Source organism: Nocardioides sp. NPDC047086, from assembly GCF_040643685.1.
GTDB lineage: Bacteria > Actinomycetota > Actinomycetes > Propionibacteriales > Nocardioidaceae > Nocardioides.
In genome coordinates this window covers 56,122-99,120 of the sequence record NZ_JBEYUV010000020.1, presented here as the reverse complement: position 1 = coordinate 99,120, position 42,999 = coordinate 56,122, and the positions used below count along the sequence as shown (strand labels likewise).

Genomic DNA, 42,999 nt, shown 5'->3' with positions numbered 1-42,999 from the left:
AGACGGGGCCACCGACCTCGACAACGCCGCCCTGCTCTGCTCCCATCACCACCACCGCGCCCACGACACCACCTACCTCCACGAACGCCTGCCCAACGGCGACATCCGCTTCACCAGGCGCACGTGAGCCGGCCCTTCGACTGGATACACGGCCGAGCGCGCGATCGGCCGGGCTACTACCGACCCGATGGTCAGGGTCGGCCGGCGGCATCCGAGTCCTGCAGGGAGTGGATCATGCCCTGCAGGATGCGGAACGCGTCCGTCTGATCGGCTGGAGTCATCCCAGCGAGCATCCTGACCTCGACGGACCGTACCGCCACGGTCGCCTTCTCGAGCCTCTGTCGGCCACGAGGGGCGAGTCACGCCGGCAGGGCCTTTCCGACGGGCGCCTCCGCGGGCCTGGTGACGTCGCCGTCTCGCTCCAGAGACCGGAGGAGCACGTTCATCGTCTGCCGCGTCACGAAGGCACCACGCGCGAGCTCGAAGTTCGACAGGCCGGGTCGCTGGGCCAGCAGCTCCAGGCAGGCGTAGTGCGTGACGCTCATCCCGAGCGGCCGCAGCACCTCCTCCATGGCGACGCGCAGCGCGCTCGACGCCTCCTTCAGCAGATAGCCGAGGGACTTGCTCCCGGGCACCGATCTCGGGTCTGTCGCCCAGCCCGGCATCGGTGCCGCGATCTGGCTCCACGCCACCGCGGTGCAGGCCATCCACGATGCCCTCGTCGCCGACGGCCACACCATCGTGTCCGCCCCGATCGACGGCCCCTTCGGCCGGACCTTCACCTTCGCCGACCCCGACGGCTATCAGATCACCCTCCACGACCGCTCCTGACGGCCGGCGCGCGGCGTCAACCGCCGACGCATTCGTCGCTGTCACCGCCGGAGTAGCAGGGCGGGGCCGCCGTAACCGTCCTGGTCGCGTTCGGGCGCCGGCAGGTCGATGGACCCGGGGATGTAGCCGAGCAGCAAGATCGCGGCTCCGCCGAGGGCCAGCAGCACGTGCCACACGGTTCCGATTGGCGATCGCGACCAGGGCGACGACCGACGCCACGACCGTCGCGATCGGGAGCCAGGGCCGACGCGAGATAACCCCAGCGGGTGAGGATCGGGCGCGCGGAAGCGAGCATGCGACCAGTCTCGCGGCCCCGGAGCTCGGCGTGATGCGCCTGCGTACTCAACTCCTTGACCTTCAGGCGGCTCGAACGCCGAGACTCTCGGGCATGACAACAACGCCTGCTGCCGACCCGACCATGGATGCCATCACCACCGCTGCGACCCTCGGCCGACAAGGAGACCTCGCCCGAGCGCGGGGGGAGCTGCTCGCGATCTGGGACGGTATCGGGGTGCTGGGTGACCCGCTCCACCGGTGCGTGCTCGCCCACCATCTCGCCGATCTCTACACCGACCCGGCGGTGGCGCTGATCTGGGACGTACGCGCGCTCGACGCCGCCGAGGCGCTCAGCGACCGACGGGCGCAGGAGCACGACGCGAGCCTCCAGGTCGCCGGATTCTATCCGAGTTTGCACGTCAACATCGCCGACAACCTCCGTCGGCTGGGTGCCTTCACTGCGGCCGCCGAGCACATCGGCAAGGCCGAGGAACGGGCAACGGCTCTACCGGGAGGACCGTACGGCGACATGATCCACACGGCGATCCAGGGTGTCGGCGAAGCGATCACGGCCCTTGACACCGCACCCCGGCCGAGCTCACCGACCGTCAGCGCAACCGCCTAGATGTTGGGCTAGGGGCCAGGCTGAAGGTCGGACGGCGAGCACCTCGGCCCGCCAGCTGGCCCCGGCCTTCACCCTCGCCGATCGGCCTTCGCGATGGTCGAGAGGATCGCGTCGGCAGCCGCCTGGGGCGCCTTGGTGGGGATCCAGTGGCTCACGCCGGTGAGCTCGACGAACTCGTACGGGCCGGTGACGGAGTTCTCGTTGCCCTCCAGCGCGGTGCGCCCGATCGCGACGTCACGGTCGCTCCAGAGCATGGTGGTCGGGACCGAGACCCGGCCGACGCGCGGAGCCAGGAAGAGCGCGCGGTACCAACCGAGGCCACCGGGCAGCGCGCCGTGGTCGATGATCTCCTCCCGGAAACGCTCGACGTCCTCGTCGTTCCAGCCGCTCCCCCGCATCATCCGCTCCATCCGGCCGTCGCGCCCGGAGACGAGCTCAGGAAGGAACGGAACGTTGAAGAGCGCCATGTAGGCCGACTTGCGCCGCTGCGGACCCTTCATCGACCGCGCGAACGGGACCGGGTGCGGGACCGACATCGCGGTCCAGCTCCGGACCAGGTCGGGGCGCTTGGCCGCCACTCCCCAACCGACCGCACTCCCCCAGTCATGACCGGCCAGGTGCACCGGTCGGCCGATCTCGTCGATGAGCGCCACCACGTCCTCGACGAGCTCGCCGGCGCCGTAGCCGAGGCGCGTACGCGGCCGGGCACCCGGCGAGTAGCCGCGCTGGTCCGGGGCGATGGTGCGGAAGCCTGCCTCGTGCAGGATCGGCGACACCTCCCGCCAGCAGGTCGCCCGCTCGGGGAAACCGTGCAGGAGCACGACGGGCTCGCCGTCGGCCGGGCCTGCGTCGATCACGTCGAAGGTGAGTCCGTCACGTACGTAGCTCGAGATCGTCACGCATGCATCCTGTCAGGTCCGTTCCGCCTCGGTGGCGGGGTTGGGGTGTGCGGTAGCGGCGCTGGCGACCAGGGTGTGCGATAGTGCGCGACGGTAAGGCGGGCCGGGACAAGGGCATGCAAAAGGCGCCGGCTCGGTGATCCGAGCCGGCGCCTTTCGTAGTGCCGCGACCTAGCCCTCGGCGATCGCGTCCAGGCGCTTGACGGTGGCCTCGAACTCGGCGATGAGGTCGGCCATGACCGCAGCCACGGGACGTACCTCGTTCATCCGGCCGACGATCTGCCCGACCGGCATCGCGACGACGTCGGGGTCCCCGGCGGCGTTGATGCGGTTGTGGGCGTCGGAGACGAGGAGGTTCTGCAGCGGCATCGGCAGCGGCGCCGGCGAGCCCTCGGCCTCCCAGGCGTCGGTCCACTTCGACTTCAGCAGCCGGGCCGGCTTACCGGTGTAGATCCGCATCCGGCGGGTGTCGGCGGAGGTGGCGCGGGTGAAGGCACTCTCCCAGCCGGCGTGGGTGTTGAGGTTGCGATACTCGCTCGTGCCGAGCCAGATGGATCCTGTCCAGACGCCCTGCGCACCGAGCGCCAGCGACGCGGCGATCTGCCGACCCGACCCGATCCCGCCGGCCCCCAGCACCGGCACGTCGGGCCCGACCGCGTCGACGATGTCGGGCTGGAGCACCATCGAGGCGATCTCGCCGGTGTGCCCACCGGCCTCGTAGCCCTGGGCGACGATGATGTCGACACCGTTGGAGACGTGGGAGACCGCGTGCTTCGGGGCACCCGCGAGAGCAGCCACCTTGACGCCGTGCTCGTGCGCCTTCTCGATCACGTCGTTGGGCGGGGTGCCGAGCGCGTTGGCGATCAGCACCGGCCGGTGCTGCAGCGCCACGTCGACGTGCGAGCGCGCGGTCGAGTGCAGCCAGCCGAGCACGCCCTCGCGCCCCTCCCCCTCCGGCAGCGGCGGCACCCCCAGCGAGAGCAGCGTCTTGTCGACCCACTCGGTGTGCTCGGCCGGGATGTAGGCGGCCAGGTCGGTCGAGGTGCCCTCGGTCGGCACCTTCATCGGCATCACCACGTCGACGCCGTAGGGCTTGCTGTCGGTGTTCTCGTCCATCCAGGTCAGGGTGCGGTCGAGCTCGTCGGCGTCGTTGAAGCGTACGCAGCCCAGCACGCCCAGCCCGCCGGCCTTGGAGACCTCCGCGGCCACGTGCTCCGAGGGGGTGAAGGCGAAGATCGGGTAGTCGATCCCGAATGCCTCGCACAGTGCCGTACGGATCATGCCTTCGCTCCTTCGGAGTCCTGCTCGGTCGCTCGGGTGGCCAGGGCGATCTCCTTGGCCTTGGGGTACTGGGCCTTGCCGGTGGCGTTGCGCGGCACCTCGTCCACGATGGTCAGCGCTCGCGGCAGCTTGTAGCCGGACAGGTGAGCCCGCAGGAACGTACGCAGCCCCTCGAGCTCGATGGTCGCACCCGGTCGCGGCTGGACGACTGCGGCGACGGCCTGGCCGTAGCGCTCGTCCGGGATCCCGACGACGAGGGTGTCGTAGACGTCGGGGTGTGCCTTGATGGCGGCCTCCACCTCCTCGGGGTAGACCTTCTCGCCGCCGGTGTTGATGCAGTTGGAGCCTCGCCCGAGGAGGGTGAGGCGGTTGTCGGTCTCGACCCGCGCGTAGTCGCCCGGGATCGCGTAGCGCTCGCCGTCGATCTCGACGAAGGTCTTCGCCGACTTCTCGGGATCCCGGTAGTAGCCGACCGGCACGTGGCCCTTGCGGGCTGTGCGGCCGATCTTGCCGACGTCGGTGGCGAGGTCGAGGGGGTGGCCGTCGTCGCCGATCACGGCGGTGTGGGCGCCGGCGGTGACCACGGGCCCGTCGGTCGAGAGCGCGGAGGCGTCCTGCAGGCCGGTGCCCTGGAAGCCGGTCTCGGTCGAACCCACCGAGTCGGTGAAGACCGCGTTCGGGAACGCCTTCATCCAGCGTTCCTTGACCGACTTGGAGAAGATCGCGGCGCTGGAGGCGATCGCGAACAGCGACTGGCCGTCGAAGCCTCCGGCCTCGTAGGCGTCGATGAGCGGCACCGCCATCGCGTCGCCGGTCATGAACATCATCTGGACCTTCTCGCGGTCGACGATCTCCCAGGTGCGTACCGGGTCGAACTTGGGCTCCAGGATCGTCACCTGGCCGGCGAAGAGGTGCATGAGCAGGCTCGCCTGGGCACCGCCGTGCATCAGCGGGCTGAGCGGCAGGGTGATGAGCCCGTCGCCGGCGGCCTGCTTGGACTGGTCGTACTCCTCCAGCGGCACTCCGGTCATGAAGTCGATGCCGCCGCCGAGCACGCGCCAGAAGTCCTCGTGGCGCCACATCACGCCCTTCGGGAAGCCGGTGGTGCCACCGGTGTAGATGACGTGGATGTCGTCGGCGCTGCGCTCGCCGAAGTCGCGGGCGTCGGACTGCCCGGACAAGGCCTCCTCGAGGGTGACACCGCCGAACGGGCTGAGGTCGGAGTCGTCGTGGGGCTCGAGCGAGTTGGGCACGGCAACGAACGTCGTCAGCCCCTCCAGCTTCGGGGAGACCTCTGCGACCAGCGGCGCGTAGACGCGGTCGTGGACCAGGGCCTTGAGGTCGGCGTTGCCGAAGAGGTACTCCAGCTCGCCGGCGACGTAGCGATAGTTCACGTTGATCGCCACTGCACGGATCTTGAGGATCGCGAGCAGGGCGATGACGTGCTCGACGGAGTTCTTGGAGTAGAGCCCGACGTGATCGCCTTTCCCGATCCCCTGGCCGGCCAGGTAGTGGGCCAGCTTGTTGGACTCACGCTCGAGCTCCGCGTAAGTCACGGTGCGGTCGCCGACTTGGACCGACACCTTCGCAGGCGCGGCGTCGACGGCGTGTTCGAAGAGGTCAGCAAGGTTCAGCGCCATGACTGCGAGACTAGAACACGTTTCAGTTTTCCGCTAGGGTCTGGTGTTATGCCGATCACAGAAACTTCTGCTCAGCCGGCCGCGATCGTCGAGCAGGACGGCCACAAGCTCATCGTCACGATGAACCGTCCCGAGCGCCGCAACGCCCTCTCCTCCGAGATGCTGCGGATCATGGAGGACGCCTGGGACCGGGTGAACTCCGACCCCGAGATCCGGGTCTGCATCCTGACCGGTGCCGGCGGCTACTTCTGCGCCGGGATGGACCTGAAGAAGGCCGACGAGAAGCCGCCCTCGGAGTCGTTCCAGGAGGGGTTCGACCCGACGGTGATCAAGGGCCTGCTGAAGGGCTTCCGGCTCACCAAGCCGCTGATCGCGGCCGTCGAGGGCCCCGCCATCGCCGGCGGCACCGAGATCCTGCAGGGCACCGACATCCGCGTGGCCGGCGAGTCGGCGAAGTTCGGCGTCGCCGAGGCCCGCTGGTCGCTCTACCCGATGGGCGGCTCCGCGGTCCGACTCCCCCGCCAGATCCCCTACACCGTCGCCGCCGAGCTGCTGCTGACCGGACGTACGCTACTCGCCCCCGAGGCCAAGGAGCTCGGCCTCATCGGCCACGTCGTGCCTGACGGCACCGCGCTCGCGAAGGCCCACGAGCTCGCCGACATGATCACCGCCAACGGGCCGCTCGCGGTGCAGGCGATCCTGCGTACGATGCGCGAGTCCGAGGGCAAGCACGAGGAGGAGGCCTGGGCCGACGACGCCAAGGTCGGCGCCGCCGTCTTCGCCTCCGAGGACGCCAAGGAGGGCCCCAAGGCGTTCCTGGAGAAGCGCAAGCCCGAGTTCAAGGGCCGCTGAGACCTCAGGCCCGATCCCTCACCTACGCAGCCCCGGGAGCATCCGGGGAAGCAGCCCACGGCGCAGCACCAGCAGTAGATGGACGCCGAGCGCGACGAAGAACGCGACATGGGCTGCCACGTGCAGCGCGACCAGGTCGTCGGAGACCGCCACCAGCGCCAGACCGGTGAGCGGGACGACGAACATGAGCGCGAGCAGCACCCGCTCGGTGACATGGGCCAGCCGGCGGTCGGTCGCGGTGAGCCGCGGGTCCCACGGCGGCAGCGAGGCGATGAGGCGCCAAGCCACCCGCAGGCCGCCCAGCAGCAGGATCCCCAGACCGAGCAGGATGTGCAGCTCGGGCAGGGCGATGCCGTCGACACCGATCCGGCCGTCCCACAGGTCCGTCCAGGCAGCAGCGAGCGTGCCGTCCTCACCCGTGCGCGCCTCGCACGCCTCCTCGAGGCGATCCAGGCGTTCCTCCTCCACGTCGGAGGTGTCACCACCGCTGCGGTCCTCCCCCGGCGGATCGCACTCGGCCTCGGTCGACATCGCGTAGCCGACCACGAACTGCAGCACGAACGCGGCGACGCTCAGCCAGTGCAGGGTCTTGGCGACGACCCCGTAGCCCGTTGTCGTCGCGTCTGCCATCAAGAGGGAGCGTAGCGTGCCCGCAGGGCCTTCTTGTCCGGCTTCCCCAGGGCTGTCATCGGGATCGCGTCGATCTCGATGACCGTCTTGGGCGCCTGGACGGAGCCCTTCCGCTCCTTGACCAGGGCCTGGATCTCGGCGACGACGGCATCGTCGAGGGTCTCGCCGGGACGTACGACCACGACGGCCGTCACGGCCTCGCCGAACTTCTCGTGCGGGGTGCCGATGACGGCGACCTGGGCGACGGCCGGGTGGGTCGCGATGACGTCCTCGACCTCGCGCGGGAAGACGTTGAAGCCGCCGGTGACGATCATGTCCTTGGTGCGGTCGACGATGTACCAGAAGCCGTCCTCGTCCTGCCGGGCGACGTCGCCGGTGTGCATCCAACCGTCCCGGAACGTCTCCGCGGTCACCTCGGGCAGCTGCCAGTAGCCACCGGAGAGCAGCGGGCCGGCGACGCAGATCTCGCCGGGCTCGCCCGGGGCCACGGGGGTGCTGTCAGCCCCGATCAGGGCGGTGCGCACCAGCGCCGAGGGGCGGCCGCAGGAGGTGAGTCGATGGGTCGCGGGGGTGCCGTCGGCGTTCACGTGGTCGCCCTTGGCGAAGTAGGTGATCGCCATCGGCGCCTCGGACTGGCCGTAGTACTGGGCGAAGATCGGCCCGAAGCGCTCGATCGCCTCGGCCAGGCGCACCGGGTTGATCGCGGAGGCGCCGTAGTAGACGGTCTCGAGCGAGGACAGGTCGCGGGTGCGGGAGTCGGGGTGGTCCAGCAGCGCGTACAGCATCGTCGGGACCACCATGAGCGAGGAGATCCGCTCGCGCTCGATGGTCTCCAGGACCTCCGCCGGGTCGAACTTCGGCAGCACGAAGAGGGTGCCGCCCTTGATCACGACGGGCACGAAGAAGGCGGCGCCGGCGTGCGAGAGCGGCGTGCACATCAGGAAGCGGGGCGACTCGGGCCACTCCCACTCCGAGAGCTGTACCTGGGTCATCGTCGCGAACGACCCGGCCAGCCCGATCACACCCTTGGGCTTCCCGGTCGTCCCGCCGGTGTAGGTGATCGAGGTGACGTGGTCCGGCGGCAGCAACTTCGCGCGCAGCGGCTCGACGTCGTACGTCGCCGCCGCGGCGACCAGGTCGACCCCGACCTCGGCCAGCTGCGGCGGCACCGGCCCGATGGTGAGCACCTGCTTGAGCCCGGGGCACAGCTCGAGCAGCTCGACGGCCCGGTCGGCGAAGTAGGGGTCGATGACGATCCCGGTGATCCCGGCGTCGTTGATCACGTACGCCTGGTCCTCCGCACTCCCCAGCGGGTGCAGCGAGGTGCGCTGGAACCCCTGGGTCTGGCCGGCGCCGAGGATGAACAGCACCTCGGGCCGGTTGAGCGCGAGCAGCGCGGTCGCCGAGCCGGTGCCGGCACCGAGCGCCTCGAAGGCCTGGACGTACTGACTGATCCGCGCCGACACCTCCGCCCCGGTCAGACTCACCTGACCGAGATGAATGATCGGACGGTTCTTGTGGCGCTCCAGCGCCGAGACCATCAGATGACCGTTGTGGGGACCGATGCGGCTGGTATCCATGTCCGCACCCTACCGTCAAACTAGAACGTGTTCTAGCCCCCGACCGAGCGGCACGGCCTCAGGCGTCGCCGACGTGCTCCCGGTCGGCATCCGCCATCGCCTCGCGCGCCCATCGGGGCAGGATGAAGATGCCCTCGGCCTCCACGCACACCGCCGGCTCGGAGTCGTCGGCCGGCCGGGTCAGGAGCCGGCCGCGTACGATCGCCTTCACGCCCTCGGTCGACGCGATCCGCGCCTCGCCGCGCAGCGGGCCCAGCGGAGTCCCCTGCTTGTAGACGATGGTCAGGGTGCCCGTCATCCCGGGCCGGCCGCCGGCCGAGGCGGCCTCGCCGAGCAGCTGGTCCAGGATGAGCGCGGAGACACCACCGTGGACCAGCCCCGGCGGGCCCTCGTAGGCCGGCCCGAGCTCGAAGTCGGCCCACACGTCCTCGCCGTCGCGCTGGACCGCCAGCGGCGGGGCGAACGCGTTCCCCTTCCCGACCACCGGGTTGCCGTAGTTGCGGAAGCCGCCGTCGGGGCCGAACCGGACCCCGTGCGGGCCGGGCAGCGCCTCGGCGAGCAGGTCGGCGGTCAGTGCCTCGACCCGGCTGCGTACGTCATCGAGGACGGCGTCCGGGACCTGGGTGCGCACGACGGCGTCGACCAGGCTGCGCACCGAGTCGGTCAGCGGGACCAGGGCGGCCTCGCGCTCCTTGATCTCGGCCTCGGTCATGTCGTCGTGGACGTATCCCGCAGGAGCCTTCGGGTGGTGGGCACGTCCGTAGTGCATCGACATCTCGGTCCTCGCGTTCACGATGGGGGCAGGAGGGGGTGAGCCTCACGGTAGACGTGGTCGGCGTCGAGGTGGCAGTGGGTCCCCGGGTAGATGGTCGACATGCACAGGTTGCAGTGGGTGCATCTCGACACCGTCGAGGGGTCGGACCGGAGGCGGTTGACCAGGTCCGGCTCGCGAAGCAGCGCGCGGGCCATCGCGACGTACTCGAAGCCCTCGTCCATCGCGGTGCGCATGCCGGTCAGGTCGGTGACCCCGCCGAGGAGGACCAGCGGCATGCGCAGTGCGCGGCGGAACTCGCGGGCGTTGTCGAGGAAGTAGAGCGGTTTGTAGGGGTACTCCTTGAAGAAGCCCTTCCCCACCATCCGCATGCCCATTCTGATCACCGGGTGCAGCGGCATGTTGGCCGCCATCTCGCGGTAGGGGGCGTCGCCGCGGAAGAGATACATCGGGTTCATGAACGAGGAGCCGCCGGTGAGCTCGAGCGCGTCGAGGTGACCGTCGGACTCCAGCAGACGCGCGAACTCCACCGACTCCGGCAGGTCGAACCCGCCGCGATAGCCGTCACGCATGTTCATCTTGGCGAGCACCGCGACCTGGCCGCCGACCGCCTCACGCACCGCCTCGAGGATCCGGCGTGGGAACGAGGCCCGGTTGGCCAGCGACCCGCCGAACTCGTCGGTGCCCGAGTTGAGGCGCGAGTTGAGGCGTGGGCTGAGGAAGGCGCTGGGCAGGTAGTTGTGGCCGAGGTGCACCTCGATCGCGTCGAACCCGGCCTCGACCGCCATCCGCGCCGCGGCGCCGTGCTGCTCGACGACCCGAGCGAGATCCGCCGCTGTCGCGGCGCGGTTGAACGCCATCCCGAGCGCGTTGAACGACCGCGTCGGTGCCAGTGACGGCACCCCGTTGGACTTCGCGTTCGCCACCGGTCCGGCATGGCCGATCTGGGCCGAGATCTTGGCACCGGTCTGGTGGATCTCCTCGGTCAGCCGGCGCAGTCCGGCCAACGCCTCCGGTCGCCAGTAGATGCAGTCGGCATGCGTACGTCCCTCCGGGGCCACCGCGAGATAGGCCACCGTGGTCATCCCGACGCCACCCTCGGCGACGGCGAGGTGGTAGTCGATCAGCCGGTCCGAGACCAGCGCGCCGGGCGAGGCTCCCTCGAAGGTCGCGGCCTTGATCACCCGGTTGCGCAAGGTCACCGGACCAAGCGTCGCCGGAGCCAGCGGGTCGGTCGTGGAGTCGGTCACGCGCGCACCTTCCTGAACTCACGCATCCGGCGCAGGTAGCCCCGCAGCCGTCTGCCGGGCACCGGCCGTGGCCAGTCGTCGGCCCGGAACCAGGCGTCGGTGCCGCCGTCGACCACGACGACGCTGCCGACCATGAAGTCCGCGGCCGGACTCAGCATGTGGATCACCCAGTCGGCGAGCAGCCCTGGGTCGCCGTAGCCGCCGGCCGGGACCGGGAACGACCGGATCGCCTTCGCCTCCCCCGGCGTCGCGAGCTGCCTCTCCAGCAGCGGCGTCAGCACCGCACCCGGCGCGATCGCGTTGAGCCGGATCCCGGCCCCGACCCAGTCGGGCTCGACCGCGCGCCGCCGCACCCAGCGGGTCACGGCGATCTTCGAGGCGCCATAGGCCATCGCCGGCGCCCCCTTCCCGAAGATCCGGTACGCCTTCAGCGCCCGCTCCACGTCGCCCTCGAGCAGCGCGGCCACCGCCCGGCCCGGGACCAGCGGCATCGTCGTGGTCGAATTGCTCGAGAACACCACGACCTTCGCGCCACCGGGTGCGGTCAGCGCCTCGCGCCAGCCTTCGAGGAGCTCGACCACGCCGAAGTAGTTGACCTGGGTGATCAGCGCGGGCCGATCCCGTCCCGGCGCAGGTCCGAGCCCGGCCGCGAGGACGGCACCGTCGAGCCGGCCGCCGCACGCGGCGAGCACCTTCTCCGTGGCGTCGCGACGGCCCTGCGGCGTCGACAGGTCGGCGACGACGTCGGCCTCGGCGATGTCCACGGTGATCACCCGGTGCCCGGCGGCGAGGAGCCGTTCGACCACGGCGGCTCCCATACCCGAGGCCGACCCGGTGACGGCGTAGACCTCCGTCATCCGATCACCTCGGCGATCCGGTGCACGTCGGCGGCCGAACCAAGGCTGAGCAGCAGCGTGGTCACACCGGTCTCCTCCCACTGGGCCACCTTGTCGCGTACCTCGGCCTCGGTGCCGATGATGTGCAGGTCGTCGACGAGGTCGTCGGGGATGAGTGCGGTCGCCTTCTCCTTCTCGCCGGTCAGGTAGAGCGCCTGGACCTGGCCGGCGAGCTCGGCATAGCCCATCCGCTCGAAGACCTGGTTGTGGAAGTTCTGCTCCTTGGCGCCCATCCCGCCCATGTAGAGGGCCGCGAAGGGTTTCATCGCCTCGAGCGCGGCCTGCTTCTCCTGCGCGTCAGCGACGATCTGGAGATGGCAGGTCGCGGCGATCTCGAAGTCGTCGGCGGTACGCCGCGCCCCCGGTCGCGCGAAGCCCTCGGCCAGCCAGTCGGCGTACATCGGGGCGGAGCGCGGCGTGTAGAAGATCGGGATCCAGCCGTCGGCGATCTCGGCGGTCTGGGCGACGTTCTTCGGGCCCTCCGCGCCGAGCCAGATCGGGATGTCGGAGCGCAGCGGGTGCACGATCGGCTTGAGCGGCTTGCCGAGCCCGACCGAACCCTCGCCCATGAAGGGCAGCGGGTAGTGCGGCCCGTCGTTGGTCACCGGCGCCTCCCGGGCCAGCACCTTGCGGATGATCGAGACGACCTCGCGGGTGCGGGCCAGCGGCTTGCCGAACGGCTGGCCGTACCACCCCTCGACCACCTGCGGGCCGCTCACGCCGAGGCCGAGTACGAACCGGCCGCCGGAGAGGTGGTCGAGGGTCAGTGCGTGCATCGCGATCGAGGTCGGTGTACGTCCGGACATCTGCACGATCGAGGTGCCGAGACGGACCCGGGAGGTCTCCCGACCCCACCAGGCCAGCGGCGTGAACGCGTCGCTCCCCCACGCCTCGGCGGTGAAGATCGCGTCGAACCCGGCCTCCTCGGCAGCGGCGACGAGCTCGCCGACACCGCTCGGTGGCTGTGCTCCCCAGTAGCCCAGCTGTAGCCCCAGCTTCACTTTCATCGACTCCTTCGTCCGCGGCTCCGCCGCTGATCGGCAGGGCGTACGGGTTGTGGCCAATACTAGAACGTGTTTCACTTTCTACCATGAGTCGCACCTTGCAGGCACCCGTGACGGTCGCCTTCGACTACACCAGATCCACAGGCCCGGTGATCGGCCGCTTCCTCACCGGGCTGCGGGACGCCACCATCGTCGGCGGCCGACTCGGTGACGGTCGAGTCGCCGTCCCACCACCTGAGTACGACCCGGTCGGCCATCAGGCCGTGACCGAGTTCGTCGAGCTCCCGGACACCGGCACGGTCACCTCGTGGACCTGGGTCAGCGAGCCCGTCGCCGGCCAGCCGCTCCAGAAGCCCTTCGCCTTCGCGCTGATCACGATCGACGGCGCCGACACCCCGTGGCTGCACGCGGTCGACGTCGCCTCCCCCGACGACATCGAGACAGGGATGCGGGTACGAGCGCGCTGGGTCGAGGAGCGCACCGGGTCGGTCACCGACCTGGTCTTCGTGGCCGACCATGTTGGTCTCGACACGGATTCGCTCGTCCCTCACGAATCCGGCTCGACCAGCGAGACCGCAGTGAGCCGGATCGTGACCCCGGTCAGCCTCGACTACCACTACGCGGCCTCGCCGGAGGAGTCCTCGTTCTTCCGCGGCCTGGCAGAGGGCCGGATCCTGGGCCAGCGCTGCCCGAAGTGCCGCAAGGTCTACGTCCCGCCGCGCGGCGCCTGCCCCACCGACGGCGTGCCGACCTCCGAAGAGGTCGAGCTCTCCGACGTCGGGACGGTCACCACCTTCTGCATCGTGAACGTCCCGTTCCAGGGCCAGAAGATCAAGCCGCCGTACGTCTCCGCGTACGTCCTTCTCGACGGCGCCGACATCGCGCTGCAGCACCTGATCCTGGACATCCCGGCCGAGGAGGTCCGGATGGGCATGCGGGTCAAGGCGGTCTGGAAGCCGCGCGACGAGTGGGGCACCAGCATCGAGAACATCAGCCACTTCGCGCCGGCCGACGAGCCGGACGCGGACTTCGACAGCTACAAGCACCACCTGTGAGGAGCGCTCAGTGAGAGACGTTGCCGTCGTCGGGTTCGCCCAGCGACAGATGAAGGACTTCGACGGGTCGCCGAGCATGGCCGAGCTGCTCGTGCCGATCCTGGCCGAGTGCTACGAGCAGACGGGATGGGCCAAGAAGGACATCGGCTTCTGGTGCTCCGGCTCCTCGGACTACCTGGCCGGCCGGTCGTTCTCGTTCGTGAGCGCGATCGACGCGATCGGGGTGCTGCCGCCGGTGAACGAGTCGCACGTCGAGATGGACGCCGCCTGGGCGCTCTACGAGGCCTGGCTGAAGATCCAGACCGGCGAGGTCGACTCCGCGCTGGTCTTCGGCTTCGGCAAGGCGTCGGCCGGCGTGCTGCGCCGCACCCTGTCGCTGCAGCTCGACCCCTACACGATGACACCGCTGTGGCCCGACACCGTCTCCCTGGCCGCGCTCCAGGCGCGCCTCGGGCTCGACGCCGGGCTCTGGGACGAGAACGCGCTGGCCGAGGTCGTCAACCGGTCGCTGACGGATGCGGAGAAGAACGAATACGCGGTCCGGGCCGGCGGCTCCTCGGTGGGCGAGCTGCTCGCCCGGCCGATGTTCGCCGACCCGCTGCGCAAGCACGACTGCGCGCCGGTGACCGACGGTGCGGCCGCGATCGTGCTCGCCGCCGGCGACCGGGCGTACGACGCCAACCAGCGCCCGGCCTGGATCACCGGGATCGCGCACAGCTCCGACGGCCTCCACCTCGGCACGCGCGACCTGACCGTCTCCGGGTCGGCCGAGCGGGCGGCCGCTGCCGTCGGCGGCATCGCCGGCGTCCAGGTCGCCGAGCTGCACGCGCCGTTCAGCCACCAGGAGCTCGTCCTGCGCTCGGCGCTCGGCCTCGGCGACGACGTCGCGGTCAACCCCTCCGGTGGGGCGCTCGCCGCCAACCCGATGTTCAGCGCCGGCGCGATCCGGATCGGCGAGGCCGCCAAGCGGATCTGGGACGGCAGCGCCGACAAGGTGCTCGGCCACGCGACCAGCGGGCCGGCCCTGCAGCAGAACCTCGTGTGTGTGATGGAGGCCGGGGCATGAGGCCGAGTCGGCTCATCCTGACCGAAATTCCTGCCGAGTCGGCCCGTCATGACGCGCCGACTCGGCGCAGATCCGTGTCAAGACGCGCCGACTCGGCGCCGGGACCGGACCACAGACGACAGATGTGCCGGATCGGCACCCGGCGGAAGGTAATGGACTGATGGGCAAGACACCTGCGGCCGTCGTGGGGATCGGCCAGACCCACCACCGCGCCAAGCGCGAGGACGTCTCGATGGCCGGGCTGTGCCGGGAGGCGATGGACCGGGCGCTCGAGGACGCCGGGCTGACGCTCGACGAGGTCGACGCGATCGTCCTCGGCAAGGCACCGGACCTGTTCGAGGGCGTGATGATGCCCGAGCTCTATCTCGCCGAGGCGCTGGGCGCCGCCGGCAAGCCGCTGCTCCGGGTGCACACCGCCGGCTCCGTGGGCGGCTCGACCGCCATCGTGGCCTCCTCGCTGGTCCAGGCCGGCGTCCACAGACGCGTGCTCACCGTCGCCTTCGAGAAGCAGTCGGAGTCGAACGCGATGTGGGCGCTGTCGGTGCCGATCCCGTTCGTCATGCCGGTGCACGCCGGCGCGGGCGGCTACTTCGCCCCGCACGTACGCTCCTACATCCGCCGCTCGGAGGCGCCATCGCACATCGGCGCCATGGTCGCGGCCAAGGATCGCAACAACGCCCTGAAGAACCCCTACGCCCATCTGCACAACGAGGGCACCACGGTCGAGTCCGTGCTGGCCTCGCAGATGCTGTGGGACCCGATCCACTACGACGAGACCTGCCCGTCCTCCGACGGTGCCTGCGCGATGGTGATCGCCGCCGAGGACGTCGCCAGGACGTACGAGGCACCCGCCTGGATCCACGGGACCGCGATGCGCTCCGAGCCCACCTCGGCCGCCGAGCGCGACCAGGTCAACCCGCAGGCCGGCCGCGAGGCCGCGGCGGCGCTGTGGAAGGCGACCGGGATCACCGACCCGGCCCGTGAGATCGACTGTGCCGAGATCTACGTGCCGTTCGCCTGGTTCGAGCCGATGTGGCTCGAGAACCTCGGCTTCGCCGCCGAGGGCGAGGGCTGGAAGCTCACCGCGGCCGGCGCGACCGCCATCGGCGGCAGCCTGCCGGTCAACATGAGCGGCGGCGTGCTCTCCTCCAACCCCATCGGCGCCTCCGGCATGCTCCGCTTCGCCGAGGCGGCTCTGCAGGTCCGGGGCCGCGCCGGCGAACACCAGGTCGACGGTGCCCGCCGCGCCCTCGGGCACGCCTACGGCGGCGGGTCGCAGTTCTTCTCGATGTGGGTCGTGGGGTCCGAGAGACCGACGAACTAGACCGCTACCCGGTCGAGTCGGGGGCGTTCTCCGCGCCGCGCACGACTCGGTCGGGTGGCGCGGAGCAACGGCCCTCCTCGTAGAGCGGCTCGGGAGTGGTGTCGGTGGCCGGGTGCTTGGGGCCGCCGTAGTCGCACTGGTAGTCGTTCTGCAGGACGAGGCCGCCGTGGATCGCGCCGTCGTACATCGCATCCGCGAGCGAGCGGATGGCGTCGGGATACTCGGCCAGCAGCTCACGCAGGTGCGGGTCGCGCACGACGAGGATGTCGGTGAGCGCGGTGGTGCGATCCACGGTCGGCGGCAGCGTACGGTCCAGGACGCCGACCAGGCGGACGAGGTCTGCGAGCTCTTCCGGGCCACGGTCGAAGGCTCGGCGCAGCTCGGGGTCGGCCTTCTCCAGCTCGGCGGTGAGCAGGGCGAGGTCGTGCGCGGTGGCGCGTACGTCGGAGGCGTGCCGGTCGCCGATGCGCAGCAGGGACTCGGAGTTGACCAGGACGCGGGAGATCGTCGGCCACTCCTCGTCGAGGGTGAGCAGCAGGACCTGACTGCCCTCGACCAGGTCGGCGAGCTCGTCCTCGCGGCCGGCGAAGGTCGTGCGCAGGCCGGCGATCACGGCATGCAGCTGCTCGGGGTCGACCTGGTCCATCAGCTTCTCGAGGCTGACCACGGTGCTGGCCAGGGTGGTGGGCAGGTCGACCGCCTCGGCGCGGACCCGGCTGCCGTCATCGAGGTAGGGGCCGGAGGCGGTGGTCGGCTGGAAGTCGAGGTACTGCTCCCCCACCGGCGACAGGCTGCGCACCTCGGCCGGGGACTCCCGAGGGATCCGGACGTCCGGCTCCAGCCTGACCCGCGCCCGGGCGCCTCCGTCGGTGGTCAGCTCGATCGTCTCCACGACCCCGGCCTTCGCCCCGCGATAGGTCACCGACGAGCCCTCGTACAGGCCGCCGGTGCGTTCCAGATCGACGGTGACCGTGGCCGGCCGGGACAGGAGCGGGATCTGAAGCGTGACCAGGAGCAGGTACGCCGTCACCGCGACGAACACGACCACGGCCGCCCCGAAGCCCACGAAGAGGCGCCGGTCCGTCTCGCGCAGCGCCATCAGCCCTGCCCTCCGACCAGGTTGCCGTCACCGAGGAGATCGCCGAGGTCCCACCGGGGCGGCTGCGGGAGGGCCGGTGACTCCAGGAGCGGTGGCAGTGGGCTGAGCGGATCCTGCGCGACGGAGTCGCCGATGTCGACGCGGAGCTGGATCGGCAGGTGATCGGCGGGGATGACCGCGAGCAGCTGGTTGATCGCAGTGCTGAACGTGTCCAGACCCGGGCCGAGCTCGCCGCCGATCCGGCGCACCTGGGCGAGGATCGCCCCGGCGTCGCGGACCACGGCCACGGTGTCGTCATCCATCCGGTCGAGCACCCCGTTGGCATCGCGGGAGAGCCTCACCAGCCGGTCGAGCAGGGCGATGATCTGCTTCGTCTGCCGCCGAACGGTGCGGGCCGCCGGCCCGATCGCGGCCAGCGCATCGGTGATGGTCTGCTTCTCCCGGGCCAGGGTCGCGGAGACGGCGTCGAGCGAGGTGAGGGCGCGGTCGATCTCGGCAGTGGTGCGGTTGGCCTCGGCGAGGAAGGTGGCGCTCCGGTCGAGCACCTGGGACAGGTCGGTGCCATCGCCGACGGCCCGGTTGAGCTCGTCGACGATCCGGCCCAGGTCGCCGATGCCGCCGCCGTTGATGAGCAGGGACGCCGAGGCGAGCGCGTCCTCGACGGTCGGTGCCGTCGTCGACCGGGCCGGGTCGAGCCGTCCTCCCTCCGGGATCGCCCGGCCGCCCTCGGGGCTGGTCACGTCGACGTAGACCTCGCCGAGCGGGGTGTCGTAGCGCAGCCTCGCCGCGGAGCGGTCGGTGATGCGTACGCCTTGGTCGAGACTCATCTCGGCCACCGCCGAATAGCCGTCGGTGGAGAGCGAGACGACCCGGCCGGCATCGACGCCGTTGACGCTCACCTTGGAGCCGACGCCGAGATTGAGGGCGTCCTCGAAGGTGGCCTCGACCGTGGTCGCGTCGTCTCCGGCTCGGGTGCCGGGCAGCGGCAGCGTGCGGGCATCGATGCCGCACCCGGTCAGCAGCAGGCCCGCCGCCGCGGAGATCAGGACCGCCCGCCTCATGGCCGACCACCCGTGTTCAGCGGGTCGGTGCCGACGATCTCGCACACGTCCGAGAGGGCCTCGCGGCACCGCCCGGCGAGCTCCTCGCTCAGCGCGTCGGTGAGCGGCACGCGCAGCATCACCCCTCCCGGGGCTCGCGCCTCCTCGACGTTCTGCAGAGCCAGGGGGAGCACCTCGACGAACTCCTCGATGTCGTCGGTGTGCGCCAGGATCAGGTCGAGCACGGCGTTGACCTGCGTCAGCGCCGCCTGGAGGTCCTTGTCATTGGCCTGCGTGAACCTGGCCAACGCGTCGATCGCCTCTCGGGTCGTACGCAGCGTGGCGGTGAACTCTGTGCGCTGCTCGGCGAGCAGCTCGGAGGTCGCGGCGACGTTCTCGATGAAGAGCTCGATCAGTGCGTCGTGGGCGAGCATCGCGCTGGTCAGCTCGTCGGTCTCGTGCAGGGCGGTGACGGCTGAGTCGGTGTGGCCGTTGATCTCGCTCAGGGCGGCGGCGAGATCGGCCAGCGCGGCGCCGGCCCGCTGCCCGTTGGGTCCGAGGGTGGCCGATCCTGCCTGCAGGAACTGGTCGACGCTCTTCCCGTCGCCTCCGGCCAGCCCGCTGCTGAACCGGTCCAAGGCGTTCAGGATGTCGTCGAAGTCGGCCGGGGTGCGGGTGCGTTCGCTGGCGATCAGGTCGCCGTCGGCGAGGACCGGGCCGCCGTCGTAGCGGGGGGTGAGCTCGACGTAGCGGTCGTTGGCGACCGAGCGGGAGACGATCAGCGCCTGGGCGTCGGCGGGCACGGTGACGTCCCGGTCGAGCTCGAGGTCCACCGCGACGCCTGCGCCTGCCGGGGTGATCCGCTTGACCTCGCCGACCTTGACGCCGAGCACGCCGACGTCGTTGCCGACGAAGAGGCCGGCGGTGTCGGCGAACGTGACGGTCACCGAGTAGGTGCTGGTCAGCGGGATCGCTGCCGCACCCGCACCGACGGCGGCGACCACGGCCACCACGATCGCGACGTACCTACCCACGTACCTACCCACGTGCCTGCCCACGTGCCTGCCCACGTGCCTGCCCACGTGCCTGCCCAGCATCGACGCCATCAGCACAGTCCCTTCACCCGGCAGGTCAGCCCGTCGGGCAGCGCACGGTCGTCGGGCCGGATGTCGACCCAGGGGCCGTTCCCGGTGGCGTTGGCCAGGTAGCGCGCCGAAGGACCGAGGACGTCGAGCGCGGCGCTGAGCTCCTTCTCTTGCGCGCGCAGCCCCTTGACGACCACGGCCAGCTTGGTCAGCGCGACGTCGAGGTCCTGCTGGTTGTCGGCGACGACCCGCTTCAGCGTGGTGGTGAGCCGCTGGGCGTCGGCCAGCAGCCGGCGGATCGCCTCGCGCCGGCTCTGCAGCTCAGCCATCACGGCGTTGGACTGCTTCATCAGCGAGACGATCTCGGTGCTGTTGGCGTTGAGCCGGCTCGTCACGTCGGTGGCCGCCCTGACCAGCGCGTCGGCCTGGTCGGCCCGGGTGAGCACGACCTCGGAGACCGCGGAGATGCCGTCGAGGGCCGCGGCGAGATCCGGCTGGGAGCTCGCCATGGTGCGGCCGACCTCGTCGAGGGTGCCGGAGAGGAGCTCGGGATCGAGCTGGTCGAGCGAGGCGCTACCACGGTCGACGATGTCCTGGAGGTTGTAGGGGACGTTGGTCGCCGAGAGCGCGATGGTGTCGTCGGCCAGCTCTCCCCCACCGGCCGGAGTGACGGCGAGCAGATGCGTGCCGAGCAGCGTGGCGACCTCGATCTCGGCTCGGGTGCGGGCCCCGAACCGGATGTGGTCCTCGACGGTGAACTCCACGATCACGTCGCGGGCACCGAGCTCGATCGAGCGCACCTCCCCGACCCGCGCGCCGGCCACGGTCACGTCCTCGCCGACCCGGAGGCCCGCGGTGTGCTCGAAGTGGGCCACGCAGACCCGGTCGCCGAAGCCGAGGGCTCCGGCACGGAAGACGAAGACCACCGCCAGCGCGGCGAGCACGACGGCCACGATCCCGACCTTGAGCGGGTCCATGGTTCGCAGTGGAGTCATCCGGAACACACCTCGGAGTAGCGGTCGTCGGTCGGTGGCAGCGCCAGCACTAGCTCGTCGACGGAGAAGTCGTAGCGGCAGACGTAGATGTTGAGCGCATTGCGGTACGACGTGATCCTGCCCAGCGTCTCGACCAGCTGCGCGAAGGAGACCACAGCGCCCTCGAAGCTGCTCAGGTTGGCTGCGAAGGCGGTCACCGAGATCCGCAGGTTGCGGCTCAGCGTGCGTGCGGGGGCCTCGATCTGCGTACCGAAGTCGGCGCCGGTGGCCAGCAGCCCGGACAGCTCCTCGACGGAGGCACCGAGCGCGTCACGCTGCGAGGCGAGGCCCTTCATCAGCTTCTCCAGCTCACGCACCGTGGTCTCGAACTCGTCCCCCTGGGCTGCCAGGTCGGCCAGGAAGGGGGTCAGGTTGGTCAGGACCCGGTCGAAGACCTGGTCGCGGGTGGCCACGAACCTGGTCAGCTCGGCGGTCTGCTGCAGCAGCACCGGGATGCTGCCGCCCTCGTCCTGGAGGACCCTCAAGATGGTGGCGGCGAGCTGGTTGACCTCGTCGGGATCGAGTACGTCGAAGAGGGGCCGGAACCCGTTGAGCAGCTCGGTCAGATCGAACCCGGCGCTGGTGCGGCTCGCCGGGATCCGCGTCCCGGCGGCCAGTGGCTCGCCCGACCCTCGGGTCTGCTCGATGCCGAGGAACCGCTGCCCGGCGATGTTCTGATAGCGCACCGAGAGCCGTGCGGTGTCCAGGACCGGCTGCTTGCGGGACACGCTGAGCTCGACCCGCGCTCTCCCGGCGGCGGTGACGGTGATGTCGGTGACCTTGCCGACGCCGACCCCCGCGATGCGTACGGCATCGTCCTCGTGCAGGCCGTTCACGTCGGCGAACTCGGCGGTGTAGGTGTCCAGGTCGCCGGCGACCGGCGCCTTCAGCGTGCCGAGGACGAGCGCGAAGGCGAGCCCGGCGACGAACGTGAAGGCGCCGAGCTTGAGGTAGATCGCGGTGGGGCGTCCCGAGGAGCCGCGCAGTCCGGACATCAGCACTCCCCTCTCGTGGTGCCGTAGGTCGGGCAGTCGCGCTCGCGGGTGTAGTAGGGCGGCGCCACCCGGTGCAGGATCAGGTCGAGCACCGCCCGCCCGTCGTTGATCACGGTCGGGACCTCCTGGCCGATCTCGCGGTTGGCCCGGAAGCTCTCCACCACGGCGTCCTCCCGGTTGTCGGCGACGGCGTCGGCGACCACCGCTGCCTGGTCCATCGCCTCGACCAGCTCGGCGCCATGCTCGTCGAGGAACCTCTGCGCGTCCGCGGTCAGGGTGAGACCACCGGAGAGCAGCTCGGCCAGCTGCTCGCGCTTCGCCGCGATCGTCGCCGCGGTCGCGGTCCCGGACTCCAGGGCGGCGAACAGGTCGCCGGCGGAGGCCTCCAGGGTCTCCAGGTTGACCGCCAGCAGGGCCGCAGTGGACCGGATCGTGGGCAGGTCGGCCTCGGCCTGCTCCAGCACCTTTGCGGCGAGCTCGAGGGTCCGGTGGATGTCGTCGCCGCGGCCGTCGAGGCCGCCGGCGACTGCGGCCAGCGCGGCGTTGAGGTCGGCCGGGCTGACCGTCTTGACCAGCTCGTCGATGCTGTCCAGCGCCTGCTGCAGCTCGACCGTGCCCTGGCGAAGGTCCTGCGGGATCGTGCCGCCCACCCACCTCTGCGACCGGGAACCGGTCGAGACCAGGTCGACGTACGCCGTGCCGAAGACGGTCGCCGGCAGCACCCGCGCCGCCACGTCCGCCGGGAGCCGGTCGGCCGCGTCGCCGTCGAGCCGGATCGCGACCGCCGCCTTCGAGGAGTCGGCGGCCCGCGAGATGCCGGTGACGGTGCCGATGATGACGCCTCCCATCTTCACGTCCGACCCGGCACGCAGCGAGGCACCCACATCGACCATGGCGGCCCGGGTCGCGACGTCGTCTGAGAACGGACGCCCGGCGAGCACGATCATCCCGGCGGCGAGCACGCCACAGGCGACCACGCCGGCGGCGCCGCGTACGGCCAGGGTCCGAGGGCTCGTGACGCGGCTCATCCGGAGATCCTGAACCCCGGGTCGCCACCCCACATGGCGACAGTGAGGAGCATGTTGAGCACGACGATGACCACGAAGCTGGCCCGGATCGAGCGGCCGGTGGCCTCGCCGACGTTGAGGGAGCCGACCGAGACCGAGAGGCCGTACCAGCAGTGGATCAGCACCACGATCGCCGCGAAGATCAGGATCTTGACCAGCGAGAACCCGATGTCGCGCATCGTCAGGAACTCCAGGAAGTAGTGGTCGAACTGGCCGGGCGACTGGCCGAAGAGCATGACCACGGTCGACTCCGAGGCGATGTAGGAGCCGAGCAGGCCGATCACGTAGAGCGGCACGATCGCGAGCATGGTGGCGACCAGGCGGGTGGCGACCAGGTAGTTGACCGGCCGCACCGACATCACCTCGAGCGCGTCGACCTCCTCGTTGACCTGCATCGCCCCCAGCTGGGCGGTGAAACGGCAGCCGACCTGAGCACCCAGCGCCAGCGCGGCCACCAACGGACCGAGCTCCCTGGTGTTGGCGGTGGCCGAGATGAACCCGACCAGCGGTGCCAGCCCGACCAGCTCGAGGCCGTTGAACCCCTCGATGCCGAGCGAGGTGCCGACCGAGACCGAGAGCAGCACCATCACCCCGATCGTGCCGCCGCCGACGATGATCGCACCCCTGCCCCAGCAGATGTCGGAGAAGTGCTCCAGACAGGTGCGCCAGTGGTGCACCAGCGTGGCCGGCACCGCCAGCAGGACGGAGGCGCTGAAGGTGAGGAAGGAGCCGAACGGAACCAGCGGGCTCCACCAGCCGGTCGCCGGCCCGTCTGTCTCGACCGAGGCCATCACGCACCACCACCCGGAGCGAGCGCCAGGTAACCCTGGGTGACGACCGCGTTCACCACGGCCAGCACGATCACGTTCAGCACGACGGTCTGGTTGACCGCGTCCGCCACGCCCTGCGGTCCGCCGGTCGCGCCCAGCCCCTTGTGGGCCGCCACCGTGGTGCCGATCAGCCCGAACAGCACCGCCTTGCCCTCCGCCAGCCACAGGTCGGCGCTCTGGCTGAAGTTGGTGAACGCGTCCAGATAGGTGCCGGCCCCGACCAGGCCCCGCCCGACGTTCATCACGTAGCCGGTCGCGATCGCGGCCACTGCCACGATCGCGGTCAGCATCACCGAGAGGAAGACGGCGGCCACGATCCTGGGCGCGACCATCCGCTGGACCGGGTTGGTGCCCATCACCTCCAGGGCGGCGATCTCGTCGCGGATCGCGCGCATCCCGAGATCGGAGCAGATCGCCGAGCCGACCACGCACGCGATGATCAGCGACGTGACCAGCGGCGCGGCCTGGCGCAGCACCCCGACGCCGTTGACGGCACCGTTGAAGGAGGAGGCGCCGATGCTGTTGGCCACCGCGCCGACCTGGATGGAGGTCACCACCCCGAACGGGATCGCGACCAGGATCGTCGGCAGCAACGAGACCCGGGCCATGAACCAGGCCTGGTCTGCCGCTTGGGCCCAGTCGAACCGGCCGGTGAGGATGTCGACGACGGCGTAGGAACATGCCTCAGCGCCAAGGGCGATCGTCTCACCCACCGTCCGGAGCCCGTCGGCCGTGCGGCGCCAGGCTCCGGTGGCAAGCCGTTCGGGCAAGGTCGCAGTCACCCGGAACTCCTCCTCGTCAGCAGCTACCGCCAATTACTACACGGGTGTAGATTCGCACACTGTGTGGCCCGTGTCACCCCCCTCGTCCGCTCGTCCGCGAGCCCGTACCCTTCGGAACTGATGCCGACCGACCGACCTGCCGCCCGACGGCGCTACGCCGCCCGGATGCCCCTCGAGGAGCGCCGGGAGGAGCTCCTCGATGCGGCGCTGCGCGTGCTCGCCCGGGACGGCTACGGCCAGCTCACCATCAGCGCGATCGCCGCCGAGGCAGGCGTGACCCGACCGGTCGTCTATGACGCGTACGGCGGGATCGACCCTCTTCTCCACGCTCTGCTCGACCGCACCCAGCAGCGCGCCACGGACGCGGCGCTGGCGCTGATTCCCGCCGGCGGGGTCCCTGTCGAGCTCGACCGCTGGCTGCTCGAGGCGGCCGACGGACTCCTTCAGGCCGTCCAGGAAGATCCGGAGACCTGGGGTCCGGTGCTCGGCCTGGCCGATGGCGCTCCGCCCGCGGTTCGCGAACGCATCGAGAGCACCTTGGTCGTGCTGCGAGGGTTCGTCTCCGACGTACTCCGCACCAACCTCGGGCCCGAGACCGAGCTCGACGTCGAGGTGGTCGCGCACTCGCTCATCACACTGGCGCAGGAGTTCGCCCGGCTGCTTCTGGCGAAGCCCGACGAATACCCGAAGGAGCGGCTGCTGGCCGCGTACGCCGGGATGCTCGACCTTCGTCGCTGACCGTAGCCTTCGGGCATGAGCTACGCAGGACTGAGCAGGCTGCTGGCCGTCCCCGACGGGTTCGAGGCGCCGCGGGTGCTCACCCACGGCGACCTGACCGCACGGCCGCTGACGCGCGAGTGCCTGGCCGATGACGTCCGAGCGATCAACGAGGATCGCGACCTCATCAACGCGACCCGGGGCGGCGGCTGGCCGACGGGTCCGACGTCGGAGGAGGAGGACTACATCGACCTGGTCTGGCACGAGGGCGAGTGGAAGGAGAACAAGTCGTTCTCCTACGTCCTGGAGACCTCGGCGCTCGGCTACGTCGGGTGCGCCTATCTCTACCCGCTGGGCATCCGGCAGGAGCTGAGCGAGGAGCTGGCGGCGTACGACGTCGATGTCAGCTGGTGGGTGACCACCGAGGCCTATGAGCAGGGGCTCTACGAGGTGGTCTATGAAGCACTGAAGGAGTGGGTGCCGGGGAGCTATCCGTTCCGCCGGCCCCACTTCTCCAATGTCGTGGTTCCCGGTCAGGCGTAGGTGACCGGGAGCTCCTTGATGCCGTTGATCCAGGCGTGACGCAGGCGGCGCGGGGCGCCGTTGGGCTTCAGGTCGGGCATCCGGTCGGCGATCACGTCGAACATGATCCGTACCTCCATCCGGGCCAGGTTGGCGCCGATGCAGTAGTGGGCGCCGTGGCCGCCGAAGGCGAGGTGGGGGTTGTGCTCGCGGGTGATGTCGAAGGTGTCGGGGTCGTCGAAGACGTCCTCGTCGTGGTTCCCGGAGGCGTAGTAGAGACCGACGCGCTGTCCGGCCTTGACCAACTGGCCGCCGACCTCCACGTCGTTGATCGCGGTGCGGTGGAAGACGGTCACCGGGGTCGCCCAGCGGATCACCTCGTCGACCATCGTGTGCGGCCGCTCCTTCTTCCACAGCTCCCACTGGTCGGGGTTCTCGAAGAAGGCCTGCATGCCGTGGGAGATCGCGTTGCGGGTGGTCTCGTTGCCGGCGACCGCGAGCAGGATGACGAAGAAGCCGAACTCGTCATCGCCCAGCGCGCCGCCCTCCATCTCCGCGTTGACGAGCTTGGAGATGATGTCGTCCTTGGGGTCGGCCTTGCGCTCGGCCGCCAGCATCATGGCGTACGTCAGGATCTCGATCGAGGCGGCCTCGGGGTCGGCGTCGTAGTCCGGGTCGTCGTAGGCGAGCATCTGGTTGGACCAGTCGAAGAGCTTGCGGCGGTCCTCCTGCGGGACGCCGAGCAGCTCGGCGATGGCCTGGAGCGGGAGCTCTGCGGCGACCTCGGAGACGAAGTCGCCCTCACCCTTGGCGAGCGCGTCATCGATGATGCCGTTGGCCCGCTCGATCAGGCGCTCCTTGAGGGCGTTGATCGCGCGCGGGGTGAATCCGCGGCTGATGATCTGGCGCAGCTTGGTGTGGTCGGGCGCGTCGTGGTGGATCAGCATCGCGCGCTGCAGCTCGACCTGCTCGCGGGTCATGTCCGGCGCGAACCGGATGATGACGCCGTTCTCGTTGGTGCTGAAGTTCTCGCTGTCCTTGGAGACGGCGAGGATGTCCTCGTGCTTGCTGACCGCCCAGAAGCCGGTGTCGAGGAACCCGGCTCGCGCCTCGGGCTTCTGCTCGATCCAGAAGACCGGAGCCGTACGTCGCAGCTCCATGAACTCCTGGAGCGGGACGCGCTCCTCGTTGAGCACGGGATCGGTCGGATCGAAATCCACGGGGAGAGCGGTCACGGGTGTGCTCCTTCGAGGTCATTTCTGTAACACGTTCTAGTTTATCGTCACACAGTGCTCGCCATCACACAAGGCTCTTCGCACAAGGGTTGCGCCAAACGAGAACACGTTCTACTTTGGGACAATCGAGTGTAACCGGTGTCACGTCATCAGGCGTGGCGGTGCGCGGCCGCGCACCAGCGACTTGTCGATACCCCCGAAGAGCGAGGTTCCATGGGCACGCCCGTCATCGTCGAAGCCGTCCGTACCCCCATCGGCAAGCGCAAGGGCTGGCTGGCCGGCCTGCACCCAGGCGTCCTGCTGGGTGCCGCCCAGGTCGAGGTGCTCAAGCGCGCCGGTCTCGACCCTGACCTGGTGGATCAGGTCATCGGCGGCTGCGTCTCCCAGGCGGGCGAGCAGTCCAACAACATGGTCCGCCGCGCCTGGCTCCACGCCGGGCTGCCGATCCACACCGGGTCCACGGTCATCGACGCCCAGTGCTCCTCGGCCCAGCAGGCCACGCACCTGATCAACGCGATGATCGCCTCCGACCAGATCAAGGTCGGCATCGCCTGCGGCATCGAGTCGATGTCACGCATCCCGCTCGGGGCCAACGTGCCCAAGGGCGCCGGCGATCCGCGTCCCGCAGACTGGAACATCGATCTGCCCAACCAGTTCGAGGGCGCCGACCGGATCGTGAAGAACCGCGGCTTCTCCCGCAACGAGGTCGACGAGTTCGGGCTCTGGTCGCAGGTCAAGGCGCGCCAGGCGCGCGACGCCGGCCACTTCAAGAGCCAGATCTTCGCCGTCGAGGCCCCCATGCTCGACGACGAGGGCAACCCCACCGGCGAGGTACGCACCGTCACCGAGGACCAGGGCATCCGCGACACCTCGCTGGACAAGCTGGCCGGCCTCAGCCCCGTGCTCGAGGGCGGCACGCACACCGCCGGCACCTCTTCGCAGATCTCCGACGGCGCCTCGGCGCTGCTGCTCATGGACTCCGCCGTCGCCTCCTCCTTGGGGCTGAAGCCTCGGGCTCGGATCGTGACGTCCAACCTCGTCGGCTCCGACCCGTACTACCACCTCGACGGCCCCGTCCAGGCGACCGAGAAGGCGCTGAAGGACACCGGGATGACGATCGGCGACATCGACATCGCCGAGGTCAACGAGGCCTTCGCCGGCGTGGTCATGTCCTGGGCCAAGGTGCACCAGGTCCCCGAGGAGAAGATCAACGTCAACGGCGGCGCCATCGCGCTCGGCCACCCGGTCGGCTCGACCGGCACCCGCCTGCTCACCGCGGCGCTGCACGAGCTCGAGCGCCGCGACGCCAGCACCGCGCTGGTCTCCATGTGCGCCGGCGGCGCGCAGGCCACCGCGACGATCATCGAGAGGATCTGATCGTGCCGACGTCCAAGATCACCGAGGCCGAGTACGTCGTCGTCGGCGCCGGCTCGGCCGGCTGTGCCGTCGCCGGCCGCCTGGCCGCGGCCGGCAAGTCGGTCATCCTCCTCGAGGCGGGCAAGAACGACAAGCGCAACTACCTGGTCACCAAGCCGGGCATGATCGGCCCCCTGCACGCCGAGCCACGGCTGAAGAAGCTCGTCGACTGGGGTTACCACACGGTCCCCCAGCAGCACGCCCGCAACCGCCAGCTCCCCCAGCCGCGCGGGAAGGTGCTGGGCGGCTCCTCCTCCATCAACGGCCTGCTCTGGGTCCGGGGCAACCGGGCCAACTACGACGCCTGGGCGGCCGAGGGCAACACGGGCTGGGACGCGGACTCGGTCAACGAGGCGTACCGGCGGGTCGAGGACTACGAGGGCGGCGGCTCCGACTACCGCGGCACGGGCGGGCCGATCAAGGTCATGAAGCACCCGCGGCCGACCGAGGCGTCGCTGTCCTTCCAGCGGGCTGCCGCCGAGACCCTCGACGTGAAGGTGCTCGACGACTACAACGGCGCCGAGCAGGAGGGCGTCTCGACGTTCCAGCAGAGCGCGATCGACGGGCTGCGCTACTCGGCCTCGCGGGGCTACCTCCACGACCAGCAGCTGCCGAGCCTGACCACGCTCACCCGTGTGCACGTCTCGAGGATCGTGCTCGAGAACGGGCGCGCGAAGGGCGTCGAGATCCTCACGAAGCAGGGGCCGCAGACGATCTCGGCGACCCGGGAGGTCATCGTCTCCGCGGGCGTCTTCGGCTCCGCGCAGCTGCTGATGCTCTCCGGAATCGGTCATTCCGCCCACCTGGCCGAGCACGGGATCACCGCGATCCACGACCTGCCGGTCGGCGACAACCTGCACGACCACATGTTCGTGCCGACCACCTGGGAGATGCCGACCGCGCTGCACCACGGCACCGCCGGCTACTTCGGCAAGGCGGTCCTCAAGGAGCAGACCGTCGGGAAGTCGATCCTCGGTCACACCGTCTTCGAGACCGTCGGCTTCGTACGCACCTCGCTGGCCACCGACGTACCCGACCTGCAGCTGCACGTCCTCCCCTGGGCCTACCCCTCCCCCAACCAGGACGCGCCGATCCGCCACGACGTCGACCCGCGGGCCGCGCTGACGGTGATGTCGTCGCTGATCTACCCGCGCTCGCGCGGGACGCTGCGGCTGCGCAGCGCGGACCCGACCACGGAGCCGCTGATCGACTTCAACTACCTCGCCGAGCCCGACGACAAGCGCGTCCTGCTCGAGGGCGTCGAGATGATCCGCGAGATCATGGCCTCCCCCGCCTTCGGCGACCAGGTCAAGTCGGAGATCCACCCCGGCAGGGCGATCGACGCCGAAGCCATGAAGGACGAGGTCACCAACCGGGCCACCTCGATCTACCACGGGGTCGGCTCCTGCCGGATGGGCACAGACGAGCGTGCCGTGGTCGACCCTCAGCTCCGCGTACGCGGCATCGACGGCCTCCGTGTCGCCGACGCCTCGATCATGCCGTCGATCATCGGCGGCAACACCAACGCTCCGGCCGTCATGATCGGCGACCGTTGCGCGACCTTCATCCTCGACAGCTGATCGGAATCAGACATGAGCACTGACACCGCGAAGACAGCAGGCGCGCGCCGCCCCGACTGGATCACCGAGGAGCTGCTGAGCGAGCTGGTCTCCCGGGTCCCGTCCTCGACGGGTGCGTCCTGGAAGCTGACCGAGGTCTACACCGGTGAGGTGCTGGTGGCGCTGCCGCAGTCCTCGCCGGAGGACGTGGAGCGGGCCGCGGCCGCCGGACGGGCGGCGCAGCGCGAGTGGGCGGCGACCCCGCTCCCGCAGCGTCTGGCCGTCTTCAGACGCGCCCACGAGCTGATCCTGCAGAACCAGCACAAGATCGCCGACCTCATCCAGGCCGAGTCCGGCAAGGCCCGCCGGATCGCGTTCGAGGAGGTCTGCGACCCGGCGATGGTGATCTCGCACTACCTCAAGCGGGCGCCGAAGCTGCTCAAGGACAAGAAGCGCCCGGGCGTGATGCCGGTGCTGTCGAGCTCGATCGAGCGCCACCCGCCGCGCGGTCTGATCGGGATCATCGCGCCGTGGAACTTCCCGTTCGCGACCGGCCTCTCCGACGCGATCCCGGCGCTCATGGCCGGCAACGCGGTGCTGCTCAAGCCCGACAACAAGACGGCGCTCTCGCCGCTGTTCGGGATCTCGCTGCTCGAGGAGGCAGGCCTGCCGAAGGGCCTGTTCCAGGTGGTCTGCGGCGAGGGCCCGGACGTGGGCCCGACGATGCTGGACAACGTCGACTACGCGATGTTCACCGGCTCGACCGCGACCGGGCGGGTGATCGGCGAGCAGGCGGGCCGCAACCTGATCGGCGCCTGCCTCGAGCTCGGCGGCAAGAACCCGATGATCGTCCTGGACGACGCCGACATCGACGAGACCGTCGGCGGCTCGATGTTCGCCGTCTTCGGCAACACCGGCCAGATCTGCATGCACATCGAGCGGATCTACATCCCCGAGGCGATGTACGACGAGTTCCGCGACAAGTTCGTGGCCGCCGTCGAGGGGATGCGGATCGAGGCGGCGTACGCCTTTGGTCCCGACCTCGGGGCGCTGGTCTCCCCCGACCACCTGGCGCGGGTGCAGTCGCACGTGGATGACGCGGTGGGCAAGGGCGCCACCGTGCTGACCGGCGGCAAGGCGCGTCCCGACATCGGGCCGACCTTCTTCGAGCCGACCATCCTGGAGGGCACCACGAAGGAGATGCTGCACGGGGTGACCGAGACGTTCGGGCCGGTCGTCTCGCTGCACCGCTACTCGACGCTCGAGGAGGCGATCGAGCTGGCCAACGACACCGAGTACGGGCTCAACGCCTCGGTATGGACCACGAACTTCAAGCGCGCGCAGGCGATCGCGGCGCGGATCGAGTCGGGCAACGTCAACATCAACGACGGCCTGGCCACCGCGTACGCCTCGAAGTCGACCCCGTCGGGCGGCATGAAGCAGTCCGGTGTCGGTGCCCGTCACGGCGACCAGGGCCTGCTGAAGTACACCGAGACCCAGAACGTCGCGACCCTGAAGAAGCAGGTCATGGGGCCGCAGGGCAAGCAGACCTTCGACGACTACGCGAAGCAGATGCAGATGTCGTTGCGGTGGATGCGGAAGCTTCGCATCCGTTGATCTCCCACTATGCCGAGCTGACCCGCGAGGAGCTCGCCGACGTCGTCCGCGAGCTCCTCCTGATCGGCCAGCTGATCGACCGCTCCGGGATGGCGTGGTGCATCTCCGCCTTCGGGCGCGAGGAGATGCTCCGGATCGCGATCGTGGAGTGGGCCGCCGCCTCGCCGATCTACGCCCGGCGGATGCAGACCGCACTGGGCTACGCGCCCGCAGTTGCCGGGCAGGGTGACGTCCCGACCATCTTCAAGGGCCTCCAGCTCGACATCGGCGCGCCGCCGCAGTTCATGGACTTCCGCTACACCGTCCACGACGCGCGGCACGGCGAGTTCCACCTCGACCACTGCGGTGCGCTGATGGACGTGGAGCCGATGGGCGAGGAGTACGTCCGCGGAATGTGCCACGACATCGAGGACCCCACCTTCGATGCCACGGCCATCGCGACCCATCCCCGCGCCCAGGTGCGTCCGGTCCACCGGCCGCCGCGCACGCCGGCCGACCGGACGCCCCACTGCCGCTGGACGGTGAGCATCGACGACGCCCATCCCGAGGCCGTGGCGATCCCGGAGCTGACGCTCAACGAGCGCTCCCGAGCCGCGGGGCTCGAGCTCGCCCCGATCGATCCCGCCGAGGACGGCGCGGCCGACTACGCCGGGCCGCTGGTCTCCGACCTCGATCTGGCTGCGTTCTCCCACTCCGCACTGATGCGCATCGCCGACGAGGTCTGCCTGCAGATGGCGCTGCTCGACCGCGGATTCACCCTCGCGCTGGAGTCACGGGTGACCTCGCCCGAGCAGCTCCTCGACATCCGCCGCAAGCAGCTGGTCGGGGTCGCCGGCATCGCCGGTGCCCGCCTTGCCCGGGCCCTCTCGCTGCCACCGGACACGAAGGGCGCGCTGCGCCTGCTCGCGCTCCACCCGATGCTCAACCCGGCTGCGTACGTCTCGACGGAGGTCGGCACCGACGCCCTGGTCGTCCGGCCCTCACCTGCCGACGAGGACGGCGCCTGGGTCTCCCTGATCGGGCCGGAATGGTTCGTTCCGCTCCAGGTCGCGGTGCAGGCCCTCGACCCTCACCTCGACGTCGAGGTGAGCGGGCTCGGGGAGGGCTGGCGGGTGGAGGTCGTACGCCGCGCCGAGCCCGCCCCGGAAGCCTCCGAGGTCGCGGTGGTGCGGTTCAGCACCGGCGCTGACTTCGCCTTCGAGCCGCGCCGGTCGCTGCCGATCACCCCGGTCTGAGCCTCAGCTCAGCGGCGGCGCAGCGCGAGGACCGGGATCACCCGGTCTGTCTTGGCCTCGTAGTCGCCGAACCCGGGGCTCATCGCCTTGAACCGCTCCCAGGCCGCGTCGCGCTCCGCGCCCTTCAGCTCGCTGACCTCGACCTCGACGACGCCCTCGTCGGGGGTCTCGATCTTGGTCTCCGGGTGGGCCAGGAGGTTGTGGTACCACGCCGGGTTCTCGGGCGCGCCGGCCTTGGAGGCGGCGATCAGCCAGGTGTCGGCGTCGGGATGGAGGTTGGCCACCGGCGAGACCCGCTCCTTACCGGTCTTGGCACCGGTGTGGTGAACGAGCACGAGCCCGCGCCCGAACGGCACCGAGGTCACGTTGCCGTCGTTCGAGCGGAACTCGTCGATGATCGACTGGTTCCAGTCCTTGTATTCGCTGTCTGACATGGAGTGCCTTTCCCCCGAGGAATCGGTTTTCACCCACTCTTGCAGACATCCCCAACGGGCACGGTCAAACGCGGGCGAGTGCCGCGATCCGCACCTGCTCCTCCCGGTCGGTCACCTTCACCCGCGGCCGGCCGATCTCCTTGCCGGACTCGCACTCGTGGGTATCGAGAGTGTTCCAGCCGGTCTGGTCGACGACGACCACGCCGCGTTCGGCCAGGAGGTCGTCGAGGGAGCGTCCGGCAGGGGCGGTGAGCGAGCCGGCGGCGTAGTCGTCCAGGAGGGTGCGTACGGTCTCGGCGGCGCAGGCCCGGTTGGTGCCGATCACTCCGCTGGGACCGCGCTTCGCCCAGCCCGCGGTGTAGGTGCCTTCGGCCCCCCTGACCCGGCCGGCCTCGTGGGGGAACCGGCCGGTGCCCTCCTCGCTCGGGACGCCGGCGACACCCGCGGAGCGGTAGCCGGTGGCACGGACGACCAGCCCGGCCTCGATCTCCTCACCGGCGCGGTGTCCTGAGCTTGTCGAAGGGTCGAAGCGCACCCCGGTCACGGTCTCCGCGCCGAGGATCTCGGTGGGCGTGAGCCCGAAGCGGAGGACCAGCCGCTTCGCGGCGCCCGTACGCGGCCGGGCGGCCAGCTCGCGCAGCAGGTCGGCCTTCTGGAGCGCCGCGAAGGTGGCGGCACTGCGTTCGGTCATGTCCGCCTCGGTCGGCAGCGCGGTCAGGTCCGCCTCGTCGACGACGACGTCGAGACTCGGGTCCTCGGCCAGCGCCCGGAGCTCGGGGCTGGTGAAGGCGGCGTGCTCGGCGCCGCGACGGGCGGTGACCACGACCTCTCGGATGCCGCTGGCGGCCAGGGCCGAGAGTGCGACCGGTGCCAGGTCGGAGGCCTTCAGCGCCGCCTCGTCGGCCAGCAGCAGCCTGGCCAGGTCGAGGGCGACGTTGCCGTTGCCGATGACGACGGCGCGCTCGTGGGCGAGCGGGAAGGTGAGCGCAGCACGGTCGGGATGGCCGTTGTACCAGCCGACGAGCTCGGCCGCCGACGTCGAGCCCGGCAGCTCCTCCCCCGGCAGGCCGAGGCTGCGGCCCTCGCCGGCGCCGGTGGTGTAGACGACCGCGTGATGAGCGCCGAGCAGCTCCTCGTGGGTGACGTCGCGTCCGATCTCGACGTTGTAGCGCGTGCGCACCCGGCGGTGGCGGGCCGTCTTCGCGAAGTCCGTGGCGACCTCCTTGGTGTCGAGGTGGTCGGGCGCGACGCCGTAGCGGACCAGACCGTAGGGCGTCGCGAGGCGGTCGATGACGGTGATCTCGACGTCGCAGCGGCGGGTGGTGGCCAGCTCTTGGGCGACGTACCACCCGGCCGGGCCGGCGCCGACCACGGCCACCTTCAGCGGGCCGCCGGGGATCTTCGCCCCTTGCGTCGGCAGCGGCGCGGGCTCCTCCTGCTCGCCGGTGAACTCGAAGAAGGCCGCGTTGATGTCGACGTAGGGCGCGAAGGCGTCCGGGACCTCGTAGTCGGGGAAGATGGCGTTGACCGGACACGCGTCCTCGCAGGCACCGCAGTCGATGCACTCGTCGGGATGGATGTAGAGCATCTCGGCGGCACCGAAGCCCGGCTCGTCGGGTCCCGGGTGGATGCAGTCGACCGGGCAGACCTCCACGCAGGAGGCGTCGTTGCAGCAGGACTGGGTGATGACGTACGTCATTGCGGCTAGGCCTCCTCGGCGGCGCTCTTCTTCGCGGCAGCCCGCTGGGCACGCCCGATGGTCTCCTCGACGACCGTGTTCATCCTGGCACCATCGGGCCACCCCGCGTAGTGACTCAGGAAGACAACGATCTCCCGAAGCTCGTCCTCGGAGAGCTCGCCGTTGGCGTACGCCGCGGGGATCTGGATCCCGAGCACGTCCGCCGCGCCCTTGCCGGCGAGCAACCCGATCAGCAGCAGCCGGCGGTCGCGCGTGGTCAGACCGGGGCGCTGCCAGATGTCGCCGAAGAGGTGGTCGGCGGTGTAGCGGAAGAAGTCCCCCTCGCCGTTGGCCATGTCGAAGCCATAGACCTCCTCCATCTTGCGCAGGCCCCTCGCGCGCGGCTCCGGGAGGTCGGCGAACCTGTCGCCCTCCTGCGGGCCGGGCCCGGACATGCCTGGCCCGGACACGCCCAGCCCGGGTGCAAGCCGTTCCAGCGCGAGCCGGGCGAGCGGCACCTCGACGCCGAGCTCGTCGGCGAGCTCGATCGCGAAGCCGAGGTCCTTCTCCCCCAGCGCGACCACGTGAGCGAAGACGCCGTGCCAGAAGTCGGTCCTCTCGATCGGCGCGGCGGTGTCGCGGTGCATGATCGCGCCCGGTCCACCGGTGATCGCGTCGGTGTGGCGTACGACCTCGCCGAGCGCCACCAGGTCGAGCCCGGCCGCCTCGGCGAGGCGCTGGGCCTCGGTGGCGGCGGTGAAGGAGGCGAAGTGGAGCAGGTTGCGGGCCAGCTTGAGCCTGGTGCCGGCGCCGACCGGGCCAGCATGGACCACCTTGGAGCCCATCGCGGTCAGGACCGGGGAGGCCGCCGCGTACCCCTCGGGGGTGCCACCCACGAGGATGGCCAGCGTGCCCTCAGCAGCTCCCATCGGGCCGCCGGAGACAGGCGCGTCGAGCACCTCGACCCCGTGTGGCTCAGCGGTCGCCGCGAGCTCGGCCGGGGTGTCCGGGGCGACCGTGGAGTGCACCAGGACCGTGAGCGGCTCTCCCTTCGGGCGGTCGCCGACGGCGGTGAACACCTCGGTGAGCACCTGGCGGACCTGGTCGTCGTCGCGCACCATCACGCTCAGCACGTCGACGGCCGAGGCCAGCTCGGCGACCGAGGCCGCGCTCTTGGCCCCGGCGGCGCCGAGCTCGGCCACAGGCTCGGGGGCGATGTCGTGGACCCACAGCTCGATCCCGTCCGTGCCCGCCAGCTGGAGCGCCATCGGCCTGCCGATGTTGCCGAGCCCCACGAACCCCGCCCGGGTTCCGGTCACGGTGCTCACAGCCGGAAGGTCCCGCCGCCGTCGACGGCGATGATCTGGCCCGAGATCCACGAGGACTCCTCGGAGAGGAGGAACTTCGCGGTTCCGACCATGTCCTCGGTGGTTCCGAGGCGCTTGATCGCCATCTGCTTCGTCATCTCCTTGGCCGCGTCGCCGGCCTGGGTGCGGGTCGCCTCGGTGTCGGTCGGCCCCGGCGCGATCGCGTTGACCCGGATGTTCATCCCGCCGAGCTCGTGAGCGAGCTGTTGGGTCAGCCCGTTGATGCCGACCTTGGCCAGCCCGTAGAAGCCGGAGTAGAGGTAGGCGGCGGTGGAGGACTGGTTGACGATCGCCCCGCCGCCCCGCTTCTGCATCGCCGGGTAGACGGCGCGGGTCATCACCAGGGCCCCGTCGAGGTTCACGCTCATGAACTTCTCGTAGTAGTCCCAGTCGACGGTGATCAGCAGGTCGAAGGCCATGTCGCCGTAGATCGCGGCGTTGTTGACCAGCCCGTCGATCCCGCCGTACGCCTCGGTCGTCTCGGCCACCAGCGCCGCGGCCGACGCGTGGTCGGAGACGTCGCAGCGTACGAACCTGGCGACGCCCCCGGAAGCCTCGATCTCCTTGGCGACCTGCTGGCCCTTCTCCTCGTTCAGATCGGCGACGACGACGGCAGCCCCCTCGGCGGCCAGCCCCTTCGCGTACGCCTCGCCGATCCCCTGCGCCGCCCCCGTGACGACGACGACCTTGTCCTCGAACCTCATGGTGCTACCTCTCGATCTGGTCTGCTCACGACTGTGTTGGTCTCGACACGCCTCCGCCTAACGGCTCCGCCGGCTCGGCCAGCGGCTCCGCTGGTCGAGCCGGGCGAGCGCCAGCGAGCCCGTGTCGAGACCAACACGGTTCCGTTCATGCGGGCTCCGCGATCAGCTTGGTCTTGAGGTACTCCTCGAAGCCCTCGACGCCCATCTCCCGGCCGAGGCCGGACTGCTTGTAGCCGCCGAAGGGTGCGTCGGGGCCGAACCACTGGCCGCCGTTGACGCCGATGGTGCCGGTGCGGATCCGGGCAGCCACCGACTTGGCCCGCTCCAGCGATCCGGACTCGACCGAGCCGGAGAGGCCGTAGGGCGAGTCGTTGGCGATGCGTACGGCATCGTCGTCGCCGTCGTGGGCGATGACCGTGAGCACGGGGCCGAAGATCTCCTCGCGGGCGACGCGGGCGGTGTTGTCGAGGCCGGCGACGACGGTGGGCTCGATCCAGAAGCCGTCCGCCAGATCGCCCGACCGGACCGCGACGGCCCCGCCGGTGGCGAAGCGACCACCCTCCTCCTGCGCGAGCGCGAGGTAGCCGAGGATCCGGTCGCGCTGGACCGCCGAGATCACCGGGCCGCAGATCGTGCCGGCATCGGCCGGGTCGCCCGCACCGAGCGAGGCCATCGTCGCCGCGGCCGCCTCGACAGCTGCGTCGTAGGACGCGCGAGGCACCAGCAGTCGGGTGGTCAGAGCACAGCCCTGACCTGCGTGTACAGCCACCGAGAAGGCCGCCATCGAGGCGGCTGAGGCGACATCGGCGTCGTCGAGGACGATCGCCGCGGACTTGCCGCCGAGCTCGAGGAAGACCTTCTTCAGGCTGGGTGCCGCGGCCGCCATGATCGCCCGGCCGGTGGCCGTCGAACCGGTGAAGGAGACCAGGTCGACCCGCGGGTCCTCGGCCAGCATCGCGGCCACGCGGTTGTCGCGCGGGGTGACGACGTTGAACACCCCGGGCGGAAGGTCGGTGTGCTCGGCGGCCAGGCGTCCGAGCTCCGCGGCGAGCCACGGGGTGTCGGGAGCGGGCTTGAGGACGACCGTGTTGCCCGCGGCCAGCGCCGGCCCGATCTTCGCGAGGTTGATCTGGTTGGGGAAGTTCCACGGCGTGATCGCCGCGACGACGCCGACGGCCTCCTTGCGCACCGTGCGGCGCGAGGAGATGCCCAACGTGACCCCGACGCCGAGGTCCCGCTCCCACTCGTAGGACTCGGCCAGGTCGATGGTCCAGGCCAGCGTCTCGACCGGGGTGTCGAACTGCGGCCCGGCCACCAGGAAAGCAGGCGCCCCGACCTCCGCGGTGGTCAGCTCGCGCAGCGCCTCGGCGTTGTCGAGGATCGCCTGATGGAGCTGGCGCAGGCACCGGACCCGGAAGGCCACGTCGGTCGACCAGTCGGTCTCGTCGAAGGCCTTGCGCGCGGCGGCGATGGCCGCGTCCACGTCCTCGGCCGTCGAGTCGGGTGCGCGCCCGATCTCGGCTCCGGTGGCCGGGTTGAGGATGGCGTACGTCTCGCCGTTGCTGGCCGCGCCGAGCTTGCCGTCGACCAGCTGCTGGGCGGGCGGGTTGGTGGGGTTCCTGGTCGTCATACGGGCTCCTGGGTGACGAAGTGACCGGCCGCGACGGGCGGCGGCCAGACGGTCGAGGGCAGGTCGGCGAGGCGGTAGTGGCCGGGCTGCTCGATCCCGTTGAGCGACATCCGCTCCAGCAGCCCCGCGGTCGCCTTCTTCGCCTTGACGATGTCGAGGAAGGTCGTCGCGGTGGAGCCGAGGTCGAACCAGTCCCGTTGCCAGGCGAACTCCAGCCCGCCACCGTCGGGCCGCGGCGCGACCCCGAACCAGGAGCCGCCGATCCCGAGGATCTCGTACTCCTCCCCCGTCGCGTCGTCGACGATCCCGGCGCGCTGGCGCCAGAAACCGATCACCATCGCGTTGACGTCGTCGATGACCGTCGCCTGGTAGTCGTAGTGCCACCCCTCGAGGCCGGCCATCTCCGTGCCGAGCGCCCACTCCCGGATCTGCTCGCGGCCCAGGGCCATGAAGTGCTCGTCGGGGGTGTACATCCAGCCGTACGTCGCGTCCTCGGCGTATGCGTCGGCCAGCGGCGCCCAGTCACCCTCAACCTCTGCTTTACGGTTAAGGCTGAGCCAGTCGGCCCAGAACCCTTCGATCTCGGTGCGGTTCATGTCAGTCCTCCAGGGTGAGAGCGAAAGCAGGGCAGTACTTGACGGCCGCACGTGCCGCCACGAGCTGGTCGGTCGACGGCTCGGTGACGCGTACGACGACCTGGTAGCTGTCCTCGTCGAAGCCGAAGAGCTCCGGCGCCTCGGCGAGACACTCCTGGTGCCCCTGGCAGAGCCCCAGGTCAGCAGTGAGCTTCATGCTCGCCGCCGGTAGCGGACGCGGCAGGGCTGCTGGAGCTGGATCACCATCTTGGTGAAGTCGTCGGCGTAGGACTCCAGCGGCTGCGCCGCCTCGAACGAGTAGTCGCGCAGGACGACCGAGAAGATCGCCTTCATCTGCATCATCGCGAACGCGTTGCCGACGCAGCGGTGCTTGCCGGCGCCGAACGGGATCCAGGTCCAGCGGTTCTGCATGTCCTCCTGGCGCGGGTCGAGGTAACGGCTCGTGTCGAACGACTCAGCCTTCGGAAAGTCGTCCTCGATCCGGTTGGAGACGCGCGGGGAGGCCGCGAGCAGGGTGCCGGCCGGGATCGTCTCGCCGAGGAGGTCGAAGTCCTCGCGTACGAGCCTCATCAGGATGATCAGCGGCGGGTGCAGGCGGAGCGTCTCCTTCAGCGCCGCCTCGAGCACCGGGATGGAGCGCAGCGCCTGGAAGCTGACCTCCGAGCCGTCGGCGTAGAGCTCGTCGAGCTCGCCCACGACCTCCGCCATCACCGACGGGTTGCGCAGCAGCTCGATCATCGCCCACGACGCGGTTCCCGAGGAGGTGTGGTGCCCGGCGAACATCATCGAGATGAAGATCCCGGTGATCGTGTCGGTGTCCATCTCGATCGAGATCAGCACGTCGAGCAGGTCGCGCTCCTCGCGCCGAACCTTGCCCCTGGCGACCCGTTTGTCGATGATCGCCTGGACGAGCGCGACCAGCCGCTCCCGGGCGGCGTCGCGCAGCCGGAAGTTGTCGATGTCGGCATAGGCGTCGACGTACGCGATCGCGTCGGTGCCGTGCTCGAGCTCGTGGTAGTGCTGGGCGAAGGACGAGTCCAGCTCCTCGCGGAACGGCTTGCCGACGAGGCAGGCCGAGGTGGTGTAGATGGTCAGCTCGGCGAAGAAGTCGAGCAGGTCGATCTCCCCCTCCTCGCCCCAGCCGGCGATCATCCGGCGGATCTCGGCCTCGATCGTCTGGGCGTGCCCGCGCATCATGTCGCCGCGCAGCGCCTGGTTCTTCAGCATCTGCTGCCGCTCCTCCGGCGAGGCGTCGAAGACGACGCCCTTGCCGAAGATCGGCGTCATGAAGGGATAGGCCGCGGCCTGGTCGAGCACGTCGTCGGGCGCCCGGAAGAACGCCTCGTTGGCCTCGGCCCCGGTGACCAGGACGACGTCCTTGTCCGCGAGCCGGAAGCGTCCCAGGTCGCCGCACTCCTCGCGGACGCGGGTGAACAGCGAGATCGGGTCGACCCGCATCTCGGGCAGATGTCCGGTGCCGCGGATGATCTCGGGCACGCTCGGGTCCTGGTCGTCCAGGACGGTGGAGACGGTGGGGATCGTCATCGTTCCTCCACGGGGGCTTCGGGGTTGACGTCGATGGTGCTGATGTGGACTCCGCGGGGCGCGGTTACGACCGTCGTGATCGCGTCGGCCTGCGCGCGGGCCTTGAGGAAGTGCGGGTGCCGCGCCAGGCCCCACTTCACCCACTGCTCCAGCACGAACCCGCCGAGCTCGGCGGGCCACTCGTTGCCGATGTCGGAGTGGGTGGGACCGGGGCGGACGATGGACGCCCTCACCCCGGTGCCCTCGAGCTCCATCTGGAGGGCGTTGACCATGCCTTCCAGGCCCCACTTGGAGGCGGCGTACGCGCCCATGAAAGGTCGCGGCCTCAACGCCACGTCGGAGGAGAGGAAGACCAGGTCGCCGCGCTGCCGCTCGATCATCCCGGGGCCGAAGGCGCGCAGGGCCCGGTGGGCGCCGAGCAGGTTGACGTCGACCTGGCCGGCGAAGGTCTCCGTGGGGACGTCGACGGTCGCGCCCGGGTGGGTGACCCCGGCGTTGCTGACCAGGACCTCGACGTCGCCCAGGTCCGCAGTGACTTTCGCGGCGAACTCCGCCACCGAGTCGTCGGAGGTCACGTCGAGGGGGTGCGCGACCGCCTCTCCCCCGTCGGCACGGATCGCCGCGACGACCTCTTCGATCCGCTCGACCCGCCGGGCTCCCAGCGCGACAGGGAAGCCTGCCGCGGCCAGCGCCTTCGCGGTCTCCGCGCCGATCCCGGAGGAGGCGCCGGTGATCACCGCCGGGCGGCGGTCGGGCTGGGCGTACTTCATGCGTCCTCCCTGGATGCTGACCGAGGTACCTCGGCGAATGCGCACTGGCTTCGTGGAACTCCGCGAAGTAGGTGCCTGCTGACCGAGGTACGTCGGTGAGCATCCGCCCCGCTGACCGAGTCACCTCGGTGAGCATCCGCATCCGCCCCGCTCATCGCACCCTCCAGGCGAACGTGACGGGCAGCTGCGCGAACCCGCGGACGCTCGTGGAGTGCACGCGGACGGCGCGATCGGTGTGGACCTCGAAACCGGACGTACGCCGCACCAGCTCCGCCAGCACGACCTTGGCCTCGAGCCGGGCAAGGTTGGCACCGAGACAGAAGTGCCGGCCGACGCCGAAGCTCATGATCCTGCCGAGCTCCTCGGCAGGGCGATGGATGTCGAAGGCGTCCGGTGCGGTGAAGACGCGCTCGTCGCGGTTGGCCGAGCCGAGCAGCACGAGCAGCTTCGACCCGGCGGGAACGACCTGGCCGTGGAGCTCGATGTCCTCGGCGACGTACCGGGCCAGCATCTGGCTGGAGGTGTCGTGACGCAGGGTCTCCTCGATCCAGGAAGCCACCGGCGCGGTGTCCGCGGGATCGGCGAACACCTCGGCGAGCTGAGACGGGTGGGCGCCGAGATGGAAGAGCGCGTTGCCGAGCAGCTTGGTGGTGGTCTCGTTGCCGGCCACGACCATCAGGAACAGGAACGCGATGACCTCGTGGTCGAGCAGCCGGTCGCCGTCGACCTCGGCCTCGACGAGGGCCGAGGTGAGGTCGTGGCTGGGCTGCTTGCGCCTCTGCGCGACCATCTCGGCGTAGTAGCCGATCAGCTCCAGCGCGGCGGTCATCCCGGCCTCCGGCACATCGCGTACGCCGTCCTCCCGGTGCACCACGAGGTCGGCCAGGCGCCGCACCTCGTCGCGGTCGGCGACGGGCACGCCCATCATCTGTGAGATCACGTCCATCGGGAGCTTGCCGGCCAGCTCGGCGATCCAGTCCACCTCGCCGCCCTCGGCACCCACCTCCGCCAGCGCGTCGAGGTAGTGGTCGGCCAGCCCCTGGATCTGCGGGGCCAGCTCACGGACACGACGGGGCGTGAACCCAGCCGAGACCAGCTTCCGCAGCCGGGTCTGCTCCTTGCCGTCCAGGGCGAGGAACGACATCACCCGGTGGGCGTCGGCGTTCCAGGCGCTGGCGTCGAGGGATACCCCCATCCGGTTGGAGAAGGTGACGTCGTCCTTCACCGCGGCGTGCACGTCGGCATGACGCGAGAGCGCCCAGAAGTCGTCGGAGGCGTTGTAGTAGAGCGGCGCCTCGTCCCGCAGCCGGGCATAGACCGGGTAGGGGTCCTCGTGGAAGTCGTAGTCGTAGGGGTCGAAGATCTTGGTGGTGGTGCTGGTCATCTCACTCCATCTCCGACGATGACGGCGACGACCGGAGCGAGCCGGTCGGCCATCTCGTCGTAGGTCATCAGGCCCATGCCCGCCTGCAGCAGCGCCCCGGAGAAGGCGAGCAGCAGGGCTTCGCGCTCGGCGTCGACAGCACCCTCACCGAGCGCCGCCTCGAACCGGGCCGCGAACTCGGCCCCGATCCGCAGCCGCAGCCGTTCGACGTCGGAGTCGCTGCCCAGCAGCGCCGGGGTGACCGCCGCTGCCAGCTCCGGCTCCTCGGCGATCCGGGTCGTCAGGCTGCGTACGGCCGCCTGCACGCGGTCCACGCGGGACCCGGTCTCCTCGACCGCCGGCGTCTGGACCAGATGACGCCAGAAGAGCTCGGCGAAGAGATGGCTCCTGGAGGCGAGGTAGGTGTAGGCCGTGGCCGGAGAGACCCCGGCCCGCGCGGCGACCGAACGGATGGTCAGCGCCTCGTGGCCCACCTCGCGCAGCTCCTCCAGACCGGCAGCGAAGACTCGCTCGACCGTCTCCGCCTGGCGGCTGCTCGTTGCGCTGGACACGTGTCCAGATTAGAACACGTTCTCGTTTCGGGCAAGGGGTGAACGGCACCGGATCGGGGTACCGCACCGGTATGCCGAGAACAGACGTGCTGGGCGAGGAGCTCCAGCGACAACTCGACGTCCTCA

General features: G+C 70.2%; 43 protein-coding genes and 1 pseudogene (1 of these 44 only partly in view). 13 read left to right on the top strand and 31 right to left on the bottom strand.

The features are described from left to right. Positions 1 to 359: 359 nt before the first annotated feature. Positions 360 to 545: a MarR family transcriptional regulator gene (locus ABZ796_RS15980; RefSeq protein ID WP_357338126.1), complete on the bottom strand. Its 186-nt coding sequence runs from the start codon at positions 543 to 545 to the stop codon at positions 360 to 362. Positions 546 to 615: 70 nt separating this feature from the next. On the opposite strand from ABZ796_RS15980, the pseudogene ABZ796_RS15975 reads away from it, so the two are divergent. Next, positions 616 to 831 (top strand): annotated as a pseudogene (locus ABZ796_RS15975) (VOC family protein); the annotation flags it as partial. A gap of 41 nt (positions 832 to 872) precedes the next feature. Here ABZ796_RS15975 and ABZ796_RS15970 read toward each other — a convergent pair. Continuing rightward, positions 873 to 1,007 carry a hypothetical protein gene (locus tag ABZ796_RS15970; RefSeq protein ID WP_357338118.1) on the bottom strand — a complete coding sequence of 45 codons (135 nt, stop codon included), beginning with the start codon at positions 1,005 to 1,007 and terminating at the stop codon, positions 873 to 875. Between the two features lie 212 nt (positions 1,008 to 1,219). Here ABZ796_RS15970 and ABZ796_RS15965 point away from each other — a divergent pair, with 212 nt between their 5' ends. Next, positions 1,220 to 1,732, top strand: a complete 513-nt coding sequence (locus ABZ796_RS15965) for a hypothetical protein (protein ID WP_357338116.1) — start codon at positions 1,220 to 1,222, stop codon at positions 1,730 to 1,732. 68 nt (positions 1,733 to 1,800) lie between these two features. On the opposite strand, the gene ABZ796_RS15960 is transcribed toward ABZ796_RS15965, so the two are convergent. The 3 genes from ABZ796_RS15960 to ABZ796_RS15950 form a co-directional block, all read right to left on the bottom strand. Beyond that, entirely contained in the window at positions 1,801 to 2,631 is an 831-nt protein-coding gene (locus tag ABZ796_RS15960) for an alpha/beta fold hydrolase (protein WP_357338115.1), read from the bottom strand. 171 nt (positions 2,632 to 2,802) lie between these two features. Then, complete coding sequence (locus ABZ796_RS15955) at positions 2,803 to 3,912, bottom strand: nitronate monooxygenase family protein (RefSeq protein WP_357338113.1); 1,110 nt, start codon at positions 3,910 to 3,912, stop codon at positions 2,803 to 2,805. After that, the gene (locus tag ABZ796_RS15950; protein ID WP_357338111.1) at positions 3,909 to 5,552 is read right to left on the bottom strand and encodes an acyl-CoA synthetase; all 1,644 of its coding nucleotides are present in this window, start codon (positions 5,550 to 5,552) and stop codon (positions 3,909 to 3,911) included. Before ABZ796_RS15950 ends, ABZ796_RS15955 begins: the two co-directional genes overlap by 4 nt. Before the next feature lie 54 nt (positions 5,553 to 5,606). Between ABZ796_RS15950 and ABZ796_RS15945 the strand changes: the two genes are divergently transcribed. Beyond that, on the top strand, positions 5,607 to 6,404 hold the full coding sequence (locus tag ABZ796_RS15945) for a crotonase/enoyl-CoA hydratase family protein (protein ID WP_357338124.1): 798 nt from the start codon (positions 5,607 to 5,609) through the stop codon (positions 6,402 to 6,404). Positions 6,405 to 6,422: 18 nt separating this feature from the next. Here ABZ796_RS15945 and ABZ796_RS15940 read toward each other — a convergent pair whose 3' ends face one another. From ABZ796_RS15940 to ABZ796_RS15915, 6 genes are read right to left on the bottom strand one after another with little or no spacing between them, the layout of a single operon-like run. Beyond that, complete coding sequence (locus tag ABZ796_RS15940; protein WP_357338109.1) at positions 6,423 to 7,034, bottom strand: cytochrome b/b6 domain-containing protein; 612 nt, start codon at positions 7,032 to 7,034, stop codon at positions 6,423 to 6,425. Then, positions 7,034 to 8,614, bottom strand: a complete 1,581-nt coding sequence (gene fadD8 / locus ABZ796_RS15935; protein ID WP_357338108.1) for a fatty-acid--CoA ligase FadD8 — start codon at positions 8,612 to 8,614, stop codon at positions 7,034 to 7,036. The genes ABZ796_RS15940 and fadD8 overlap by 1 nt, the downstream gene beginning before the upstream one ends. Before the next feature lie 58 nt (positions 8,615 to 8,672). Beyond that, positions 8,673 to 9,389 (bottom strand): PaaI family thioesterase, encoded by a 717-nt coding sequence (locus ABZ796_RS15930; RefSeq protein ID WP_357338106.1) that lies wholly within the window; start codon positions 9,387 to 9,389, stop codon positions 8,673 to 8,675. A 14-nt stretch (positions 9,390 to 9,403) separates the two neighbouring features. Then, positions 9,404 to 10,636: an NADH:flavin oxidoreductase gene (locus tag ABZ796_RS15925; RefSeq protein WP_357338105.1), complete on the bottom strand. Its 1,233-nt coding sequence runs from the start codon at positions 10,634 to 10,636 to the stop codon at positions 9,404 to 9,406. Continuing rightward, complete coding sequence (locus tag ABZ796_RS15920; RefSeq protein ID WP_357338103.1) at positions 10,633 to 11,493, bottom strand: SDR family oxidoreductase; 861 nt, start codon at positions 11,491 to 11,493, stop codon at positions 10,633 to 10,635. The genes ABZ796_RS15925 and ABZ796_RS15920 overlap by 4 nt, the downstream gene beginning before the upstream one ends. Further along, positions 11,490 to 12,539, bottom strand: coding sequence for an LLM class F420-dependent oxidoreductase (locus ABZ796_RS15915; protein ID WP_357338101.1), 1,050 nt, complete (start codon positions 12,537 to 12,539; stop codon positions 11,490 to 11,492). The genes ABZ796_RS15920 and ABZ796_RS15915 overlap by 4 nt, the downstream gene beginning before the upstream one ends. A gap of 83 nt (positions 12,540 to 12,622) precedes the next feature. Between ABZ796_RS15915 and ABZ796_RS15910 the strand changes: the two genes are divergently transcribed. From ABZ796_RS15910 to ABZ796_RS15900, 3 genes are all read left to right on the top strand, one after another. Beyond that, positions 12,623 to 13,591, top strand: a complete 969-nt coding sequence (locus ABZ796_RS15910; protein WP_357338099.1) for an OB-fold domain-containing protein — start codon at positions 12,623 to 12,625, stop codon at positions 13,589 to 13,591. Positions 13,592 to 13,601: 10 nt separating this feature from the next. After that, entirely contained in the window at positions 13,602 to 14,657 is a 1,056-nt protein-coding gene (locus tag ABZ796_RS15905) for a thiolase domain-containing protein (RefSeq protein ID WP_357338098.1), read from the top strand. Between the two features lie 160 nt (positions 14,658 to 14,817). After that, the gene (locus ABZ796_RS15900) at positions 14,818 to 15,981 is read left to right on the top strand and encodes a thiolase domain-containing protein (protein WP_357338096.1); all 1,164 of its coding nucleotides are present in this window, start codon (positions 14,818 to 14,820) and stop codon (positions 15,979 to 15,981) included. Positions 15,982 to 15,985: 4 nt separating this feature from the next. Here ABZ796_RS15900 and ABZ796_RS15895 read toward each other — a convergent pair whose 3' ends face one another. The 8 genes from ABZ796_RS15895 to ABZ796_RS15860 form a co-directional block, all read right to left on the bottom strand. After that, positions 15,986 to 17,080: an MlaD family protein gene (locus ABZ796_RS15895; protein ID WP_357338094.1), complete on the bottom strand. Its 1,095-nt coding sequence runs from the start codon at positions 17,078 to 17,080 to the stop codon at positions 15,986 to 15,988. Further along, on the bottom strand, positions 17,080 to 18,141 hold the full coding sequence (locus ABZ796_RS15890) for an MCE family protein (RefSeq protein ID WP_357338093.1): 1,062 nt from the start codon (positions 18,139 to 18,141) through the stop codon (positions 17,080 to 17,082). The genes ABZ796_RS15895 and ABZ796_RS15890 overlap by 1 nt, the downstream gene beginning before the upstream one ends. Next, positions 18,138 to 19,154, bottom strand: a complete 1,017-nt coding sequence (locus ABZ796_RS15885) for an MCE family protein (protein WP_357338092.1) — start codon at positions 19,152 to 19,154, stop codon at positions 18,138 to 18,140. Before ABZ796_RS15885 ends, ABZ796_RS15890 begins: the two co-directional genes overlap by 4 nt. A gap of 71 nt (positions 19,155 to 19,225) precedes the next feature. Continuing rightward, positions 19,226 to 20,200: an MCE family protein gene (locus ABZ796_RS15880; protein ID WP_357338090.1), complete on the bottom strand. Its 975-nt coding sequence runs from the start codon at positions 20,198 to 20,200 to the stop codon at positions 19,226 to 19,228. Then, positions 20,197 to 21,234 (bottom strand): MlaD family protein, encoded by a 1,038-nt coding sequence (locus ABZ796_RS15875; protein ID WP_357338089.1) that lies wholly within the window; start codon positions 21,232 to 21,234, stop codon positions 20,197 to 20,199. The genes ABZ796_RS15880 and ABZ796_RS15875 overlap by 4 nt, the downstream gene beginning before the upstream one ends. Further along, positions 21,234 to 22,262, bottom strand: coding sequence for an MCE family protein (locus ABZ796_RS15870; protein WP_357338088.1), 1,029 nt, complete (start codon positions 22,260 to 22,262; stop codon positions 21,234 to 21,236). Before ABZ796_RS15870 ends, ABZ796_RS15875 begins: the two co-directional genes overlap by 1 nt. Further along, a complete protein-coding gene (locus ABZ796_RS15865; RefSeq protein WP_357338086.1) occupies positions 22,259 to 23,092 on the bottom strand; it encodes an ABC transporter permease in 834 nt (277 codons plus the stop codon). Before ABZ796_RS15865 ends, ABZ796_RS15870 begins: the two co-directional genes overlap by 4 nt. Further along, positions 23,092 to 23,913 (bottom strand): ABC transporter permease, encoded by an 822-nt coding sequence (locus ABZ796_RS15860; RefSeq protein WP_357338085.1) that lies wholly within the window; start codon positions 23,911 to 23,913, stop codon positions 23,092 to 23,094. Before ABZ796_RS15860 ends, ABZ796_RS15865 begins: the two co-directional genes overlap by 1 nt. 120 nt (positions 23,914 to 24,033) lie before the next feature. On the opposite strand from ABZ796_RS15860, the gene ABZ796_RS15855 reads away from it, so the two are divergent. Both ABZ796_RS15855 and ABZ796_RS15850 read left to right on the top strand, forming a co-directional pair. After that, a complete protein-coding gene (locus ABZ796_RS15855) occupies positions 24,034 to 24,651 on the top strand; it encodes a helix-turn-helix domain-containing protein (RefSeq protein ID WP_357338083.1) in 618 nt (205 codons plus the stop codon). Positions 24,652 to 24,666: 15 nt separating this feature from the next. Continuing rightward, positions 24,667 to 25,173, top strand: coding sequence for a GNAT family N-acetyltransferase (locus ABZ796_RS15850; protein WP_357338082.1), 507 nt, complete (start codon positions 24,667 to 24,669; stop codon positions 25,171 to 25,173). Here the strand turns inward: ABZ796_RS15850 and ABZ796_RS15845 are convergent. Continuing rightward, positions 25,164 to 26,387, bottom strand: coding sequence for a cytochrome P450 (locus ABZ796_RS15845; RefSeq protein WP_357338080.1), 1,224 nt, complete (start codon positions 26,385 to 26,387; stop codon positions 25,164 to 25,166). The genes ABZ796_RS15850 and ABZ796_RS15845 overlap by 10 nt on opposite strands. Before the next feature lie 213 nt (positions 26,388 to 26,600). On the opposite strand from ABZ796_RS15845, the gene ABZ796_RS15840 reads away from it, so the two are divergent. The 4 genes from ABZ796_RS15840 to ABZ796_RS15825 are packed head-to-tail and all read left to right on the top strand — an operon-like array spanning position 26,601 to position 32,214. Further along, on the top strand, positions 26,601 to 27,764 hold the full coding sequence (locus ABZ796_RS15840; protein ID WP_357338078.1) for a steroid 3-ketoacyl-CoA thiolase: 1,164 nt from the start codon (positions 26,601 to 26,603) through the stop codon (positions 27,762 to 27,764). Between the two features lie 2 nt (positions 27,765 to 27,766). Beyond that, positions 27,767 to 29,383, top strand: coding sequence for a GMC family oxidoreductase N-terminal domain-containing protein (locus ABZ796_RS15835; RefSeq protein WP_357338076.1), 1,617 nt, complete (start codon positions 27,767 to 27,769; stop codon positions 29,381 to 29,383). Positions 29,384 to 29,395: 12 nt separating this feature from the next. Further along, positions 29,396 to 30,979 (top strand): succinic semialdehyde dehydrogenase, encoded by a 1,584-nt coding sequence (locus ABZ796_RS15830; RefSeq protein WP_357338074.1) that lies wholly within the window; start codon positions 29,396 to 29,398, stop codon positions 30,977 to 30,979. After that, positions 30,976 to 32,214 (top strand): hypothetical protein, encoded by a 1,239-nt coding sequence (locus ABZ796_RS15825; RefSeq protein WP_357338073.1) that lies wholly within the window; start codon positions 30,976 to 30,978, stop codon positions 32,212 to 32,214. The genes ABZ796_RS15830 and ABZ796_RS15825 overlap by 4 nt, the downstream gene beginning before the upstream one ends. An 8-nt stretch (positions 32,215 to 32,222) precedes the next feature. Here ABZ796_RS15825 and ABZ796_RS15820 read toward each other — a convergent pair whose 3' ends face one another. The 11 genes from ABZ796_RS15820 to ABZ796_RS15770 all read right to left on the bottom strand — a co-directional run bounded on the left by ABZ796_RS15820 (position 32,223) and on the right by ABZ796_RS15770 (position 42,873). After that, positions 32,223 to 32,648: a nitroreductase/quinone reductase family protein gene (locus ABZ796_RS15820; RefSeq protein ID WP_357338071.1), complete on the bottom strand. Its 426-nt coding sequence runs from the start codon at positions 32,646 to 32,648 to the stop codon at positions 32,223 to 32,225. A gap of 64 nt (positions 32,649 to 32,712) precedes the next feature. After that, on the bottom strand, positions 32,713 to 34,347 hold the full coding sequence (locus tag ABZ796_RS15815) for an FAD-dependent oxidoreductase (protein WP_357338069.1): 1,635 nt from the start codon (positions 34,345 to 34,347) through the stop codon (positions 32,713 to 32,715). 5 nt (positions 34,348 to 34,352) lie between these two features. Continuing rightward, the gene (locus ABZ796_RS15810) at positions 34,353 to 35,654 is read right to left on the bottom strand and encodes an NAD(P)-binding domain-containing protein (RefSeq protein ID WP_357338067.1); all 1,302 of its coding nucleotides are present in this window, start codon (positions 35,652 to 35,654) and stop codon (positions 34,353 to 34,355) included. Next, complete coding sequence (locus tag ABZ796_RS15805; protein WP_357338065.1) at positions 35,651 to 36,397, bottom strand: SDR family oxidoreductase; 747 nt, start codon at positions 36,395 to 36,397, stop codon at positions 35,651 to 35,653. The genes ABZ796_RS15810 and ABZ796_RS15805 overlap by 4 nt, the downstream gene beginning before the upstream one ends. Positions 36,398 to 36,542: 145 nt before the next feature. Continuing rightward, positions 36,543 to 38,027: an aldehyde dehydrogenase gene (locus ABZ796_RS15800; protein ID WP_357338064.1), complete on the bottom strand. Its 1,485-nt coding sequence runs from the start codon at positions 38,025 to 38,027 to the stop codon at positions 36,543 to 36,545. Further along, positions 38,024 to 38,623 carry a hypothetical protein gene (locus ABZ796_RS15795; protein WP_357338062.1) on the bottom strand — a complete coding sequence of 200 codons (600 nt, stop codon included), beginning with the start codon at positions 38,621 to 38,623 and terminating at the stop codon, positions 38,024 to 38,026. Before ABZ796_RS15795 ends, ABZ796_RS15800 begins: the two co-directional genes overlap by 4 nt. A gap of 1 nt (position 38,624) precedes the next feature. Further along, on the bottom strand, positions 38,625 to 38,819 hold the full coding sequence (locus ABZ796_RS15790; RefSeq protein ID WP_357338060.1) for a ferredoxin: 195 nt from the start codon (positions 38,817 to 38,819) through the stop codon (positions 38,625 to 38,627). Further along, positions 38,816 to 40,168: a cytochrome P450 gene (locus ABZ796_RS15785; RefSeq protein ID WP_357338059.1), complete on the bottom strand. Its 1,353-nt coding sequence runs from the start codon at positions 40,166 to 40,168 to the stop codon at positions 38,816 to 38,818. Before ABZ796_RS15785 ends, ABZ796_RS15790 begins: the two co-directional genes overlap by 4 nt. Continuing rightward, entirely contained in the window at positions 40,165 to 40,938 is a 774-nt protein-coding gene (locus ABZ796_RS15780) for an SDR family oxidoreductase (RefSeq protein ID WP_357338057.1), read from the bottom strand. The genes ABZ796_RS15785 and ABZ796_RS15780 overlap by 4 nt, the downstream gene beginning before the upstream one ends. Positions 40,939 to 41,089: 151 nt before the next feature. Beyond that, entirely contained in the window at positions 41,090 to 42,322 is a 1,233-nt protein-coding gene (locus ABZ796_RS15775; RefSeq protein WP_357338056.1) for a cytochrome P450, read from the bottom strand. After that, the gene (locus ABZ796_RS15770; RefSeq protein ID WP_357338054.1) at positions 42,319 to 42,873 is read right to left on the bottom strand and encodes a TetR/AcrR family transcriptional regulator; all 555 of its coding nucleotides are present in this window, start codon (positions 42,871 to 42,873) and stop codon (positions 42,319 to 42,321) included. Before ABZ796_RS15770 ends, ABZ796_RS15775 begins: the two co-directional genes overlap by 4 nt. Before the next feature lie 71 nt (positions 42,874 to 42,944). On the opposite strand from ABZ796_RS15770, the gene ABZ796_RS15765 reads away from it, so the two are divergent. Continuing rightward, positions 42,945 to 42,999, top strand: the 5' portion of a protein-coding gene (locus tag ABZ796_RS15765) for a metallophosphoesterase (RefSeq protein WP_357338052.1). The gene runs 1,196 nt beyond the window's last position; the window shows 55 of its 1,251 coding nt (coding positions 1–55); its start codon is at positions 42,945 to 42,947; its stop codon lies beyond the right edge, outside the window.

Bases quoted from the DNA above. Each gene is read 5' to 3' on its own strand.
- ABZ796_RS15980 (WP_357338126.1), bottom strand. From the start codon at position 545: ATGAGCGTCACGCACTACGCCTGCCTGGAGCTGCTGGCCCAGCGACCC.
- ABZ796_RS15965 (WP_357338116.1), top strand. From the start codon at position 1,220: ATGACAACAACGCCTGCTGCCGACCCGACCATGGATGCCATCACCACC.
- ABZ796_RS15955 (WP_357338113.1), bottom strand. From the start codon at position 3,912: ATGATCCGTACGGCACTGTGCGAGGCATTCGGGATCGACTACCCGATC.
- ABZ796_RS15950 (WP_357338111.1), bottom strand. From the start codon at position 5,552: ATGGCGCTGAACCTTGCTGACCTCTTCGAACACGCCGTCGACGCCGCG.
- ABZ796_RS15940 (WP_357338109.1), bottom strand. From the start codon at position 7,034: ATGGCAGACGCGACGACAACGGGCTACGGGGTCGTCGCCAAGACCCTG.
- fadD8 (WP_357338108.1), bottom strand. From the start codon at position 8,614: ATGGATACCAGCCGCATCGGTCCCCACAACGGTCATCTGATGGTCTCG.
- ABZ796_RS15930 (WP_357338106.1), bottom strand. From the start codon at position 9,389: ATGTCGATGCACTACGGACGTGCCCACCACCCGAAGGCTCCTGCGGGA.
- ABZ796_RS15920 (WP_357338103.1), bottom strand. From the start codon at position 11,493: ATGACGGAGGTCTACGCCGTCACCGGGTCGGCCTCGGGTATGGGAGCC.
- ABZ796_RS15915 (WP_357338101.1), bottom strand. From the start codon at position 12,539: ATGAAAGTGAAGCTGGGGCTACAGCTGGGCTACTGGGGAGCACAGCCA.
- ABZ796_RS15910 (WP_357338099.1), top strand. From the start codon at position 12,623: ATGAGTCGCACCTTGCAGGCACCCGTGACGGTCGCCTTCGACTACACC.
- ABZ796_RS15900 (WP_357338096.1), top strand. From the start codon at position 14,818: ATGGGCAAGACACCTGCGGCCGTCGTGGGGATCGGCCAGACCCACCAC.
- ABZ796_RS15895 (WP_357338094.1), bottom strand. From the start codon at position 17,080: ATGGCGCTGCGCGAGACGGACCGGCGCCTCTTCGTGGGCTTCGGGGCG.
- ABZ796_RS15890 (WP_357338093.1), bottom strand. From the start codon at position 18,141: ATGAGGCGGGCGGTCCTGATCTCCGCGGCGGCGGGCCTGCTGCTGACC.
- ABZ796_RS15880 (WP_357338090.1), bottom strand. From the start codon at position 20,200: ATGACTCCACTGCGAACCATGGACCCGCTCAAGGTCGGGATCGTGGCC.
- ABZ796_RS15875 (WP_357338089.1), bottom strand. From the start codon at position 21,234: ATGTCCGGACTGCGCGGCTCCTCGGGACGCCCCACCGCGATCTACCTC.
- ABZ796_RS15870 (WP_357338088.1), bottom strand. From the start codon at position 22,262: ATGAGCCGCGTCACGAGCCCTCGGACCCTGGCCGTACGCGGCGCCGCC.
- ABZ796_RS15865 (WP_357338086.1), bottom strand. From the start codon at position 23,092: ATGGCCTCGGTCGAGACAGACGGGCCGGCGACCGGCTGGTGGAGCCCG.
- ABZ796_RS15855 (WP_357338083.1), top strand. From the start codon at position 24,034: ATGCCGACCGACCGACCTGCCGCCCGACGGCGCTACGCCGCCCGGATG.
- ABZ796_RS15850 (WP_357338082.1), top strand. From the start codon at position 24,667: ATGAGCTACGCAGGACTGAGCAGGCTGCTGGCCGTCCCCGACGGGTTC.
- ABZ796_RS15840 (WP_357338078.1), top strand. From the start codon at position 26,601: ATGGGCACGCCCGTCATCGTCGAAGCCGTCCGTACCCCCATCGGCAAG.
- ABZ796_RS15830 (WP_357338074.1), top strand. From the start codon at position 29,396: ATGAGCACTGACACCGCGAAGACAGCAGGCGCGCGCCGCCCCGACTGG.
- ABZ796_RS15820 (WP_357338071.1), bottom strand. From the start codon at position 32,648: ATGTCAGACAGCGAATACAAGGACTGGAACCAGTCGATCATCGACGAG.
- ABZ796_RS15815 (WP_357338069.1), bottom strand. From the start codon at position 34,347: ATGACGTACGTCATCACCCAGTCCTGCTGCAACGACGCCTCCTGCGTG.
- ABZ796_RS15805 (WP_357338065.1), bottom strand. From the start codon at position 36,397: ATGAGGTTCGAGGACAAGGTCGTCGTCGTCACGGGGGCGGCGCAGGGG.
- ABZ796_RS15800 (WP_357338064.1), bottom strand. From the start codon at position 38,027: ATGACGACCAGGAACCCCACCAACCCGCCCGCCCAGCAGCTGGTCGAC.
- ABZ796_RS15795 (WP_357338062.1), bottom strand. From the start codon at position 38,623: ATGAACCGCACCGAGATCGAAGGGTTCTGGGCCGACTGGCTCAGCCTT.
- ABZ796_RS15790 (WP_357338060.1), bottom strand. From the start codon at position 38,819: ATGAAGCTCACTGCTGACCTGGGGCTCTGCCAGGGGCACCAGGAGTGT.
- ABZ796_RS15785 (WP_357338059.1), bottom strand. From the start codon at position 40,168: ATGACGATCCCCACCGTCTCCACCGTCCTGGACGACCAGGACCCGAGC.
- ABZ796_RS15780 (WP_357338057.1), bottom strand. From the start codon at position 40,938: ATGAAGTACGCCCAGCCCGACCGCCGCCCGGCGGTGATCACCGGCGCC.
- ABZ796_RS15775 (WP_357338056.1), bottom strand. From the start codon at position 42,322: ATGACCAGCACCACCACCAAGATCTTCGACCCCTACGACTACGACTTC.